We start from the raw sequence: 55294 nt of genomic DNA on the forward strand, positions 1-55294 counted from the left end.
CAAGGAAGAGCTCGCAGAGCGGGTACGTGACACCGTGTCGCCGCTGAAGCCATTGGCTGAGCAGTTCAGCGAGGCGCTCGAGCAGCTGGATGAGGAGGTTGCCAACGACCTGGTGGAGCTGGCTCTCGCCACTGGCCGCCAGCTCGCCGGCGAAGCGCTCAAGGCGCGCCCGCGTCAGGTGCTGGAACTGATCACGGCATTACTGCATACGGAGCCGCCGCTGGTGGGGCAACAGCGGCTGTGGCTGCACCCGCAAGATCACAAGCTGGTCGAGGAGCACCTGGGCGCCGAGCTGGCCGCGGCCGGCTGGAAACTGCAGCCCGATACCCAGCTCACCCGCGGTGGCTGTCGGGTCACCAGTGCCAACGGTGAGCTGGATGCCACCTGGGAGACCCGTTGGCAGGCGGTGAAATCCCAGGTCAGACGTCGGCGCGTGACACCCACCGACGACAACAGCGACAACGAAGAGTAGAGACGGCGCAATGAGCGAAGCGGCAGTGACCACCAATGCGCATCAAGCACGCTGGCAGCAGACGCTGCGGCACGTGCGTACGCGGGTGGAAACGGTGCCCGGCTATCGCACCAGCGGCCGGGTGCTGCGCGCCACCGGCATGGTGATCGAAGCCGTTGGGCTGCGCGTGGCGCTGGGCAACGCCTGCCGCATCGAGCTGCCCTCCCCCGGTGGCAACGAGCCGCCACGCTTCGCCGAGGCCGAGGTGGTCGGTTTCAACGGCGAGCGCCTGCTGCTGATGCCGCTCACGGAAATCGCCGGCCTGATGCCCGGCGCGCGAGTCTTCCCGCTGGGCGACGGCCCTGATCATGCGGCACGCCGCTTCCCGCTGGGAGAATCCCTGCTCGGCCGTGTGGTCGATGGCAACGGCGAACCGCTGGACGGCCTCGGCCCGCTGGATGAAGCCCCCCGTGCCCCGCTCTCTACCCCACCGCTCAACCCGCTGAAGCGCGCTCCCATCGATGAGCAGATCGACGTCGGCATTCGTGCCATCAATGCCCTGCTCAGCGTCGGTCGCGGTCAGCGCATGGGGTTGTTCGCCGGCTCCGGTGTCGGCAAATCGGTATTGCTCGGCATGATGGCCCGCTATACCGGCGCCGAGATCATCGTGGTCGGTCTGATCGGCGAGCGTGGCCGCGAGGTTCAGGACTTCATCGACAACATTCTCGGCCCCGAGGGGCGCCGACGCGCTGTGGTGGTGGCAGCGCCGGCTGATACCTCACCGCTGCAGCGTCTGCAGGGCGCGGCCTACGCCACGCGGCTGGCGGAGGGTTTTCGCGACCAGGGCAAGAACGTACTGCTGATCATGGATTCGCTGACCCGCTACGCCATGGCCCAGCGCGAGATCGCCCTGGCCATCGGCGAGCCGCCCGCCACCAAGGGCTATCCACCCTCGGTGTTCGCCAAGATACCCAGCCTGGTGGAGCGCGCCGGCAACGCCGAGCGCGGCCGCGGCTCGATCACCGCCTTCTATACCGTTCTCACCGAAGGCGACGATCAGCAGGACCCGATTGCCGACTCGGCGCGTGCCATCCTCGACGGCCATATCGTGCTGTCGCGCACCCTGGCGGAGGCCGGTCACTACCCCGCCATCGACATCGAGGCTTCGATCAGCCGGGTGATGACACACATCATCGACGATCGCCAGTTGAGCATGACTCAGGCGTTCAAGCGCCTGTTCTCGCGCTACCAGCGCAATCGCGATCTGATCAGCGTCGGCGCTTACAGCCCGGGGCATGACCCCCAACTGGACGAAGCGGTGCAGCGCTATCCACAGCTGGAGCATTTCCTCCAGCAAAGCATGAACGAGAACGCCTCGATCGAGGCCTCCAAACAGGTTCTGGCTGAAACCCTAGGAGTCAGACAATGAGTGCATCGTCACAACTCGCCATGCTGAGCGATCTTGCCCGTGACGCTCGCGATCAGGCTGGGCAGCTACTGGCAGGCGAGCGTCAGAGCGAGCGTCAGGTCGCCGCCCAGCTGGAGTCGCTCAATCGTTACCGGCTCGAATACGCAGAGCGCCTGCAACAGGCCATGCACGAAGGCATCGACCCGGCCAGCATGCATAACTATCAGCAGTTCCTGGCATCCCTGGATGCCGCCCTGCTGCGCGCCAGGCAAGCGCTGGACGCCCAGCAGCAGCGGGTAGAGCAGAGCCAGCAGCATTGGCAGCAGGAGCAGAAGCGGCTCTCGGCCTTCGATACCCTGGTATCGCGGCGCGATGCCGAGCGACTGCGCCAGGAGGCGCGTCGCGATCAACGTATCAGTGATGAAATGGCAGCCGGACGGCTACTACGCCAGCGCGCCGGTCACACCTCGTGAGCGGTAAGGAGAAGACCATGAACATTCAGATGATTCTGTCCGCCCTGCCGAATCAGCTTCCCGGCAAACATGAAGCCGGCGTGGCACCGGAGCACTTCGCACTGGCGCTGAACAAGGCAAGCAATGGCTACCAAGTCGGGGGGAGCTCCCTGCCGGCGGCGCTGTCCGCTTCCGCGCACGGCTTGCCGGAAACCATGGCCGCACAGCAGGCACTGCTGCAGGCCCTGAATACGAACATCGATCATCCGCTTGGCGAGCAGGGTCACTCCGACGCCAACGCCCAGCTCGACGAGATCATGGCACGTCTGGCTCTGATCGACGGTAGCTTCGTTCAGGAGCAGGATGCCGTCGGCGTGCAGGCTTCAATGCCACAGACCGATGCCGAGCTGAAGATCGCCAGTGACGTCAAAGCTGCCGATCAGACCGAACAAACTGCCACCCTCGCGGCCGCTGCCGTGGCAGCCCCGAGCAGCACCGGTGAAATGCGTATGGTGCACGGCGACACCGCCTCACTCACTACTGCCGGACAGGCAGCCGCTGGCCAGGGCCAAACTGCTCAGGCCACTGCCCTGCCCCAGGCAACCATGGCCGTCGAACGGGGCCTCGCCGTCAATGCCGACGAAGCCCCGTTGCGCGCCGCCAACGCGGCAACCGAGTTCACCACCACCTTCGCCAGAACGGCACAGGACGGCGGCGAACTCCGTGCGATGACACCGGACGCACCCCGCGCCGGCTTCGTGCCGGAAGCCACCCACATGGCACAGTCCGTTAGCGCCCCGACAGGCCAGGCCCAGGCTGCTGCGCAACCCGCACTACCCACCCAGGCCACTCTCACCGCCCCGCTGCAGAGCCCCAACTGGCCCACCCAGTTGGGTCAGCAGCTGGTGCAGTTTGCCCGCGTCGGCGGCGAGCAGCAGGTCGAGATGCGCCTGAACCCGGCGGAACTTGGCCCGCTCTCGGTAACGCTGAAGATGACCGAGCAGGGCGCCCAGGCGCAGTTCCTGGCATCACATGCACAGGTTCGCCAGGTGCTGGAGCAGGCCATTCCGCAACTGCGTGAAGCACTGGCCGAGCAAGGCATCACTCTGGGGGAGACCTCGGTAGGCGAGCAGCGTCGCCAGGATGCACAAGCTTTCGCCAATCAAAATGGCCAGCAGGGCCAGGGCGGTTCGGCTTCAGGCGAGGAAGAGGCCGCTCTGGCCGCTGCCGACGAAGCCGCAACGAGTACGGCCGCCACCCTGTCGATGGACGGTCGGGTGAATCTCTACGCCTGAGACAAAAAGCCAAGATAAGCCCTTTCGCGCGGCTTGTTCCTGTCATCGCAGGCCGCGCAGCTTGGCATAATCTCTCCAACAGCTGGATAACACACGAAAGGCAAGGCAATGGCAAAATCGACGGGTGGCTCCTCCAAGCTCCTGTGGTTGATGGTGCTACTGGTACTGCTCTCCATGGCAGCAGCGGGAGCGGCCATCTACATGGTCATGAGCGAGCGTGACGGCAGCGAAGGCGGCAACGCGCAGACGCAGCAACTGCAGCGTCAGACACCGATCTTCGTCAAGATCGACCCCTTCACGGTCAATCTCGCCGACGACAATTTTGGCTCGCGGTTGCTCTATACCGGCATCTCGCTGAAGGTCGGCAACAACGAGACACGCGAGATTCTCACCGAGCACATGCCGCAGGTTCGCAGCCGGCTGCTGATGCTGTTCTCCGGCAAACAGGCCAGCGAGCTGACCACTCCGGATGGCAAGCGCCGTCTCGGTGAGGAAGTGATCGCCGTGCTCTCCGAACCGCTGTCCCAGCCTCAGCCGTCCCTGGATATCCGAGACGTGCTGTTCACCGAGTTCATCGTGCAATAAACCGGGTGCCCCTGCCACCATGTCCCAAGACGATCTGCTGTCACAGGATGAGATCGACGCCTTGCTCAAGGGCGTCAGCGGCGACGACGAGCCCGTTGCACGAAACGACGGCGAGACTCGCGTACGTCCTTACGACCCGGCGACCCAGCACCGCGTGATTCGTGAGCGCCTGCAGGCGCTGGACATCATCAACGAGCGCTTTGCGCGGCACTTCCGCATGGGGCTGTTCAACCTGCTGCGGCGCAGCGCCGATATCACCGTCGATTCGGTGCGCTACCTGAGCTACAGCGAGTTCTCGCGTAACGTGCCGGTGCCGACCAACATCAACATCATTGGCATGAAGCCGCTGCGGGGCTCGGCATTGATCGTGTTCCCGCCGAACCTGGTGTTCATGGTGGTCGACAACCTGTTCGGCGGTGACGGTCGCTTCCTGACCAAGTCGGAAGGTCGGGAATTCACCAATACCGAGCAGCGCATCATCCAGCGCTTGCTGAATCTGGCCATCGACGCCTATGAAGAGTCGTGGAAGTCGGTCTATCCGCTGCAGATCAGCTACCTGCGCTCGGAGATGCAGTCGAAGTTCGCCAACATCACCAACTCGCCCAACGAGATCGTGGTGAACACGAACTTCAACATCGAGGTGGGCAATCTCGCCAGCAGCTTCCAGATCTGCATCCCCTACTCGATGGTCGAGCCGTTGCGCGATCTGCTGGCCAATCCGCTCAGCGATGGCCATCACAACCAGGACGGCTCCTGGACCAAGCGCATGGCCGGCGAGCTGCGCCGTTCCGAAGTGGAAGTGATCGCCAACTTTGCCGACATCCCTACCCGCATTGCCCATGTCATGGCGCTGAAGGTAGGCGACGTGCTGCCTCTCGAACTTCCCGAGACCGTGACCGCCAGCGTGGATGGGGTGCCGGTAATGGAGTGCGACTACGGCAGCCAGCACGAACAGCGCGCGCTGCGCGTCATCCGCATCATCGACCATGGTGCACAGAACCCGGTGTCGAAGGACGCCTTCATCAAGGGCGCAGCGCCTCAAGCCAAGGAATCCAAGCATGACTGATCCCAAGAAACCCGATCAGAACGTTTCCGACGACGACTGGGCCGCCGCCATGTCCGAGCAAGAGGATAAGGAGCCGGCCAGCGACGACGACCCCTGGGCCGAAGCCATGGCCGAACAGGCCGAAGCCGAGCAAAGCGCAGGCAGCGCTGACGACGACCCGTGGGCGGAAGCCCTGGCCGAACAGGAGGCATTCGAGTCGTCTGCCGACGAGGCGCCTGTCGCCGCCGCGCCGGCAGCAGCCCCGCAGTCCGCAGGAGACCGGGTGTTCCGGCCGCTCGACAGAGGCAAGGAAGGCGGGGCTCCCCGCGACCTGGAAATGATCATGGACATCCCGGTCAAGCTGACCGTGGAGCTGGGCCGTACCAAGCTGACCATCAAACAGCTCCTCGAGCTGACCCAGGGCTCCGTCGTCGAGCTCGACGGTCTGGCCGGCGAGCCGATGGACATCCTGATCAACGGTTACCTCATCGCTCAAGGCGAAGTGGTAGTGGTCGACGACAAGTACGGCATCCGCATCACCGAGATCATCACCCCCTCCGAGCGGGTGCAAAAACTCAACCGATGAGCAACACGCCTAATCCCGAGAACGGCACAGGACTCGAAGCGCTGGCTGTGGGCGGCGATGCCCTGGTGGGCATGGCTACCCTCGGCAAGACGGCCGCGGCCCTGGCGCTGGTCATCGCCATCATCCTGATCTGCACCGCCTTGCTGAAGCGCTGGAATCCTCAACAGCGGGCGGCGGGCGGGCATCTGCGGGTGGTGGGCAGTGCTGCCGTGGGCGCTCGCGAAAGAGTGGTCATCGTCGAGGTTGAAGGCACCTGGCTGGTGCTCGGGGTCGGTGGCGGCCAGGTCAACAAGCTGCACGAGCGGCAGGCACCTTCTCGCCCCGCCGACGAAACGCCTGGCAAGCAAGCCGAAGACGAACGCTTCGCCGCTCGCTTTGCCCGCGCCTTGAAGCAGAACGCCGGCCTGGGTGGCTCCAGGCGGGGAGAATCATGATTCGCTCGCTGGTCCTCTTAGCAGCCCTGTTGCTTGTCCTGCTGCCACTCGGCGCCCATGCCCAGCAGATTCCCGGCATCATCAGCCAGCCCCTGGACAACGGTGGCCAGCAGTGGTCGATTCAGCTGCAGACGCTTCTTCTGCTCACCTCGCTGGCCTTCCTGCCGGCGGCGCTGCTGATGATGACCAGCTTCACCCGTATCATCATCGTGCTCAGCCTGCTGCGCACCGCCATGGGCACCCAGGCCACGCCACCCAATCAGGTATTGCTGGGTCTGGCCCTGTTCCTGACTTTCTTCGTCATGTCACCCGTGATCGGGTTGGTATACGACACCGCCTGGGTGCCGCTGACCGCCGACGAAATCGATTTCGAGCAGTTCCTGCTCCTTGCCCAGGAGCCGTTCCGCGAATTCATGCTGGCTCAGACTCGCGAACCGGACCTGGCGCTGTTTGCACGCCTGGCCGAAGTCGGTCCCATGCAGGGGCCGGAGGACGTGCCGCTGCGTATTCTGGTGCCGGCCTTCGTCACCAGTGAGCTCAAGACGGCGTTTCAGATCGGCTTCACCATCTTCATCCCGTTCCTGATCATCGACCTGGTGGTTGCCAGCACCCTGATGTCGCTAGGCATGATGATGGTGCCGCCGGCCACCATCTCGCTGCCGTTCAAGCTGATGCTGTTCGTGCTGGTGGACGGCTGGCAGCTGATCATCGGATCGCTGGCCGAGAGCTTCTTCGTATGAACGCCGTCAAGAGAGGCCGGACGCGCCGCGCCGGCAAGGAGTCACGATGACACCGGAAATGGTCATGGGCATCGCCTACCAGGGCATGCGTGTCACGCTGTTCCTGGCCGGCCCGCTGCTGATCACCGCCCTGCTCACGGGTCTTACCGTGAGTCTGTTTCAGGCTGCCACCCAGATCAACGAAATGACCCTCTCGTTCATTCCCAAGATTCTCGGCGTGTTCACCGTTCTGGTGCTGGCCGGCCCCTGGCTGCTGAAGCTGATCGTCGACTTCACCCGCAACCTCTTTACCAGCATCCCCAGCATGCTGATGTGAGCTGCTCATGGTCGAGGTGACCTTCGATCAACTGCACGCCTGGCTGGTGCTCTTTCTCTGGCCCTTCGTGCGTATCCTGGCATTTTTCCAGGCTTCTCCGCTGTGGGGACACTCCAGCGTACCCAACCAGGCCAAGATCGGGTTGGCATTTCTCATCACGCTGGTGATCGCCCCGGTACTGCCACCCATGCCCGACGTGCCTCTCGTCTCCTGGGCCGGTTTCGGCATTTTGGTGGAGCAGATGCTGATCGGCATCGCCATCGGCCTGGTCATGCATGTGGTCTTTGCCGTGGTACAGGCAGCCGGCGAGTTCATCGGCCTGCAGATGGGCCTGGCCTTCGCCACCTTCTTCGATGCCGGCAGCGGTACCAACTCCATGATCCTGTCGCGCATCTTTTTCATGGTCGCCCTGCTGATGTTCCTTGCGCTGGGTGGCCATCTGATGGTGCTGGAAGCACTGGTCGCGAGCTTTTACGGCCTGCCCATCGGTATCGGCGCATTCAATCCTGCCGCGTTCGAGATGATGGTGCGCTACGGCGGCACCATCTTCGTCGCCGGTATGTCGCTGGCGCTGCCGCTGGTAGGCTCCCTTCTGATCATCAACCTGGCCATGGGCATTCTGAACCGCTCCGCCCCGCAGTTGACGGTATTCAACATCGGCTTCCCCACTTCACTGACCGTTGGCCTTATTCTGCTGATGGTACTGATGACCGACATGTCGCGTTTTCTGCAGCGCCTGTTCAGCAACGGCATTCAATTCATCTATTCGTTGATCGAGGCCTTGGCGCCGCTGACCTGAAACGAAAAAAAACCGCCCCGGCCAAGAAGCCGGAGCGGCAAAACGAGATCCCGTGGTTTGAATAATTTAATCACGGGATCTGCAGGGAAGCTTAGCCGTAGTGACCCACGGCTCGATGGATTGGCGTCCCTGCCTGAGTTCCTACAGGAAATTGAACAGCGACATGCTCTTCACATCGACGAAGGCCTTCTGAGCCGCCTGCAGCCCAACCTGGCGCAGGCTGTATTCGGCGATGGCCTTGGAATAATCCAGATCGACCAGATCGGAGAGCGTCTTCTCGTAGTTCATCATACGGTTGCCACCGACGGCATCGACCACGTCCAGTTCGTTGAGGCGCGCACCCATGGAGGCACGTACCGTCAGCACGTTGTCGAGGCTGTTATCGAGCTCGCGCATGGCGGTGCGAAGCGTATTGCGCAGCTCGGCTTTCTCCGTTGGCGTGGCGGCGGGATTCTCGAGTACGCCGAGCGCCTTTTCCATGGTCTTGAAAAGGTCGTGGTTCATCTCGTTCGCAGTGGCAACGCGGACCCCATCGCCATCTTCAGGCGTTCCTTGCAAGGAAAGCCGTAACCCTCCAACGCTGATGGTCTGTCCGGCCGGATCGTAAGCCTCATCGTTCAGCGGCGGTACCGTTTCGACCCAATCGCCGTTATCGTCCTGCATCCTGACGGTAAACGTAATGTCGACTCCATCATTGGCGAAATCGACACGAAACGCGCGGCCGTGATGTGGATCTGAATTATTGACGATCTGCGGGCCGGAGAAGGTGACATCACCTTCGTTTTGCGCTCCGATGCTGCCATCGGCGGTCAACCTGCCTGCCTCGGACAGGTAACCCGCACCGCTCGCCACGCTGTTGAAGATACGGATTCCGTTATCCGATACGGGCATTTCACGCGAGGCATCGATACGCTGAGCGCGGGCCTGGTTGTCACCCACGTAGGTGATTCCATTTTCGCCACGCACGAAGGGCGAACTCGAGTCCTGGTAACCGCCAAACAGGTAGCGGCCGTTGCCATCGGTAGCGTTGGCCTGACCGAGCAGTGTCTCGTAGATACCACGCAGTTCAGAGGCCACCGACTGACGGTCGGAGTCGCTCAGAGTGTCGCTTGAAGCCTGCACCAGCAGCGTCTTGGCACTGGTAATGGCATCGGCAACGCTGTTCAGCACGCTCTCCCCCTGAGCCAGGGAGTTGCGCGCCGACACGCGGGCATCTGCATATTGCTGAGTCACGGCCTTGGCCTGGGAGACCCCGACCGCCCGGGCTGCCGACTGGGGGTCGTCGGAGGGGTTGACGACCCGCCGGCCGCTGGCGATCTGCTGACCGACCTTGAGGAAGTCGCCTTGCTGACGGTTCATGGCCGACACGCTCTGATCGAACATGGTCACTGTGCTGATACGCATCGTATTGGGCTCCCTGAGGATCAGTTACGCAAACCAAGAATGGTATCGAACACCGTGGAGGCGGTATCGATAACCCGGGCGTTGGCCATGTAGAACTGCTGGAATCGGATCAGATTGGCCGCTTCTTCGTCCAGGTTGACGCCGGACTCGGACTGCTGAACTGCCTTGAGCTGGTCGGTCAAGCCCTGACGCGCATCGAGATTGACCTTGACGATATTGGTACGATTGCCCACATCGCTGACCATGCCCGCATATGCCTGGTTAAGCGATGCTCGCCCCCCCACCAGTGACTTGCTCTGCAGGTTCTGCAGGGCCAGGGCATTGCGGTTGTCGCCGGTGCCGGAAGCAGCGATGCTGAGATCCAGCGTGAACTCACCCTGAGCGGCACTGGGCAGCTTCACCTTGAAGCTCACCCCATCCACCGTCAGCGTCGCTCCGGCAGTCAGCGGGTCGCCACTGATCGTTCCATCAGCGTTCACGGTGCGCTCTTCGCCATCGACCAGAACGGTAGCAGGCATTTCCTGGCCTACTGCCGAGCCGAAGGTCAACGCCCCAGCGCTATCCAGCGTGATCGCGTATCTTTCACCGGCCTCGAGCCCGCCGAGCGCTCCCGATTCGGCACGCACCTGGCCGGCGATCATGTCACTGGTGGCGGAAACGAAACTGCCGGCGGCGATCTTGTCCAGATCGGCAATCTCCGCTTCGAGATTCGCTGCTACGCGGCGCACCGGCTGCACTTCATAGCGGTCGCCAGAATCCGGCGGGCCGCTGAAGGTCAGCGTAATACCACCGAAGCTGAGAACGTTGTCTTCCCAGCTGATTTCATCGGCAGGCACCGCCTGGCCATTGTCCTTGCGAATCACCTGAGGCGGATCACCCGGCTCGCCAAAGCGCACCGTATAATCAGTAGCCCTCAGCTTGTCGATATTGGTCGCATCGAAGCTGGCCGCCGTCACTTCCGCATCGCTGGTGTTGCGCGGAAAGGAGTAAGCTCGGGGCTGTCCGATGCTGAAGAAGTCACCGCCCTGGTTGCCGTCGAGGTCCTGGCCCAAGCGATGCTGCTCGTTGAAACCTACCGTCAGCGATACGGCGAGCTGGCCGATCTGGTTCTGTGTCTTGTCCAGAGTCTCGGCGCGGAAGGTCATCAGACCGCCTAACGTGCCTCCCTTGATGGTGCTCTCGGACAACGCCACCAAGCTGCCACCGGAGTCACGGTAGCCAAGCACGGTACGCTGCGGGTCGTTGGGTGCATCCATCGCCTCGAGGCGGTAGTGATTGGTACCCGACACCAGCGGCTGCCCGTTCGGCAGGCTGACGTTGTAGCTCTTGCCGTCCTGGATCTCCAGGCGAATGTCCATGCGCTCGCTGAGTTCGGCAACTAGCTGATCGCGCTGATTGAGCAGACTGTTAGGAGCCTCACCGCTGCGTGCCCGAGCCAGGGCAATCTCACGATTCAGCGTTGCCAGCTGTTCGGTCATGTTGTTGATCTGGGTGACTTCATCCTTGATCTGACCATTGACGCCTTCCTGCATGTCCTGCAGGTAGCTGTCGAAGGCACGGAACTGGGCGGACAAGGTATTGGCCGTGCCCAGCAGTCCTTGGCGGGCCGACGGATCGGAAGGCGCGCCGGCGAGATCCTCGAGAGACGAGAAGAAGTTCTGCAGCAGCGGCGCCAGGCCCGCATCGCGATCGGCCAACAGGTTGTCGATCTGGCTGATCTGGCTCTCATAGGTCTTCAGCGCACTGGAAGCACTGATCGAAGAATTGAGCTGGTTGGCCACGAACTGATTGAACTGGCGCTGGATGGCATTGACCTGCACACCGGCATCGGCACGACTCTGGCCAAGAATCGTCAGTTCACGATTGTAGCCGGGCGTGTAGACGTTGCTGATGTTGTTGCTGGTGGTATTCAGCGCGTTCTGGGCGGCATTCAGTCCGCTCAGGCCGATGGAAAAAATGGTGCTCATGGTGTCGTTTCCTTTCGCCAATGCCCTTTATATCGGCCTGAAGCTGGACAACTTTAGGGGTTCAGTAGCTGAAAAAGACCAGCGAATCCCGCTGCTGCACCGGCCCCATGCTGCTCATCACCGCGATCAGCTTGTCGGCATAGGCCGGGTCGGTGGCATAGCCGCCCGCCTGCAGCGCACGAGCGGCCTGTTCGGCACTACCCGCCGTGGTTACCGCTGCATAGCGCGGGTTGTTGCCGATCAACCGTGCGTAATCGGTGAAGGCTTCCTCGAACGAGTTGTAGACGCGGAAGGTGTCCACGACCCGGGTACGCTGACCGTTGATGTACTCATGGGTCACGATGTCGGTAGTACGACCCTGCCAGCTGCTCCCCGCCTTGATGCCGAACAGGTTGTAGCTGTTGCGTCCATCGGCCGTGGCGATCTCGTGGCGTCCCCAGCCGGTTTCCAGCGCCGCCTGGGCCAGAATCAGCTCGGCCGGCACCCCAGTCTTGCGGCTGGCGGCCTGGGCGGGAGCGGACAGCCGCTCCATGAAACGCTGCACATGCTCCTGCCCCTGACCTGTCGAGGCGGAACGGGCGCTCGCTCTCGCCGTAGACTGGTTAGCCGCAGACTGGTTACCTGCCGGCTGTGCAGGTGCCTGGGCGGAAGCCGGCAGCTTGGCATCCAGCGCCGCCATGAAGCCGCCGCGTACGGTCTCCAGCTCTTCGAGGAAGTTCACCGGCATCGGGACCGGGTCCGCTTCATGCTGCGAACTCGTGGCGGCCCGTTCGCTCAGGCGCTCTTCGCTCTCTGCCGTAGGCTGCAGCGCATCCTGAAGGACGCGAGGCGTGCCGCGCGGTATACCGGCAATCAGTTCACTCAGTTCACGATCCGCCACGCCGGAGCGGGGGGACGCGATGCCCAGTTGGCTTTCCAGCTGTGCCACGAGATGATCGGCCAGACCTATGCCGCGGCCGGCCATGGTCTGGGCCCACTGCTGATCCATCATCGACTGGTAGAACTCGGTCTGCTGACTGTCGAGCAGCCCACCCGACGGGATGGTGTCACGCATGCTCTTGAGCATCATCTGCAGAAACAGCGCCTCGAACTGCTGTGCGGCACCGCGTAAACCCGCCGCTTCGTCATTTCTCGCGGTGTGCTTGAGCCGTTCGAGCCCCTGCACGTCGAGGGCGAACTGGCCGCCCATGTCCTGGATGCTCATCAGATGATCTCCAGGTCGGCACGCAGCGAGCCTGACGCCTTGAGCGCTTCGAGAATCGCCATGAGGTCGCTGGGCGTGGCCCCGAGGGCATTGAGAGCATTGACCACATCGACCAGATCGGCCCCTTCTACGACGCGCAGATAGGCGTCCTGTTCCTGCAGCTCGATCTCGGTGTCGGGTACGACCACGGTCTCACCTTGACCGAACGGTGCCGGCTGACTGACCAGGAAGCGGGTATCGATGACGATCGACAGGTTGCCATGGGCCACGGCGGCACGCCGCAGGGTCACGGCACTGTTCATCACCACCGAGCCGGTACGGGCGTTGAAGATCACCTTGGCCGGCGCCTCCATCGGCGTGACGCGGATGTTCTCCACCTGAGCCATGAAGTTGACCCGGGAGTTGGGGTTGGTGGGGCCATCCAGGGCAATGACTCGCCCATCACGCGCCGCCGCCACCGGGCGACCGAACTCGTTGTTGATGGCGTTGACCACACGCTGCGCGGTGCCGAAATCCGCCTGCTTGAGTTCGAGCTCGAGCAGACCGGCGTTGGCGCCGAGGTCCAGCGGCACTTCACGCTCGACCATGGCCCCACCGGGGATACGCCCGCCGGCTAGCTGATTGACCTGTACCTGAGCGCCACCCGCCTGGGCTCCGGCGCCACCCACCAGCAGGTTGCCTTGTGCGATCGCGTAGGTATCGCCGTCGGCACCCTTGAGTGGCGTCATCAGCAGCGTCCCGCCACGCAGGCTGCGGGCGTTGCCGATCGAAGACACGTTGATGTCGAGCCGCTGCCCCGGACGCGAGAACGGCGGTAGGTCGGCGGTTACCATTACCGCGGCCACGTTACGCAGCTGCATGTTGGTGCCCGGCGGCACGGTGATGCCTAGCTGCGACAGCATGTTGGTGAGGCTCTGCCCGGTGAAGGGCGCCTGCATGGTCTGGTCGCCGGTGCCGTCGAGCCCAACCACCAGGCCATAGCCGACCAGCACGTTGTCGCGCACGCCGGCGAAGTTGGCGATTTCTCGGATACGTTCTGCCTGAGCCGGCAGCGCCAGCAGACAAAGCCATGTCAGCAGCAGGAGCTTCTTTGCCACCGAAGCGAAACGGTTTGGCTTGGTCATCATGAAGTCGGTCATGGTCGCCTCGCCCGATCAGAAAGGCGAAATATTGAGGAAGAAGCGCTGCAGCCAACCCATATGTTGCGCTTCGCTGATATAGCCGTTGCCCACGTACTCGATTCGCGCGTCGGCCACGGACGTGGAAGGCACGGTGTTCTGGCCGGTGATAGTGCGCGGATTGACCACGCCGGAGAAACGGATGAACTCCACGCCCTGATTGATGGCGATCTGCTTCTCGCCGCGCACTCGCAGATTGCCGTTGTGCATCACCTCGAGCACCGACACGGTAATCGTACCGGTCATGCTGTTGCTGGCCTGGGAGCCACCGCCCCCAGCGAAGTCGCTGCTGCCTGACATGTTGCCCGAGAGGTCGATGCCTTGCTCGGCCAGTCGCTCCAGCACATCGGGCAGCGCTGAGATATCGAGCCCCGCCGAACCGTTGCGATTCATGTTGGACTGCGAGTTCTTGCTGGCGCTGACCTGCTCGTCCAGCACGATGGTCAGAATGTCACCGACCATGCGCGGACGCCGGTCCTCGAACAGCGGCTGGGAGCCACGGTGAGCCTGGTAGATGGAGCCGTTGGCTGCCCGCGGTGGCGGCTCGGAAATAAAAATCTGTTCCTGCTCGCCGACTACCGAGGCGCGCGGCACCTGAGCGCAGCCACCCATTGCCAGCACGGCCATGGCGACCATCGCCATGACCAGTCGCCCCGTCACACCAGAGTTGGTAACCGAATCTTTCATTCTCACTCGCTTCCGGCCGAACGCTGCGGACCAGGACGTTGCTTCGTTGTCACGATCAGAGCTGGCTCAGGCGCGCCAGCATTTCATCGCTGGTCTGCACCGCGCGGCTGTTGATCTCGTAGGCACGCTGGGTCTGGATCATGCTGACCATCTCCTCCACCACGTTGACGTTGGAGGTCTCGACATAACCCTGGAACAGCCGGCCGGCGCCGTTCATTCCCGGCATGGTCTCGTTACGCGGTCCTGAGGCGGTGGTTTCCTGATACAGGTTGCCGCCCATGCTCTCGAGGCCAGTGGCGTTGACGAAGGTGGAAATCGTGATCTGGCCCACTTCGAGGGCCTGGCTCACGCCCGGCTGAGTCACCGAAACCACGCCATCCTCGCCGATGGAGATTGACAGAGCGTTGTCGGGAATGATGATGGCAGGCTCCAGCGGATAACCGTTGGCCGTCACCATCTGGCCGTTCTCGTTGAGCTGGAAGCTGCCATCGCGGGTATAGGCGGTGGAACCATCCGGCATCAGCACCTGGAAGAAGCCGTTGCCGTTGATCGCCAGGTCGCGGGAGTTACCGGTCTGCTCGAGCCCACCTTGGGTATGCAGACGCTCGGTGGCCACCGGACGCACCCCGGTACCCACCTGCATGCCCGAAGGCAGACGGTTCTGCACATCGTTCTGCGCACCAGGCTGGCGCAGGTTCTGATACAGCAGATCTTCGAATACCGCCCGCGAACGCTTGAAGCCGTTGGTGCTGACGTTGGCCAGGTTGTTGGAGATGACGTCCAGCTTGACCTGCTGGGACTCCAGGCCGGTCTTGGCCGTCCACAGTGACTTGATCATGATTCTTTTTCCTCGACCCTACGGGCCTCGGCTCCGCTGGGAGCCGTCAGCCTTGGATGGAAAGCAAATTGTTGGCCCGCTGGGCGTTCTCATCGGCGGTGCTGATGACTTTCATCTGCATCTCGTAGCGCCGGGCCACGTCGATCATGGCGACCATGGCCTCGACCGCACTGACGTTGCTGCCTTCCAGCGCACCGCTGGCAAGGCGAGCTTCGTCGTCGGCTTCGAGTGCCGGCACGTCACCCTCGGCGTTGATTGGCATGCGAAACAGGCCATCGTCACCCCGCTGCAGCGCCTGCTCCGGCGTGACCAGCTTGAGCCTGCCCACGTCGACCAGGGCCTCGGGGCCTTCACCCTCACCGATGGCGCTCAAAGTGCCGTCGGCCCCGATGGTGACGCTCGAGCCCAGCGGCACGATGAGGGGGCCGCCCTCGCCGATCACCGGGCGTCCCACTATGGTGACCAGGCCGTCGCCATCCACCTGGAGATCGCCGCGGCGGGTGTAGGCCTCGGTGCCGTCGTTCGCCTGCACGGCAAGCCAGGAGTTGGCTCCCAGCGCCACGTCCAGCTCACGCCCGGTATGGGTAATCGGCCCCGGGCTGAAGTCGCTTCCCGGGGTAGTGGCGGCTACCGACACGCGGGTCGGCAGCGCGGCTTCGCCCTGCACCGGCACTGCACGCATGGCATGCAACTGGGCGCGAAAACCGCTGGTCGAGACGTTGGCCAGGTTGTGGCTGACCACCGCCTGCTGATCCATGGTCTGCTTGGCCCCGCTCATGGCGGTATAGAGAATGCGATCCACGACTCAGGCTCCCTTGGCGCTCGGCATCAGAGCGCTTAGCGCAGATTGATGGCGGTTTGCAGGAGCTCGTCCTGGGTCTTGATGGTCTGCGAGTTGGCCTGGTAGGCCCGCTGCGCCACGATCATGTTGACCAGTTCACGGGCCATGTCGACGTTGGAGGTCTCGACGGCACCGGAAACGATGCCTCCCAGCAGGCCGGTACCCGGCGCACCAACCAGCTCCTGACCCGACTCGTTGGAAGCACGCCACACGTTGTCGCCGGCGGGCGTCAACCCCTCCGGATTACGGAAGGTAGCCAGAGCGATCTGACCGGCGGGACGCGACTCCTCGTTGGAGTAGTTGCGCATGATTACACCATCTTCGTTGATGGTGATGCCTACCAGGGTGCCGGAGGTATAGCCGTTCTGGGTCAGGCTGCTCACGGTTGAGGTATTACCGAACTGGGTGGAGCCAGCGAGGTTGAGCTCGAAAGTAAGGTTCTCAGGCTCTCCATTAAAGAACTCGGCAGAGGTGAACTGAATGCCCGGAATCGCTCCATTGACGACACTACCAGCATTTTGCAGCTTACCGTTGGCATCGAAGGACAACGTGAATGTAGTAGCGGTATCAGGCGTCACCCCACCCAATGCTTGCCCATCCAACGTCATCTTGGCGGTCCACTCATTGGAGTCGACCTTCTCGTAATACACCGTGATATTACGCGGGTTGCCCAGCGAGTCGTAGACGGTGAAGTTGTTCGAGTAGTGATAGTCGATCGACACCGGGGCGCCATTCTCGTCACGCGCCTCGACGGTGCTCATGTCGTCGGAGCCCGGCACCTTGCGCGCATCCAGGTTGATGGTAGTACCGACACGGGTGGTGGCACTGGCCGCCAGCTCCTCAGCCGAAACGTTGAGCGGCACCGGCTGGCCGCCCACCTGCACCTGACCGGCTGCGTTCAGGCCATAGCCCATGATCTGGAAGCCCTGAGCGTTCACCAGGTTGCCGTTGGACTGCATGTTCAGCTGACCGTTACGCGAGTAGACCACCTCGCCGCTGGTATCCATGAAGCGGAAGAAGCCGTTACCGGCCACCGCCAGGTCCAGGTTGCGGTTGGTGGACTCGATGTTGCCTTCATTGAAGTTCTGCAGCACGGCGGAAACCCGCGTACCCAGACCCACTCTGGAATTGGCGAAGACGTCGGAGAACTGGACGCTGGAGCCCTTGAAGCCCACGGTCTGGGAGTTGGCGATGTTGTTGCCGATGGCTCCCAGTTTCTGCGACTGGGAGTTCAGGCCACTCAGTGCTTGTGAAAAACTCATGTTTCGTTCCTCTGCCTACCGGCTGAATGTGCCGCTATGCGCGGTTCTATTGTCTGAATCAAAGAATGTCTGAATCAAAGAATCTGCTTGATCTGATCGAGTCCGACCTGGCCATAAACGGCCCCCAGGTCGAGCCTCACACCACCGTTCTTGTCCGGCGGCGTCACCCCCCCGACCACGGCGTAGTTCAACGTGCTGGCATCGATCGCCTTGCCATCGCTGGTGGCTTCGATGCGCACACGATAGGAACCCGGCGCGGCGGCCTCGCCCTCACTGGTACGGCCGTCCCAGGTAAATGACTCCACCCCCGCCTTGACCGGCCCGATGTCGTAGCGGTTGATCACCTGGCCGCTGGCACTGGTGATCACCACGCGCACGTTGTCGGCCGACTGGGGCAGCTCGAGGCCGAACGGGGTGGTGTACAGCTCACCCTCCTCGCCATGTTCGAGCAGCAGACGGTCACCCGGCACCAGCACGCCCTGGCCGATCAGGGACGTGGCCTGCAGCATCTGGCCAGCGTTCATCTGCTCGGTGATACCTTTCAGCGTCTTGTTCAGATCCTCGATGCCGCTGACCGTGTTGATCTGGGCCAGCTGCGTGGTCATCTCATGGTTGTCCATGGGATTGAGCGGGTCCTGATGTTGCATCTGGGCGATCAGTAGCGTCATGAAGTTGTTGCGCAACTCGGCCGACTGGCTAGCATCGCGAGAGGCAGGGCCGCCCTGATTCAGGCGCGAGACGACGTTGGTATCGATGGTGTTCGACATGGCGATCAGCCCTCACCCAGCGTGAGCGTCTTGAGCATCATCTGCTTGCTCGTGTTCATGACCTCGACGTTGGCCTGGTAGGAGCGCGAGGCGGAGATCATATTGACCATCTCGTGCACCGGCTCCACGTTGGGCATGGCCACATAGCCCTCTTCGTTGGCCAGCGGGTGCTCGGGACGGTACTCCATGCGCAACGGCGAGGGATCCTCGACCACTTCGCGCACGCCGACGCCACCGATGCCATGCCCGCCCTGCAGGCGTGACTCGAACAGCACCTGCTTGGCACGGTAGGCCTGGCCATCGGGGCCGGCCACGCTGTCGGCATTGGCCAGGTTGCTGGCGGTAACGTTCATGCGCTGGGACTGGGCGCTCATGGCCGAGCCGGCGATATCGAACACGGAAAACATCGACATGGTAAGATCTCTCTTCCTTTGTTCCGGCCTGTTATTCCGGCTGCATGGCGTTCTTCAGCCCCTGGATCCGGCTGTTCATGATGGTCAGTGCCGCCTGGTAGCGCACCGCGTTGTCGGCGAACTGGGTACGCTCGCGATCCATGTCCACGGTATTGCCGTCCAGGCTGGGCTGATCGGGAATGCGATAGAGCAGCTCCTGCCGGGACGCCGACATGCCCTGACCCGCCAGATGGCGCTCGGAGGTACGCGCCAGCGAGAGGCCGCCGCTGGACGTACGCCCCTGCTCGACCGCCTTCTTGAGCTCGCTGGCAAAGTCGAAGTCGCGCGCCTTGTAGTTGGGCGTATCGGCGTTGGCGATGTTGCTCGCCAGCACCTTGTGGCGCTGCTGGCGCAGCCCCAGCGCCTGCTGGTGGTAATTAAAGGCGGCTTCGAGCTGGTCGATCATGCCGGCACTCCCCCGTGCGAAACCTTGATTGAAGACAGGTTGAAGACATACGGAACTTCTTGAGGTTGAAGAGTAACGACGCTCTTGTCACATCAATGGCAGAAACAGGCCTCTTTTCATCGCTCATTTCCGCTGTTTCAGCCCAGCGCCGCCCGCTAGAATCCTGCCAATACCCATGCTGGATGGCTCCGTCCCATGCGCCTTACCCGCTTTGCCCTGCTGCTACCGACACTGCTGGCCGGCCTGCTGTCGCTGCCGGCCGCCTCGGCCGACGACGGCGAGCTGCTGCAAGCCGTGCATGGCTTTCTTCATGAGCAGACCAGCGCGCTGGGCGACGAACTCATCATCGAGCTGCGCCCTCCTTCCGCGCGGCTACCCACCTGCGAATCGCCGGCGCCCTTCCTGACACGCCCCGGCGAAGTGCCGCTGGGTCGTATCTCCGTCGGCGTACGCTGCGGCGACGACGGCCGTCAGGTGCGCTACCTGCAGGCCGAAATCGGCGTGATCGGCGAGTACCCCGTGCTCGACACTCCCCTCTCTGCCGGCGAGACGGTGCGGCGTGAGCATCTGGTCATGCAGTCGGGCAATCTCGCCGAACTCCCCAATCGTGTCCTGCTCGAGGTCGACCGCATCGTCGGACAAGTGGCTACACGGCCGCTCAGCCCAGGGCAGCCGCTGCTGGAGCATCAGTTCCGCAACCTGCCGTTGGTGGAAAGAAATCAGCGGGTGGTCGTAGAAGCCAGGGGAAAAGGGTTTCGCATTGCCCGCGAGGGGCAGGCGTTGGAGCCCGGCGCGCTCGGCGATCGCATTCGGGTTCGTTTCGACAACCGCGAAGTCATGACCGCCGAGGTGGTCGGAGAAGGCGCCCTTGTCGTAGACTTCTGACACGGGTCGTCGCACCTCGATATACCCCTGAACGGGAATGGGTAGCTTCGCCCGGGAAACTCGTGCCGCAAAATCAGGCCTAAAGTTATCCCTCGCCCTGCCGATAGCAGGTAAAAGCATTCGGTCATGAGGCCATTAACGTGAAGATCAACAGCCAAAACCCCCTGACTCGCCCGACCCAGACGCAACCGCGCGAGGAGGCTCAACCGGTCAAGGGCGCTACCCCCTCGGGGCAGCAGGAGCCCGGGCCTTCGGCCGCTACGCATCTGAGCCAGAAGGCTACCGATGCCTCCCGCGATATCGACAAGGCGCGAGTCGAGGAGATTCGTGAAGCCATCCGCGAGGGTCGCCTGGAAATCCGCGCTGAGCGCATTGCCGATTCCCTTATCGAATCGCTGTCCGCCGAGAGCCGCAAGGCATGAGCCTGGCAAAGCTTCTCAAGGAACAGCAGCAGCGTCTGAGTGAGTTCACCGAACTGCTCATGCGCGAACGAGCGCTGCTGGCCAGCGCTGACATCGAAAGCGAGACCCTCACCGAGGTTGCCCAGCGCAAGCAGGGGCTGCTGGCCCGCCTGGAAGCGAGCGAAAAGCTGCGCCAAGGCGTTCAGCAGCGCCTGGGCTATGCCGATGGTGCCGCGGGAGCCCATCAGGCCGCGCTGGATGCAGGCTGCGAAGAGGCTTGGATGCAGACCCTGGAAATGACTCGCGAAGCTCAGCGCCTCAATACGCTGAACGGCGAGCTCGTTGCCTTGCGCATGGAGCAGAACACACGCCTGCTCGACTTCATTCACCAGGCGGCAGAGAAGACTGTGTACCGCGCCAGCGGTCGTGTCGCGGCGCAGACAGGACGCATCAACGCTTCGGTCTGATGCCAGTGCCGGCAACCGCTACGCAGCTTCCGCTAAGCCACTAACACTGTGCGCTGCTACCACTTCGCAGCTACCAGCAGGCAGTTTCACACACCCGCTATCGCACTTTCCTGACGGCCTCTCCTGGCGCACCCTCCTGTCGAACTGCCCTTTTGCACGCGCCTTTGCCCACTTTCGCATGTCGCCGCCCATCTCACCACAAACTGTCGATCAGGTCGTCGTCCGACGCGGTGACCACCACGGCGTTGCGACCGTCGGCCTTGGCCTGGTAGCTGGCCTGATCGGCTCGCGCGAACACGGATTCGATAGCGTCATCGCCCTCCCGCAGTGACGTGACGCCCATGCTCAGCGTGATACTGTAGGTCTTGCCGGCATTGCTGACGGTGACCTCGGAAACGGCACGCCGCAGAGATTCGGCAATTTCTTCCGCCTGCTTGAGCGTGCAGCTGGGTAGCAGCACGGCAAACTCATCCCCACCCTGGCGGGCGACATGGTCGCTGCGCCGCACCTCCCACGCCACCACCTGAGCGACGCGCCGCAGCATCTCGTCACCCAGGGCGTGGCCGCCTTCGTCATTGATCGGCTTGAAGTGGTCGAGGTCGAACAGAATCAGCACGGATGGCGTGCCGGTCTTGGAGTATTCGGCCAGCGCCTCCTCCAGGCGCCGCTCGAACCCGCGGCGATTGAGCAGCCCCGTCAGCGGATCGTGCTCGGCCTCCCAGCGCTGCAAAGCCTCCTGCTGCCGCCGTTCGGTAATGTCCTTGACCATGCCGACGAAGCCCAGCGGTTGGTCGTTGCCCAGCACCTGGCTGGCGTGCACCTCGACCCACAGCGTCACACCGTCGGGATGCAGGAAGCGAAGCTGGCGTACGAAGTCGCTGCCGGTGGCCAAGGTGTAACGCCACATGTCCTCGGTGCCACGCCGGTCGTCGGGGTGGATTCGCTCCCACCAGTCGCGGGCCTCATGCGTCTGTTCGAGACCGAGCAGCTCGAGCAGTGCCGGGTTCAGATAATTGATTCGCCCGCTCAGATCCGCCACGAACATGCCGATGGGCGTCGAGCCGAGCACGGCATCGAGAAAAGCTTGCCGATCGCGAAGATGCTCCAAGGCGGCAAGTCGCTCATGCTCGAGTCGGTTGAAGCTGCCGGCTACCTGTCGCAACTCGTGCATGCTGGTAGAGAGCTCGAGATAGCGCCGCTCTCCCGCACCGACCTGCGCAATCTGCCGTTCCAGTCGATGCAGCGGTAGCAGCAGCCTCCTGACCAACCAGCGCATGGTGATGAGCAGCAAGATGGCCAGCGCCAGCCAGGCCCACCACAAGCGTGCCAGAAAGTCGCCCAACGGGGCCTGTACCTGTGTCTGAGGAATGGCCACCTTGACGATCCAGTTTGCCGGCCAGATCTGACGATAAGCCATCAGGGTCGGAATCCCCTCTTCGCTCGATGCAATGGCTTCTCCCTGCCAGCCGTCCAGCGCCTGTTGCAGGGTGTCAGTTTCGGCGGCACTCCCCAACGACCGACCGAGAGAAGAAACCCGGGCGCGGCGAGGTTGAAAGAGCAGCTCACCAGTGGCCGTGAAGACAGACACATAGCCGGCATCCCCTAGCCTGATCTCCTCCAGACGGCGGAACATGCCACCATGGGTGAGGTTGATCATCCCCCCCACCGTGCCATTGAAGATACCCTGATCGTCGAAACGAGGAACCAGCATCAGTACCAGCGAGTCGCCGCTGGCCCTGCCGATGAAAGGTTGGCTCACATAGGGCCAGGGCGAATGACGCAGCATGCGGAAATACTCCGTCGCTGTGGTTTCCAGCCCTGCACGCCCCGGCACGATGGGCCAATCGGCCACGACACGACCCTCGGCATCGGTAACCATGAGCCCTTCGAACCATTCCAGTAATACCTGGGCATTCTCCAGCCGAGCAGTTATCTCGCTTGCCGGCACATTACGCACCCCCTGCTCCAGTCGCTCCAACGCGCGCAGCCTGCGCTCGACCTGCTCGGAGAGATCGCCGGCGATCAGCTGGGACTCATAACGCAGATGCGCCAGATTGGCATCGTCGACGAGCCCCTTGCCGAACTGCCAGGCCAGCAGCAGTACCAGCCCGACGATGACCAGCCAGGTCATTGCCAGGCCCGCCAGCAGGCGTCCCTGTAGCGAGCAGATCGAGCGAGCCAGGACCCCGATACGCGCCGGTAAGTGCAAGAAGATATCCTCTGTCAAGGTGGTTGGCGCCCGCCGAGCAAGTCAGACAGGACATGCCGCCTCCCCTGGCAGCCCCGCGCATCGGGAAACAGATTTCCATTGCTCTGTTATCGGCACATCCAAAGCGAACTTGAGCATCTTGGGAAGATCGAACATGTTACCCAAAGATTGAATTGCCTTCTCAACGGAAGGCCTAACGCCCTCAAGTTCAGCCAACTTTGGCCGATAGAATACGCAGGCAGGAATACATCGGTGACAGCATATAAATGAACCATCACGGCAACCGCCCACCGGGCAAGCAGGCCACGCTCCTAGCCCAGCACCCCGCCCGGCTGGTGAAAGATGCCTTCGAGCAGAGCCAGACCGGCATGGTCATCACCGATGCCGAGGGGCGCATCATGATGGTCAACGACGCTTTCTGCCGTATTGCCGGCAGCGACAGGGCGGAGACGACCGGCTGGCCGATCGAGGACTTTTTCGTTTCGCTGCACCCATTCTCAGGTCTCCCCGGCTCGGGAGACGACACCCACAACACGGCTCTCTCCTGGCAGCAGGAGGTACTGTGCCGCCAGAGCGACGGCGAGTCGGTGCCGGTTCTGATGCTGGTCGACACTCTGCAAGACGACCAACATGTCCCACGCGGCCGACTCTACTCCTTCGTGCGCTTCACCACTCCGGGTGGAGAGCTGCTGGACGAGCGACACTGGGTACACATCGACCCGATGACCGGACTGCCCAACTGGTTGCTGCTTCGGGATCGCCTCGATCACGCTCTGGCCCAAGCCGAGCGTGCCGACACCACGCTCGCCTTGCTGTTCATCGATATCGACCGCTTCAAGGCGGTCAATGATGCAGTGGGCCATATCGAGGGGGACCGCATACTCGGCGATATCGCCAGACGGCTGCAGCAGGTGGTGCGCAGCAAGGATACGCTCGCCCGGCTCGGCAGCGACCAATTCGTGGTACTGCTGGAGAAGGACGGCACCGCCGAGGCAGCCCAGGTCGTGGCTGAGCGGCTGCAGGAAGCCCTGGAGCCGCCTTTCAACAGCGGGGATCGATACCTGCTGCTGACTTCCTCTATCGGCGTAGCGCTCTACCCCGGCGATGCCGAGGATCTCGAGACACTGGTCCACGCTGCCCGTGGCGCCGTTTTCACGGCACGCAAGAAGGGCCCAGGACGGCTGGCTTTCGTCGATCACCGTCTGACTTCGCGACTGAAAGAGAAGTACCGGCTCGAGAGCCAGTTGAGCGAAGCCATCCACCTGCCGGACCGGCACTTCGCGCTGCACTACCAGCCCGAGTTCGATCGCAACTCGCTGCGCTGCACCGGTATGGAAGGCACGCTGCGCTGGAAGCACCCCGAACGCTGGCAGCAGCCACCAAGCCATTACCTCGACGCGATCGCACGGCTGGGGCTCGGCGTACGCCTCAACCGCTGGATGATTCGGGCAATCATTGCCGACCATCGCCAGTGGAGCGACGACGCTTCGCCGCTGGCCCAACTGCCGATCTCACTTTACCTGTGCGAGGCACACCTGGCACAGGACACTTTCGACAGTCGTCCCCTGGACCACTTTCTGAGACATCTGGACACGCCGTCATTCGAGTGGCTGACTCTCAAGGTGCCCGCTCAGGGCCTAGGCAGCGATCTGGACAGAGCCACTCACATGCTCAAGCGGCTCGAGCAGCTCGGCATTCGCCTTGCCGTCGAGGAGCTCGGCAGCACTCCGGTGGATCTTGCCTGGCTGTCGCGTCTGCCTTTCCACAAAGCGACCGTCGACGCACAGCTGACACGTGCACATCGCGATGGAAGACGCTTGGTTGAGGCATCGTGCCGCATGCTCAACTCCCTGGGCATCGAGCCCGTGATCGTTGGTATAGATGACGAAAAGGTGGCAGCCGACATGGAAGCTACCTCCGCTCGTCTGGTCCAGGGTGATCTGTACTGCCCAGCCTTGAGCGCCAAGGCACTAACCGCATGGCTCGACGAACACCAGCCCCCCGAGGAGTGAAACGCCACTCCTCGGGCCGCTGTCACACCTGATTCGGCTGCTCGGGAAAGGTGGGCGGATAGGCCTCCAGGTAAGCCTGGCTGACGCGCAACACGCGGGCATCGTCATGCTTACCACCAGCCAACTGGAAGCCGACCGGCAGACCATCCGGTGTGAAGCCGCAGGGAATGGATGCGGCTGGCTGCTGGCTGAGATTGAAGGGATAAGAGAACGGCGCCCACTCTACCCAATCGCGCATGCCGCTGCCCGGCGGCACATCGTGACGAAGGGGGAAGGGACGCACCGCCACTGAGGGTGTCATCACCAGGTGATAGCGCTGGTTGAAGTGCTCGAGCCCCTCCGTCAGCCGCGCCCGGTCACTGAGCGCATAGAACATGTCGAGTGCGCTGAGCCGTTCCGCCCGCTTCGCATCCGAGACCAGACCACTGTCCAGCAGCCGACGCTGGCGCTCGCTGTGCTCGCGATAGACGGCAAGCGAAGCGGTGAACCAGAGCGTATTGAAGATGCGGATTGGCGATTCGAAGCCGGGATCGACCTCCTCCACCACGGCCCCCAGCCCTTCCAGTCGGCGCGCGGCCTCACGCACGCACTCGGCGACCTCCGGCTCCACCCGGGCGTAGCCCAGCGTGGGTGAAAAGGCGATGTGCATTCCCTCGACACCCCGCCCCAGCTCCTCCCCCCAATCGGCAGGCTGACCGCGCAGGGCGTAAGGATCGCGATAGTCGTAGCGCCCTATCACGTTCAACATGCGCACCGCATCGGGTACGGTTCGGGTCAGCGGCCCCAGGTGAGAGAGCGTCGCTTCCTTGGAGCGAGGCCACTCCGGCACCCAGCCGAAGGTGGGCTTGAAGCCGAACACACCGGTGAACGAGGCCGGTATGCGGATCGACCCGCCCGAATCGCCACCCTGGTGCAGCACACCCATGTTGAGCGCCGCAGCGACCGCGGCGCCACCAGACGAGCCCCCCGGCGTCAGCCGCGTATCCCACGGATTGGCGGTGGCGCCGAAGACACGATTGTCGGTGATGGCCTTCCACCCGAACTCCGGCGTATTGGTCTTACCCAGAATCACCGCACCGGCCTCGCGGAGCATGCGTGCCGGCGGAGAGTCCCGCTCGCAGGGGGCATCCGACACCGTCAACGACCCCTTGCGCGCCGGCAAACCGGCCGATTCGGTCAGATCCTTCAATGAGACGGGAATGCCATCAATCGCGCTCAGCGGCCGCCCTGCCTGCCAGCGCTTGCCCGATGCTTCGGCAGCAGCTTCAGCACCATCTCGGTCGACCAGCACATAAGCATTGACGGCTTCATTGAAACGGTCGATACGCTCCAGCGCTGCGCGCGTCGCTTCCAGCGGCGACGCCCTGCCGCTCTTGAACAGCTCCCTCAGTTGGCCAGCATCCATGGCCCCCAGATCGGTATCGCTCACAAGAACCTCCTTTTTTCCAGTGAGACACTACTGATTGTGGAAAACAGATGCCCATCAACGCAACCGCAGGCAACGGCAGCACGTTCAGCGTTTCCTTGCCAACCAGCGACCTACCATCAGGGCGGCAGTGGCCGAAGCCGCTATCACCCCCCCTGCTCACCAACGTAGTCATGCGGGAAGAAACAGGCGAACCGCCAAGGACCGCAGTAACGCAGCACCGCAGCACCGCCCACGACCTAGGTCCTGCTGCGCGAAGTCCCGCAAGGAAAGACCCGCAAGAAAGCACCGCATCACATCGCCGTGGCCGAGTACCCAGAGAGTTTCGAGAAGCTTTGGAATGTTTCCTGAAGTTATTCGGGCACACGAAAAAGCCGCCTAGAGGGTTACTCTAAGCGGCTGATTCGTCGAAGCTTGTTGGTGGAGCCTAGCGGGATCGAACCGCTGACCTCAACACTGCCAGTGTTGCGCTCTCCCAGCTGAGCTAAGGCCCCACATGCACTCGCGATGCGAGAACGAGGCGAATCTTACTTGCCACACACGGCTTCGTCAATACCCCGACGTTGATGACGGCCTTCGTTGAGAAATACCATGGAAACCGGATACTCATTCAATTTCCCTTGTCGGGCGAGTGTGGCAAGCTTGCCCGGGACTACGTGGGTTCACTCGATAGCATCGCGGAATCCGATCACGAGCCTGCGGCACCCTGCCTGTCGGCGGCCGCCGTAATGACGAGGAATGTCAGCTTGATCAAGGTGCTCATTGTCGATGACCATCACTTGGTTCGTACCAGTCTCGCTCGCCTGCTGGAGAACGAAGAAGACATAGAAGTGCTGGGCGAAGCCGCCAGCGGCGAAGAAGCCGTTACGCTGTGCCGTACGCTCAAACCGGACGTGATACTGATGGACCTGCGCATGCCGGGCATCGGTGGGCTCGAGGCCACGCACAAGATCATGCGCAACAATGAAGACGTACGCATTCTCGCTCTGACCGGCTTCATGGAGGACAATTTCGCTCAGCGCATGCTCGAAGCCGGCGCCGGGGGGTTCATCAGCAAGGACACCCAGGTGGAAGACATGGTCGAGGCCATTCGCAGCGTGTTTGCCGGCCACCGCTACATCAGCCCGGACATCGCCCAGCGCCTGGTGTTGTCGCGCTTCGACTCCGAGGAGAATCCGTTCGACAAGCTCTCCCAGCGCGAACTGCAGGTCGCCATGATGATCGTCAACTGCCAGCGGGTCTCGGAAATTTCCGACCGTCTGTTCCTCAGCCCCAAGACCGTCAACACCTATCGCTACCGGATCTTCGAGAAGCTTGGTGTCGAAACCGACGTGGAGCTGACGCACCTGGGATTGAAGCACGGCCTGGTAGAGGGGTTCGACACCACTCCCACCAACTGAGCGAGCGTCTGGTATCCTAGCGCCATGAGCTTCGATTCGCGCCAGTTCCTTGCCAACCTCACCCAGTCGCCGGGTATCTACCGCATGCTGGACGAGCAAGGCGATACGCTCTACGTCGGCAAGGCCAAGCGCTTGAAGGCGCGCTTGGCCAGCTACTTCCGCGGCGCGCTCAATGCCAAGACCCAGGCCATGGTCTCGCGCATCGCCGATGTGCAAGTGACGGTCACGCGCAGCGAAATCGAGGCGCTGCTGCTCGAGCAGACGCTGATCAAGGAGCTGCGTCCGCCGTACAATATCCTGCTGCGCGACGACAAGTCCTACCCCTTCGTCTTCGTCACCGACCGCCATCCGTTCCCGGCGCTGGAGTACAAGCGAGCCCGTCGGCGCCATGAGGACGGCCGCTACCTCGGCCCCTACCCGAGCAGCAACGCCGTACGTGAAAGCCTGTCGCTGATGCAGAAGATCTTTCGCATACGCAACTGCGAGGACAGCGTCTTCGCCCATCGCACACGCCCCTGTCTGCAGTACCAGATCCGACGCTGCAGCGCGCCCTGCGTGGGCTATATCGGTGAAGCCGATTATCGTCGCGACCTGGAGCACGCAGTGATGTGCCTCGAAGGACGCAGCGAACAGGTCACCCAGGAGCTGACCGAGGCCATGGAGACAGCCAGCCGCAATCTGGCCTTCGAGGATGCAGCCCGCCTGCGCGACCAGATCCAACACCTGCGCCAGCTGCAGCATCGCCAGTTCGTGGACACCGAAGGCGGCGACGCCGACGTCTTTGCTCTGGCCGAACGCGAAGGAGCACTGTGCATCTCCGTCCTGGCGGTTCGTCAGGGGCGGCTGCTGGGCGCTCGCCATCACGCGCCGGACAATGGCCTGGGGCTCGATCCCGCCGAGCTGCTAGGCGAATTCGTCAGTCAGTACTACCTGGGCCAGGGGCGCGAGATACCGCGCGAGGTGATCGCCAGCCTGCCACTCCCCGACAGCGACATCCTGGAAAGTGCGTTGAGCAGTCGCGCCGAGCGGCGCGTCCGGGTGACCCACAGGGTGCGTGGCCACCGCAGCCAGTGGCTGGAACTGGCCAGAACCAATGCCGAACAGCAGCTCGGCAGCCGACTCGCCAGTCAGGGCGAACTCGACCGGCGCTTTCATTCACTGCAGACCGCCCTGGGGCTCCCCGCTCCGCCCGAGCGCCTCGAGTGCTTCGACATCAGCCACAGCCACGGCGAGGCCACCGTGGCCTCCTGCGTGGTATTCGACAGCAACGGCCCACGCAAGTCCGATTACCGTCGCTTCAACATCGAGGGCGAAACCGCGGGCGACGACTACGCCGCCATGCGCCAGGCGCTCGCTCGACGCTTTCGGCGTCTTGCCGAAGGGGAAGGCATCGCCCCGGACATCCTCCTGCTGGACGGCGGCAAGGGGCAGCTCAATCTAGCCCGCGAGGTCCTTGCCGAGCTGGGAGTCGGCAACATCTTGCTGCTCGGCGTGGCCAAGGGCACCACCCGCAAGGCCGGCCTCGAGACCCTGTTCATCGAAACCATCGATCGCACCCTCGACCTGCCGGGATCCTCGCCTGCGCTGCATCTGATCCAGCACGTGCGCGACGAAGCCCACCGCTTCGCCATCACCGGACACCGCAATCGCCGCGACAAGGCCCGCCGCAGCTCCGCCCTGGAAGGCATTGCCGGTATCGGCCCCAAGCGCCGGCGCGAGCTGCTGCGCTTCTTCGGCGGGTTACAGGGGGTCAAGAAGGCCAGCCGCGAAGAATTGGCCCGGGTTCCCGGCATCAGCGCCGCGCTGGCCGAAGCGATTCATCGCTCCTTGCATGGATGATAACGCCCGGTACAGATAGAATGGGGCCTCTTCGGCTTTCCTGACCTTAGGCAAGGACCTCTCGTCAATGAACATCCCCAACATCCTGACGCTGGCAAGAATCGCCTTCATCCCGCTGCTGGTGGTGTTCTTCTACCTTCCCTATTCCTGGAGCATGCCGGTGGCGGCCGGCCTGTTCGCCCTGGCCTCCGTGACCGACTGGCTCGACGGTTACCTGGCCCGCCGCTGGAATCAATCCACCCCGTTCGGCGCCTTTCTCGATCCGGTAGCGGACAAGCTGATGGTGGCCGTGGCCCTGGCGCTGCTGATCGAACGCTTCGACAGCATCTGGTTGACCTTGCCGGCGCTGGTGATCATCGGCCGTGAGATCGTGATTTCGGCGCTGCGCGAATGGATGGCCGAGATGGGCAAGCGCGGCAAAGTGGCCGTTTCCTGGCTGGGCAAGGCCAAGACCACCATGCAGATGATTGCGCTGCTGCTGCTGCTGGCTTTCGCACCCGGCACGCAGCTTTCTCTGCTGGGTGTCGTGACGCTGCACGCTGCGGCGATCATGACCCTCTGGTCGATGGTGATGTACCTGCGCGCCGCCTGGCCCCACCTGTCCCGCGCGATGTAGCCGAGCCCCGCCAGTGCCAACAAGTGATTGACATTAACCGGCTTATCCGTATAATTCGCTCTCGAGTCGAGCGGGAATAGCTCAGTGGTAGAGCATCGCCTTGCCAAGGCGAGGGTCGGGAGTTCGAATCTCCTTTCCCGCTCCAATACGACTCACAGAGGCTGGATGGCAGAGTGGTTATGCAGCGGACTGCAACTCCGTGTACGCCGGTTCGATTCCGACTCCAGCCTCCATTTCTTGTCCCCTTTCAGCTGCCTGCTCGAAACCGTGCCGCCCGGATGGCGAAATTGGTAGACGCAAGAGACTTAAAATCTCTCGGTGGCAACACCGTGCCGGTTCGAGCCCGGCTCCGGGCACCAGGCTCTTCGCTATCCCTCTCTCATCCCTGTCATCTCAGGCACCTTTGAGCCAAGCTGGCTGATGCAACAGGCTTCAGCGAGAACCCGCATGGCTCCAAGCATACTGGCTCGTAGCGAACATGACGTACTGGTCATCGGCGGCGGTGTCGCCGGCCTGACCCTCGCCCTGCATGCCGCCGAGACGCGTCGCGTCACGCTGGTGCGTCCCGCCAGCGACGACCAGGGCGCCAGCCGCTGGGCCCAGGGCGGCATTGCCGCGGTGCTCTCCCCCCAGGACGACTTCGATGCCCACGTAGCGGATACGCTGGTGGCCGGCGACGGGCTGTGTGACGAGCTGGCCGTGCGCTTTACCGTCGAGCAAGGACCCGCGGCCATCGAATGGCTGCTCTCGCTCGGCGTACCCTTCACCCGCGACGACAGCCCCACGGCCAGCTACCCCTACCACCTGACCCGCGAAGGTGGCCACGGCACGCGGCGCATCATCCACGCCGAGGATGCCACCGGTCGTGCCGTGTTGGATACGTTGAAGCGCCATGCCGAGGCGCATACCGCCATCACGATACGCGACGACCTGGTGGCAATCGATCTGCTCTCGGACGTCGAGAACCGCTGCCGCGGCGCACGCTGCCTGGATGAGCGAGGCCGACTGCAGGAACTGGAGGCCAACGACACCGTACTGGCCACCGGCGGCGCCAGCGGCATCTATCGCCACGCCACCAGCCCGCACCCGGCCAGCGGCGAAGGCATGATGATGGCGGCCGAACTGGGCGCCGAGCTGATGAACCTCGAGTTCCAGCAATTTCATCCCACCTGCCTCTATGATCCGGAAGGGCCCCCCTTCCTCATCAGCGAGGCGGTGCGCGGCGAAGGCGGACGCCTCTTCAGCACCGACGGCCGCCGCTTCATGCCGGAACTCGATCCCCGCGCCGAACTGGCACCGCGCGACATCGTCGCCCGCGCCATCGATGCCGAGATGCAGCGCACCGGCTCGCCCCATGTCTGGCTGGACGTGACACACCTGGGCGAACCGGCCATACGTCATCACTTCCCCACCATCCATGCCCACTGCCTTGGTCGCGGCCTGGACATCACCCGACAGCCGATTCCCGTGGTGCCCGCCGCCCACTACAGCTGCGGCGGGATTGCCACCGACCTGGACGGCCGCTCCAGCGTGCCGCACCTGTATGCCATCGGGGAAGTGGCCTGCACAGGCCTGCACGGCGCCAACCGTATGGCCAGCAATTCACTGCTGGAGTGTCTGGTCTTTGCCCGCAGCTGCGCTGCCAAGCTGGCGTACCTCGAGGCATCCGGCCCGGCTTCATTGAACTGCGCGCCTGCGGGGGATGAGTCGATCGATGCCGAACGCATTCAGCAATGGCGTCTGCGTATGCGCGACGTCATGAGCCGTCATGTGGCGATCGTGCGCCGCGATGCGGGGCTCGATGCCGCTGCCGGCGAACTGGACACGCTGATACATGAGGTACAAAGCGTCATCGCCAATGCAGCACCCAGCACAGCACTGGCGAGCCTGTGGCATGCGCTCAGGCTGGCCCGCCTGACCGTCAAGGCGGCGCGCATGCGCCGCGAATCCCGCGGGCTGCACTACAATCCGGACTGCCCAGACCACCTGAAGGCCGGCCTGACACCACAGCCATCACGCCTGCACCTGCAAGACCTCAGCGTGTAACGGCGTCATCCGGCTTGCGCCCAGCCGCTACGCCGTGCGTCATCGCGCCAGGGCGCGGCGCAGCTGGCGTAACGCATCGCCGGGTGCGCTATCGGGCCATAGCCATGCTCTGCGTCCGTCGAGTTTCAGGGCGAGCAACCAGGGGCCAAGGTAATCGCAAGTCAACCTGACCGGCACCGCCTCTGCGCCCGGCTCAGACTGCCATGACCAACGCCAGTCGCCGGCTGCTTCCGGATGCATGTGCAATACGCCACGCGTCTGCCCGCACCACAGCCACCACGCCAGCGGCACCAGCCACCCCACGGCCGGCACGGCCAGCCAGCTCGGCCCCAAGTGGAGCACGATGCCTGTGACCAGCACGGCCAGCAGGAGCTGACTGCACCACGCCAGCCTAGACCGGGCGATGAGGATCGTTGTCGGCGTTCTCGGCATGTTGCTGTATCAGGGTGACGATTCGCTGAAACTCCGGGGCAGGCGGCTCACGCTTCATCAGCCAGGCGAACAGATCCTGATCCTCACCTTCGATCAGGGCCCGGTAGGCAGCCTGATCGTCGTCGCTCAACTGATCGTAGCAGTGCTCGAGGAAGGGAATCAGCAGCAGATCGAGCTCCCACATTCCGCGTCGTGAGTGCCAGTAGAGCCGCTTGCGCAAGGCTGCGGCATCGGGGGTGTTCGCTTCGCTCAACGTCGGCCTCGGTGGTCTCAAAGAATGGTCCATCAGTATACCGAACCCTCGAGAATACGGCAGCGCCTACCCTCGCAATGTGCGATTTCCTTGACCATGGTCGTAGTGCGTTGTTTTATCACGATTTGAGCAGTATGCTGAGGGTAGAATAAGAATGCCGCCCAGTCCCACCGGACCGGGAATCGCCTGGAGAGATGACCCGATGACCAAATCCGAATTGATCGAGCAGATCGCCATGCGACAGCCCGAGCTTTCGATCAAGGAAGTCGAATCTGCGGTTCGCCTGATCCTCGATGACATCACCGACACCCTGGCCGAAGGCGGACGTGTCGAAATAAGGGGTTTCGGCAGTTTTTCCTTGCACTATCGAGAGCCGCGGGTAGGTCGCAACCCCAAGACCGGTGATCCGGTCGCGCTGGAGGGCAAGTTCGTGCCACACTTCAAGCCCGGCAAGGAGCTTCGCGAGCAGGTCAATGCCAGCCGCGCCCTCGGCTATTAATTTTTCGAACTTACAAGGGATAGACACATGCGTTGGCTCAAAGGCCTGATCGTTGCCATCATTCTGCTGGCGGTCCTGCTTGTCGGCATCCTCTTTGCCGTCAACAACCAGCAGACGGTACCGCTGAACCTGATCTGGCTGGAGCTGCCGGCTGTCTCGCTCTCCGTCTGGCTCCTGGCCGCCCTGGTGAGTGGCGTCGTGCTGGGAATGCTGGCGATGACGGGGGTCTGGCTGCGGCTGCGCACTGCACTCTCCCGCGCCCAGCGGCTGAACCGCCAGCAGCGCAAGGAACTCGACCGGCTGCGCGTTCAGGAGCTCAAGGAACTGCCCTAAATGCCCGATGCCCTGCTGCTTGCCCTGCTGGTGGCTGCCGTTGCCATTGGCTGGTGGCTAGGCCGACGCGAGCGCCAGGGTAACCGAGATCCCGCGCCGCCGAACACGCTGTCGCGGGATTACTTCGTCGGCTTGAACTACCTGCTCAACGAGCAGCCCGATCGCGCCATCGAGACCTTCGTCAGCGCACTCGAGGTCAACAGCGAAACCGTCGACACCCATATCACTCTGGGTAATCTCTTTCGCACCCGGGGCGAAGCCGATCGTGCCGTCAAGATTCACCAGAACCTGCTGGCCCGCCCCACCCTGACCGCACTGCAAAGCGACCAGGTGCAGCTTGAGCTCTCCCGCGATTTTCTTCACCTGGGGCTGTTCGACCGCAGCGAGCGCCTGCTCCAGCAGTTGATCCGCGAAACCAGCCATGACGACATCCGCCATGCCGCCAAGCGGCTGCTGGCCGACCTGTTCGATCGTGAAGGCGAGTGGCAGGCCGCCTTCGACGTCGCTTATCCCAACTTGGTCCGCCAGCATGATGACGTACGCCGCGCCGCGGCCCACTGGCTGTGCGAAATGGCCGATCAGGAGCGTCACTCGGCAAGCCCGGGTCTGGCCCGCAAGCATCTGCGCCGCGCGCTCTCCATCGACCCCCGCTGCGTACGAGCCAACTTGCTGCTGTCGGCCCTGGCACAGGATACCGGCCACTATCGCGAAGCCATTCGCATCCTCATGCGCATCCCCGATCAGGACCTGGACATGATGCCGATCGTGCTCGAGCCACTGCATCATGCCTACCGCATGCTCGACGACGAGTCGGGCCTGGTGACTTGCCTCGAGGAACTGCTGGAGCGCGCCCACGTTACCAGTCTGATCATTCTGCTGGCCGAAACCCAGCGCAAGAGGCTCGGTCTGCAGGTGGCCATCGACCTTGTCAGCGAACAGCTCAACCGTGCCCCCAGCCTGGGCGCGCTCGATTACCTACTGGATCTTTATCAGCATCAGCAGCAGGAGCGTGGTGCGCCCGACAACCGGCTGCAGTTACTCAAGCAGCACACCCATGCCCTGTTGGCGGTTCGTCCACGCCACCGCTGCCAGCGCTGTGGCTTCGCCGGCCAACCGCTGCACTGGCAGTGCCCCAGCTGTCGCAGTTGGGGCACTACCCGCCCCATCACCGGCATTGAAGGAGAGTGACTCCCCGACGCTTCAGCTTGTCGCCAGCTCCTGCTCGATCGCAGCCAGCGCGGCCATGGGATCCTGCGCCTGAGTGATCGGCCGACCAATCACCAGGTGCGTGCTTCCCGCCGCCATGGCCTCGGCTGGGGTCATTACGCGGCGCTGATCGCCATGCTCGGCACTGCGTGGCCTGATGCCCGGCGTCACCTTGAGAAAGTCGCTGCCACACAGTTGCCGCAGTCTGGCCGCCTCCTGAGCGGAACAGACCACGCCATCCAGGCCGCATTCGCGGGTCAGCAGGGCCAGACGCTCGACATGCTCCGCCGCCGGGGCGGCAATCCCAACCTCGGCAAGATCCTCAGCCGTCATGCTGGTCAGCACCGTTACTGCGATCAGGTGCGTGTCGAGACCGTTCCGGTCCAACCGCTCGCGCGCTGCCTCCATCATTCGCCGGCCACCGCTGGCATGCACGTTGACCATCCACACGCCCTGCTCGGCAGCAGCCTGCACGGCTCCGGCGACGGTGTTGGGAATATCGTGGAACTTCAGATCGAGAAAAAGCTGAAAACCACGCCCGTGGAGCGCCTCGATGACCTCCGGGCCGCTGCGTGTGAACAGCTCCTTGCCCACCTTGAGGCGACAGCGTGCAGGGTCGAGCCGGTCGGCCAAACACAGGGCGGCATCGAGGGACGAGTGATCGAGAGCGATGATCAGCGGTGAATCACAGGACACGTTACGGCACTCCGACGGCGAGTTGAGCGGCGATTATACCAGCCTGAGAGCGTTAACCCTTCTTCGCCACGTGGACTATCTTCTGAACTATACACTTGCCTAATGCAGTCCCTTGCGATTGCACGGCGAACCCTGCCATACGGCGATTCAGGTGAAACGACCAAGCCCCGAGCCAATGGACCGGGAGGACTCCATGACAATCGAACAACGCATTGGTCCCATTTCCCTGCCCGACAACCGTACTCAGCGACTGCTCACGGCACTGCTGGCGGGCTCGGGAGTGACCCTGAACGGCGATGCCCCGTGGGACCCTCAGATCTATCACCCCGACTTCTGTTCACGCATCCTGCGTCAGGGCTCCCTTGGGCTGGGAGAGTCCTACATGGACGGCTGGTGGGAATGTGAAAGCCTCGACGAACTGGCCTGTCGCCTGCTCCTGCACGGCCTCGGCGAACGCGCTCGACCAACCCCCGATCGCATCATCTACCGGCTGCAGGCGGGGCTGCTCAACCTGCAGAGCAAGGCCCGCGCCTACATGGTCGGCGAGGCCCATTACGATCTCGGCAACGATCTCTTCGAGCGCATGCTCGATCCCACCATGTGCTACTCCTGCGGCTACTGGAAAGAGGCCGCCACGCTTCACGAGGCACAGCTCGCCAAGCTCGAGCTGGCCTGCCGCAAACTGGAGCTTCGTCCCGGCATGCAGGTGCTGGACATCGGCTGCGGCTGGGGCAGCTTTGCCGAGTATGCGGCCCGCCACCATGGCGTCTCGGTGACCGGGATTACCATTTCTCGAGAACAGGCGGAACTGGCCAGGCAGCGCTGCGCCGGGCTGCCCATCGATATTCGGCTCATGGATTACCGCGAACTCGATGGACGCTTCGACCGCATCGTCTCCATCGGCATGTTCGAGCATGTCGGCCATCGCAACTACGTCACCTATTTCGAAACCGTGGAGAAGCTACTGGCAGATACGGGTCTCTTCCTGCTGCATACCATCGGCTCGAACAGCTCCGAGATCACCGTCGACCCCTGGATCGACCGCTATATCTTTCCCAACGGCGTGCTGCCCTCGGCACGAGATATCGCCGATGCCAGCGAAGGCCTGCTGTTGCTTGAGGATTGGCACAACTTCGGCCCCGACTATGACAGGACGCTGATGGCCTGGCGCGACAACTTCGATGCCCGCTGGCACGAGATAGCCGAACGTTACTCAAAGCGTATCGAGCGCATGTTCCGCTACTATCTATCGGTGTGTGCCGGCGCCTTTCGTGCTCGCGACATACAGCTTTGGCAGGTGGTGTTTTCCCGCGCACGCACCGAGCGATACGACGCGCCGCGCTGAGAGAACGGCAGGTGGTCAAGAATGGCTTACAAAACGTAGGGACAATTTCTTACAACTGTAGACAGGTGATTTACCCACTGTTACATCGTATATTAGTCCTTCGCTAAACGGCTCCACCCCGATGCAGGCGTTCGTCGCGCTGCCATCCTACCTGAGGCACTACGCCGAGCCGTTATATAACAACAGCTTGTATGCAATGTATGCAGCAGGAAAACAAGGGACACCCGCATGCCTTACGACAATGCCATGACGGGTGGGGGGCTGAATGAGCCAATCGGCATGCAGGATTTCGCTGAGCGCCTGCCTGGCGTCATCTTTCAGTTTCATCGTGACCCCACCGGTCACATGCACTTCCCCTACCTGGCCGGAAGCGGCACCAGCTTGCCTGGCATCGACCGTCAGGCCCTGGGCCAGGATGCGCGCCACATGCTCGACCGCCTGGATGCAGAGGACCACCCGCGGGTCATGGCCGCCATCGAACGCTCGGCGCGCTGGCGCATTCCCATTGCCACCAAGTTCCGCATCCGTCTCTCGGGTCGTCGCTATCGTTGGGTTGCGCTGCGCGCTCAGCCAGAGGACGCTCCGACCGGTGTGCTCTGGCATGGCCTGATGATCGACATCACCGAACAGATGGCCGAAGAGGCAAGGCTGCGCAAACTCTCGGACACCGACGACCTGACCGGCCTGGCCAATCGCCGGCGCCTGATGTCGCGTCTGGACGAGGAGATCGCCAGGAGCAACCGGCACGGCAGCCCGCTGTCGTTGATGCTCATCGACCTGGATCACTTCAAGCGAGTCAACGACACCTGGGGCCACCTGCAGGGCGACCAGGTACTCGCCGAGTTCGCCACCCTGTGCCATGAGATGCTGCGCGAAGAGGACGTCATCGGTCGCTTGGGCGGCGAGGAGTTCGCTGTGGTCCTGCCGCTGACCCCGCTGGTTGCCAGCAGCCCCCTCGCCGAACGGCTGCGCCGCGAGATTGCCGAGTATGACTTCGGTATTTCGTCGGGCCAACTCACGGCAAGCATCGGTCTGGCCGAATACCGCCTAGGCGAGCCGAGAGACGCCTTGATCGAGCGGGCCGACCGCAGTCTCTATGCCGCCAAACGCCAAGGGCGCAACCGCGTCGTCAGTTGAGCAAAGCCTTCAGTTGGCGTTGCGTCGCGTTTGCCACCAGCCCATCACGACATGCAGCGGCAGGTAAAGCACGAGTGGCCAGACCAAGGCCAGCAGGAGCAGGTACAGCCGCGGATCGGCCCAATGCTGCGGAGTGCCAAAAGGTCCATGCACCCAGTTGATGTTGCGCTCAGGCTCGCTGAAGAGATAAGTGAGCGGCAACAGCAACCAGGTCAGCAGCGTCTGCCATCTCAGGGCGCGAGGATCATAGCCCAGCTTTAGCACGGCGTAGCCGGCGACCAGCGGCAAAATCAGGTGATAGAGCGACAGCACCCTGGCCAGCCAGGGATGCTCGGGATCGAGCATGTACTCGGTGCCGCCGATCGGGTGCACCCCGGTCAACCAGGCCACGCCGACATCCAGCGACCACAAGGCCCCTACCAGCGTCACCGAGAGCCACTGCATCGACAGCAGCAGACGGCTTTCCAGCCACAGGCCGAGCAGGATCAGGAAGCTGGCGACATTGCACAACCAGAAATAGTTCTGCACGCCCAGCATCGCGGCAAAGGCAGGCGCCCAGAACAGGATCCAGCCGGTGAACGACAGCTTGAGCCAGAGCGGCAAGGCGCTATGCTGATCCATTGAATATCGCCTCCCTGACGAGCCCCGTAGCGATGGGCGGGCCTTGGCTCGGCGCCCACCTTGACTACAGCGTAGCCTTACAGTGACCAACCGGGGCCAAGCGCCTCAGGAGAACCCGGCATGACCCAACTCTCGCGTCAACCCTGCGAGGCCTGCCGCCAGCAATCCCCCACCGTGTCGGAAGCGGAAATCAAGCTGTTCAAACCCGAGGTGCCCGAGTGGCAGATTGTCGAACGCAATGGCATCATGCAACTTGAGCGGGTCTTTACCTTCCCCGACTTTCGTCAGGCACTGGCGTTCACCAATCGCGTGGGCGAGATTGCCGAGGCCGCCGGCCACCACCCGGCGCTCCTGACCGAATGGGGCAGGGTCACCGTCAACTGGTGGACCCACAAGATCAAGGGCCTGCATCGCAACGACTTCATACTTGCCGCCAGAACCGACGAGGTAGCGAAATAAATGTTCGAACATATTGAGCGGGTCCCCGGGGACGCCATCCTCGGCCTGATCGAGGCCTTCAAGAAGGACACCAATCCTCAGAAGGTCGATCTCGGCGTTGGTGTCTACAAGGACGCCCAGGGCAACACTCCGGTGATGCGCGCCGTCAAGGAAGCCGAGGCCCTGCTGCTCAAGAACGAAACCACCAAGACCTACATCGGCTCCCACGGCGCGCCCCAGTACGGCGAAGTGGTTCTGCCCATGGTGCTTGGCAAGGACTCACCGGTGCTGGCCGCCAAGCGCGCCAGTGCCACGCAGTCCCCGGGCGGCACCGGCGCCTTGCGGCTGGCCGCCGACTTCATCAGCGCCCAGCTGCCCGGCAAGGGTATCTGGGTGAGCGACCCCACTTGGCCGAACCATCACGGCATCTTCACGGCTGCAGGTATCGAGCTGCACAAGTACCCCTACGTCGACGCCGAAAATCGCCTCGATTTCGAAGGCATGCTGGCAGCCGTCAAGCAGATTCCCGCCGGCGACGTCATCGTGCTGCACGCCTGCTGCCACAACCCCACCGGTTTCGACCTGGACCACGCCCAGTGGCAGCAGATTCTCGAAGTGGTACGTGAACGCAACCTGCTACCGCTGATCGATTTCGCCTATCAAGGTTTCGGTGAAGGCCTCGACGAGGACGCCTACGGCGTGCGCCTCATGGCGGAAAACCTCGACGAAGTCATCATCACCAGCTCCTGCTCGAAGAATTTCGGTATCTACTGCGAGCGTACCGGCTGCCTGATCATGGTGGCGAAAAACAGCGAGCAGATGGAGAACGTGCGCTCCCAGGTGGCTATCGTGGCACGTGAGAACTACTCAAACCCGCCGGCCCACGGCGGCGCCATCGTCAGCGAGATTCTGCACTCCGCCGAACTGGCCGCCCTATGGCGCGAGGAACTCACCGAAATGCGTGACCGCATCAATACCCTGCGCCGCGACTTCGTCGAGTCTCTCAAGCCCTACGGACTCGACCAGAAATACGCCTGCGTAGCCGAGCAGCGCGGCATGTTCTCCTATACCGGGCTCAAGCCCGAGCAGGTCGACCGCCTGCGCGACGAGTTCGGCATCTACATGGTGCGCTCGGGTCGCGCCAACGTGGCCGGCTTCTCCCACGAGAACCTGCCCTACCTGGCCAAGGCCATCGCCGCCGTCAACTAGGTAGCGCTCAGCCGATATCGATGCCCCGGCCTCAGGCCGGGGCAGTCCGTTTCAGACAACGGACAACGGCTTTCGTCAGCTTTCCTTGTCATCGAACAACGGGCGCATGTTCTCGATCACATAGCGATCGTCGAAGCCTGCCTCCTGCTTCAGCGCTTCCAGGTCGGGTATTTTCACCTGATATCGCTCGCGGAACACCAGGCCATCGTCATTGAGCGCAGTAAAGGTTCGGCTGACGTGCACCGGGCTCAGTCCCAGCAGGTCCGCCAGAATCTCCTGTGATAGAGGCAGGCGCAGACTGTCACTGCCGTTGGCCTCGGTCTGGCGAAGGCGTTGAAACATCTCCAGAATGAAGTGGGCCAGCTTCTGGCGTGCATTGCGGCGTGCCAGATTGACCAGGCGCTCGGTGAGCAGCACTTGCTGGCGGCTGGCGATAGCGAACAGGATGGAAGTCAGGGTGAACGACTGGCGAAAGATATCGACCAGGTTGCGGTGAGGAAAGAAGCAGACTTCACCATCCTCGATCATCTGCACCCCGGCCAGGCGCTGGGAGAAGGCGAACTCGCGCAGTCCGATGATGTCACCCGGCAGGTAGATCTCCAGGATCTGCCGAGTCCCGTTTTCCAGTTCACGATAAGAGAATGCCCAGCCATGCTTTAGCGTGCAGAATTCATGAGCCTCGTCTCGCTCCTCCCACAGGACGGTACCGGCCCGCACCGGCGTTGCGCTATCCTCCAGCCGGGCAAGCAGTTTGATGTCCTCATCCGACAACGGGTGGTAATAGCGGAAATGGCGAACGACACAGCTCTTCTCTGAGCTCATCGGAACTCTCCTCTCGATACAGACACAAGCCCACACACGTGAACACTCAGAACCGTTGCACAAGTATACGACAAAGGCAGTCTTGACCAATCAGTCAGATCCGGGCCAGACTGGACCCGCCTTGTATACAAACCCAACACATAAGAGGCTCAACATGGCGGCTTCCCCTGTGCACTACCCCTGGTACAAGAAGGAGGACACCGACGCCTTCTTCGCCCTGTTTCAGAACAATATCGCCAACTTCGTCATCATTGCGATCACCATGTTGGGCATGGGGTTTCCTGCCTCCATCGTCTTCGGCCAGGTGCTGCCAGGAGCCGCCGTCGCCGTGATGGTGGGTAACTTCTACTATGCCTGGAGCGCGGCCCGCCTGGCACGCAAGGAAAATCGCAGCGACGTCACTGCCCTCTCCTACGGTATTTCCACCCCGGTGATGTTCGTCTTCCTGTTCGGCGTGTTGCTGCCCGCCAAACAGCTCACCGGCGATGCCACGCTGGCCTGGAAGGTGGCCGTGGCGGCCTGCTTCATCAGCGGCGCCATCGAGGCGGCCGTGAGCCTGGTCGGCCGCTGGGTCCAGTACCACTTGCCTCGTGCAGCCATGCTCGGCGCCGTCGCTGGGGTGGCGCTGACCTTCATCGCCGGCGAGATGCTGTTCAAGACGCTGGAAATGCCGGTCATCGGCCTGCTGGTGCTGGCAATCATCATCGTCGGCCTGGTGGCACGCGTTGCCATGCCATTCCGCCTGCCCACCTCGCTATTCGCCATCGTCATCGGTACCGCCATGGCCTACCTGATCGGCGATGCCGGCGGCGAGCGCTTCAGCGATGCCTTCACCCATCTGGGCTTCTATCCGTTGCTGCCCAACATGGCCTGGTTCGAGGGGCTGGGGCTGCTGTTCACCGGCATGTTGGCCGTACTCACGGTGGTGCTGCCGATCACGCTGTACAACGCCATCGAGACCATGAACAACGTCGAGGCGATGGAAGCCGCGGGCGACAAGTATGATGTGCGCGAGTGCCAAGCCGTTGACGGCGCCGGTACCATGATCGGCGCACTGTTCGGGGGCGTCTTCCCGACCACCGTCTATATCGCCACGGTTGGCGCCAAGTGGATGGGAGCGGGACGCGGCTACAGCATCCTCAATGGTGCGGTTTACGCCTTGGCCACCATGTTCGGCCTGATCGCCGCCCTGGCGGCCATCATCCCGGTCTCGGTGGTTGCCCCGATTCTGGTCTTCGTCGGCATGTCGATGATCGCTACGGCCTTTCAGAGCAACGACACGCGCTACTATCCCGCCGTGGCGCTGGCCATGCTGCCCTACTTCGCCAACTATGTGATGACCCGCTTCAACAACGCCGCCGGCGAGACGGTCGCAGGCATCTCGAGCGGTATCGTGCCGCTGGGCCAGGGGGCCATGTTCATGGCCATCTTCATCGGCGCCATGACCGTTTCGATCATCGATCACCAGTTCCGTCGTGCCGCCGCTTTCGCCGGCGTCGCGGCCGCCTTCTCCTTCGTCGGCCTGATGCATGCGCCCAAGCTGGCCTTCAATGCGGCTTGGGACTTCACATTGGGCTACCTGGTGATGGGGGCGCTGTTCCTCTATTTCGCCTGGCAGCAAGAGAAGCTGGCCGCGCCACACTCAGCCAACTCCGCACCCAGCCGACACCCCTCCTCCGCCGATTGAGTGACAAAATACGGGGGCGCCGCAGCGCCCCCGTTTTCCCTTGAATGTCTTTCCATAGCTTGCCTTGCCGCTGAGCCTCAGTGGCTCTCGAAGGTGCCTTCCGTTTCCATGTCACCCTCGGCGGAGCCCCTGATGCGATCCCGGTTCGCTTCGATGCGGTCCTGCGCCGGCTCGGCGGCCCGCTCCATGGCGCGATCCAGCCCTGGGGCCTTGGTACGACTCTCGGTCTCGATATCCGTTTCCGCCTCGGCATCACTGTCCAGGTCGCCTTCGACCTCACCGTCCAGATCGCCCTCGACGTCACTGTCCAGGTCGCCTTCGACGTCACCCTCGACATCGCCGTCCAGGCCGCCATCGGCATCGCCGTCCAGGCCGCCATCGGCATCGCCGTCCAGAGCACCATCGGCATCGCCGTCCAGGCCGCCATCGGCGTCGCCGTCCAGGCCGCCATCGGCGTCGCCGTCCAGACCGCCATCGACATCGCCGTCCACGCCGCCATCGACACCACCGTCAACGCCGCCATCGACACCGCCGTCCACGCCGCCATCGACACCACCGTCAACGCCGCCATCGACACCACCGTCAACGCCGCCATCGACACCGCCGTCAACGCCGCCATCCACGCCGCCATCGACACCACCGTCAACGCCGCCATCGGCATCTCCTGCCTGGGCCAGTAACACTGAGCTGGATGCGCTCATCGAAGAAAAGGTGGAAAAGCCATCACCCTGTGTCTCGGCATGGAGTGAAGAGCCGGCCAGACCGGCAAAAATCAGGGCCATACTGGCAGTTAGTGTCTTGAGCTTCATAGCGCCTCCTTTCCCCGTTCTCGCTGGGGTCTTTTCAGTGAGAGTCCCTTGAGCGGTTCGTCGGGACGAAACCGCTTCCACCCTTACCTAGCGAGCGCCATGCCATGAGAAAATTTAATGCTTTAAAAACAGCAAACTAAAAACGAAACGTCGTTCGACAACTGTATCATCCCCGTCGCTTGACGGCGTTTTCTGTCGCCGTAAGGAAACGCTCAACCCGTAGGGGCGGCAAAATCACCGGTTTGAAGGTAAGTCTCGCTGTCGGCTTATCCCGACAAAGCCCAGCGACTGCGCATCGGCATCGCTTTCGCAAATACGCTCACGGAGACCAAGACCCTGCTTGAATAGAACCTGCCGGAGAAGGCCTTGTTGTATTGGTAAGTACCTGTTTTCACGACGAGGGCGCACGGATGTCAGGTTGCGTGCAGAGAGCGGGAGCGCTGGCGTGATGAGGGGAAGATAAACGGCGGTGGGGAAAGCACAGCGGCTTCATTTTCATGAAGCCGCTGCCGGGACTCGCCGTTAGCGCGAGCCGCTTACTGGGTAAACCCGTTACTGGACGGGCTGGGCAGGCTGTTCGCCACCCTGCTGCTGCTGCATCTGACCCTGCAGGTCCTGCATTTGCTGCTGCTGCTGGGCGATTGCCTCGTCCAGGCGTTGACGCTGCTCATCGGTGAAAACCGCCTCGATACGCGACTGCAGCAGTACGGTCTCAGCAGTAATCTCGCCGGTCAGGTCGCCCAGCCGCGCCGCATCCTGACGGATGGCATTCTCATCGAAATCGGGGCCAACGTACTCACCGAGACGCGCCTGCAACGCTTGAGCCTCCTGCTCCTTGGGTGCCAGCTGGCTCTCCGCCTCGTCGAGCAAGCCACGGATTTCCTGCTGCTGGTTCTCGTCCAGATCGAGCAACTGATCGAGCTGATCCACCTGGTCGCCCTGGGGCGGAGCCTGCATCTGCTGTGCTGCCGCAGCGCCAGCGATGCCCAAGGTGAGCGCGAGAGTTGCCACAAATTTGGTGAGCTTCATTGATTACTCCATTCCATCAGAGTTGCTTTCATGGCTCGTGCCGGTCGAGCCACTACGTCCTTACCCTGACAACACATAGCGCATCAGGTTCGCTCACGCGCCAAAAGTTTCGACTCGGGCCGACCATCCTGCCCACTTCGGACCAATAAGCGTCGCATGAGTTGCCAAGCGATCAGACCTGCCAAGACGTTCCCCAGGGCTGCCCCCATGGCCAGACCGGCAAGCCCACCGAGCCAAGCCCCCAACCACAGGCAAGGGAGATAACAGACGAACAGCCGTGCCGCCGACATCAGCATGGCCCTCAACGGCCATCCCAACGCGTTGCCGGCGGAGACCACCAGCATGCAGACACCCAGCGCGGCATAGCTTGGCAGCAGGAAGCGAATCAGCAGGGTCAACTCCCCGCGCACCTCCGGGCTTCCAGCCAGCAGCTGCGCCAGCCAGGGCGCCAGGAGCGCCAGCAGCAGACCGAGCCCAAGCTGCCATGCCACCACAACCCGCAGCGCCAGGCGAATCAGCTGCCGAATCTGCTGCCAGTCGCCCGCGCCATAGCAACGACCCAACCAAGGCGGTAACGACATGGTCATGGCCAGCACCACGACCAGAGACAACGTCTCGAGTCGGCTTGCCAGTCCCCAGGCGGCCACCGATGCTTCTCCCAGACCGGCCACCACCGAGATGGCGAGCATCGCCGCCAACGGTGGCATCAACTGGCCCACCATGGCGGGCCCGGCAATGCCGAAAAAAGGACGCGCTGAAACCGCCAGTTCCTGCCTGAGCCCGCTTCGCGAAAGCCAGTCGTTCTGACGTAAACGCCCTGCCACGACCAGCAGTCCACAGCCAAAGGCGATTGCCGTGGCCCAGGCCGCGCCGGGAAGCCCGAGCCCCGACCAGGGGCCGATACCGAAGATCAGCAGGGGGTCGAGCGCCAGGTTGGCCAAGCTGGTGACCACCATCATCTTGCCGGGAAGGCGCGTATCACCGTGGGCGCGGAACAGGCTGTAGATGAAATAGAGCACCGCCCCCAGCCAGGCCGCAAACAGCTGAGGCGCCCAGTAGGCGCGAATCAGCGGCAGCGTCACCGTATCGGCCCCCAGGCGGGTGAAGATCGGCTCCTGGGCCCACCACAGCACGACGGCCAGCAGGGCGATGGTTACGCTGCCCACCGACACCACCAGTGTTCCCAGGCGCCGCGCCCGCGACGTCTCACCTGCGCCCAATGTCCGCGAGATCAGGGCCGCGATGGCAATGCCCAGCCCCACCTGCACACCGATGATGAGAAAGGTCAGCGGAAAGGTGAACGACTGGGCAGCCAAGGGGGCCGTACCCAGGCGAGCCACGAAGGCACTGTCCACCAGTTGGAACCCCAGCAGTGACAGCACACCGATGGTCATCGGCCAGGTCTGGCGCCAAAGCGCGGGTCCCAGACGCAGCATGGAGCCATCGGGCGATGAACGATATGTCACTGCGGCTGTGACTCCGTATTGGCAAGGGGAGATGAAAACCCGTTAGATGATGTCTCAGGCGTGGCATCGAGACGAACATCGACACAGAACATGACAGGATTGTCGGTGAACTCGTCGAACATGACATGATAGGAGTAAACGGGGACCTGACGCCCCTGCTTGTCCTGCAAGACCAGACGCCCCGATGGTATCGAACGGCCTTCATACAGCCAGGCAGAGTGAAGGCGAACCACATCCGCTTTCATTGCATCGGGAATGATGAGCTCTTCGAGCCTTCGACCTACGGCCTCATCGGTGCAGTAGCCGTAGAGCAGCTCACTCTCTTCATTCCAATAGATCACCCGACGGTCGCGGTCGTAGCCCTGAACGGCAATGTTGGGCAGCTCTTCCAGTAGCGCGCGAAACCGTTTGTCGCCCGGGCGAGCCTTGCGTCCCAGGCCCAACAGATTCTCGGCGGCATGCCAAAGCCGATGCAACGGGGTGAAATGAGCAGCCATGCCAGACTCCAGCAGCGGTGAAGTATCACAAGGGGCTGCATGGTAGCTGATATCAATGAGGATTACTGGCCCCCCGGCCCATGCCGGGGGGCTCAGCGTTCGAGTGGGAGCGATCGCAACGTTACTGGCGCACGCCCTCGAAAGTGACATACAGCTCGAGCTCTTCCATCACCTCGGGGAAATCGCTCATGTCGATGCCGAAATCGGCCAGCGTCAGCGTGGTCGAGCCTTCGAAACCGGCCCGGTAGCTGCCCCAGGGATCCTCACCTTCACCGACCAGGGTGACCGGCATCTCGATTTCGCGCGTCTCGCCCTTGAGGGTAAGCTCGCCGGTCAGCACGCCTTCGTTGTCTCCCGTGGGCTCGAAGCCAGTGGAAACGAAGGTCGCCGTCGGGTAGTCACCGGCACTGAGGAAATCGTCGCTCAGAAAGTGGCGGTCGCGCTCGGCGTGGTTGCTGTTGAGGCTGTTGACCTGCACTTCCATCTCGACGCTGGACGCTTCGAGATCATCCGCATCGTAGTAGAAGCGACCTTCGAACTCCTCGAAGTTACCGAGAATGTATGAGTAGCCGAGGTGATTGATCTTGAACTGAATGAAGGCGTGCTGGCCTTCGGTATCCACGACATACTCGGCTGCCATGGCCTGGCCAGCCGTGGCCAGGGCAGCGGTGCCCAGGGCAGTAGCGAGTGCGACTTTCTTGAACATGGGTCTCTCCTTGGTGATGGCGCCCGGAGGCGCAGGCGTTCAACGGCGACGCGTACGTGCCGGGTTCAGCATACGCAAGACGGTGTCGTGACGGTCGATGAAGTGGTGCTTCAGCGCTGCCATGGCATGGCCCGCCGCCAACAGCATCAGGGCCAGAGCGCTGTACCAGTGTATCTCACCGGCAATGCTCGCCTGGTTGGGCAGGCGGCTGATCAATGCCGGCACCTCGAACCAGTCGAATACACTGATGCCACGCCCGCGGGCGGTGGAAATCAGGTAGCCGCTGATCAGTACCGTGAGCATCAGAACGTAGAGTGCGATATGACCGAGGTGAGCGGCGGTGCGCTCGAAGCGACTGCCCTGCGCCTGAGGGGTAGGCTGAAACAGTCGCCACAGGATGCGCAGCAGCGTGGCGAACAGCAGCAGAATGCCGATCGAGCGGTGCCACCACGGCGCGCGGTTGTACCAGGGGTCGAAGTAGCCCAGTCCGGTCATCCACCAGCCGAGCACGAACAGGCCGACGATGGTCAGGGCACTGAGCCAGTGCAAGGCGATGCTGACCAGCCCCCAGCCTGTACGGGTGTTGCGCCACATCTCATCGCTCCCCTTGAGCTTCGTTTTCGATGGAGGGCAGCATACCGCAGCGCATCATCCGCTTGCGCTGAAAAAAGCCGAACGCTTCGTTCGCAAAAATTGCTTGTACACCAGGAACAGGCCTGCCGCCCTCGCGACGGCAGGCAACTTCCGGATCAGATCAATGCATCGAGCCCGCGGGCCAGGTCGAGGCGAATGTCCTCGATCGACTCGAGACCTACCGCCACGCGAATCAGACCTTCACCGATACCGGCCGCATCCTTCTGCGCCGGAGAGAGCCGCCCATGAGTGGTGGTGGCAGGATGGGTGATGGTGCTCTTGACGTCACCCAGATTGCCGGTGATCGACAGCATGCGCGTAGCATCGATGACCGACCAGGCCGCTTCGCGCCCGCCCTTCACCTCGAAGCCCAGCACCGCCCCGAAGCCACCTTGCTGGCGCCCGGCCAGCTCATGCTGCGGATGGTCGGGAAGACCACTGTAATGGACACGCGCCACGGCCGGGTGCGCCTGCAGCCACTCGGCCAGCGCCTGGGCATTCTCGCAGTGTGCCCGCATGCGTAGGCTGAGCGTCTCCAGCCCCTTGGTGAAGATCCAGGCGTTGAACGGACTCAGGCACGGGCCGCAGGTGCGCACCACGCCGAAGACCTCCTCGAGCTCCTTGTCGCGCCCCACCACGGCGCCGCCCACCGCCCTGCCCTGGCCATCCAGATACTTCGTAGCGGAGTGGATCACCAGATCGGCGCCCAGTGCCAGTGGCTTCTGCAAGGCGGGCGTCAGGAAGCAGTTGTCGATGGCGAGCAGCGCTGCGTGACGATGGGCAATCTCGGCGAGCGCGGCGATGTCGACCACCTCGGAGAGCGGGTTGGAGGGTGTCTCGGCAAACAGCAGCCGGGTATTGGGCGTGATCGCCGACTCCCAGGCCGCCAGGTCCGAAAGCTCCACGTAGCGTGTGGTGATGCCCAGTTTGCCGAAGTACTTGTCGAACAGACTGACGGTGGAGCCGAATAGCGAACGCGACGCGACGATCTCGTCGCCGGCCTGCAGCAGGGCAAGCACGGTCGAGAGAATCGCGGCCATGCCCGAACTCGTCGCCACGCAGCGCTCACCGCCTTCGAGTGCCGCCAGGCGACGCTCGAAGGTATGCACCGTAGGGTTGGTGAAACGCGAATAGACGTTGCCTCGCTCTTCACCGCCAAACTTGCGCGCCGCTTCCGCGGCGCTGCCATAGACGAAGCTCGACGTGGGAAAGATCGGCTCGCCATGCTCCTGCTCGTGGGTACGCTGGTGGCCGGCGCGAATCGCCAGCGTTTCCAGGGCCCAGGCCGGATCGGGTGTCGTCTCGTCGTGCATGGTGAGCCTCAGTCGTCGATGTCGTCATCCTGATTGTGCATGCCCACCAGTGCGTGGGCGCCGACGCTCTGCTGCTGCTTGGCCGCGTCGTTGCGCGAGGCCTCGAGTGCCGACAGGTAGCTCGCGTCGATGTCTCCCGTTATGTACAGGCCATCGAACACGGAGCAGTCGAACTGGTCGAGATTGGGATTGACCTCGCGGCAGGCGGCCTTGAGGTCGTCGAGGTCCTGATAGAAGATGCGGTCGGCACCGATCAGCTCCCCCACCTCGGCTTCGCTGCGACCGTGGGCGATCAGCTCGGAGGCCGCCGGCATGTCGATGCCATACACGTTAGGGTAGCGCACCGGCGGCGCCGCCGAGGCGAAATAGACCTTGTTGGCACCGGCATCGCGAGCCATCTGGATGATCTGCTTGCAGGTGGTCCCGCGCACGATGGAGTCGTCCACCAGCAGCACGTTCTTGCCCTTGAACTCGACCCCGATGGCGTTGAGCTTCTGACGCACAGATTTCTTGCGTTGGGTCTGGCCGGGCATGATGAAGGTCCGCCCGATGTAGCGGTTCTTCATGAAGCCTTCGCGGTAGGTCACCCCCAGGTGCTGTGCCAGCTCCAGTGCCGAGGTACGCGAGGTGTCGGGAATCGGAATCACCACGTCGATATCGTGGTCGGGCCATTCGCTGCGAATGCGATCGCCCAGCTTGCGTCCCATCTGGATGCGGGTGCCGTAGACGTAGGCACCATCGAGAATCGAGTCCGGGCGTGCCAGATAGACATGCTCGAAGATGCACGGCGCCAGCAACGGCGCATCGGCGCACGACTGAGTATGGATGTTGCCGTTCATGTCGACGAAGATCGCTTCGCCCGGGGCCAAGTCACGATGCAGCTCGAAGCCTCCCACGTCGAGGGCCACCGACTCGGAGGCGATCATCACCTCCTGACCGTTACCCTCGTCGCGGGTGCCGAACACCACCGGGCGAATGCCATGAGGGTCACGGAAGGCCACCAGACCGACGCCATTGATGATCGCCACTGCGGCATAGCCGCCACGACAGCGCCGGTGCACGCGGCGCACCGCATCGAAGATATCGCCCGGCGCGAGATGCAGCCCCTGCTTGCCCAGCTCATGGGCAAAGACGTTGAGCAGCACTTCCGAGTCGGAACTGGTGTTGATGTGGCGCAGGTCGGAAGTGAACAGTTCCTGCTTGATCTGCTCCGAGTTGGTCAGGTTGCCGTTGTGGGCCAGGGCGATGCCGTAAGGGGAATTGACGTAGAACGGCTGCGATTCCGCCTCGCTCGAGGAACCCGCTGTCGGATAGCGCACATGACCGATACCCAGGTTGCCTTTCAGGCGTGCCATGTGACGGGTGTGGAACACGTCGCGTACCAGACCATTGCTCTTGCGCAGCAGAAAACGGCCTTCGTTCCAGGTCATCATGCCGGCGGCATCCTGACCGCGATGCTGCAGCACTGTCAGGGCGTCGTAGATCGCCTGATTAACGGTCTGCTTGGCCAGAAGGCCGACGATACCGCACATTCCACCTTACCTCGCTTGCAGGGGTGCCGACCGCAGCCGGCTTGAAAAAAGCCTATGTCAAACCATCACAAGTTCAAGCAGCACTGGTTCGAACAGTCACAGGGCGCCGGGGTCCGGATCACCGGCATCGCGGCGCTCGGGCAGTGGCATGTTACGCCAGGCTTCGGGAGCTTCGGGCACACGACCCTCCCAAGCCTCGAGCTGACTCACCGCCCAGTCACGCAACTGCTCGAAGCTGGGGCGCAGCTCGGCTTCCTGCCATGCCTGCAGCTGTGCCAGCGGCGTCAGGCTGATCAAGATGGTAGCCACCACCAATACCGCCGCACCGCGGGCAACGCCGAAGCAGGCGCCTGCCACGCGATTGAAAAAGCCCATACCGACCCACTCCACCGCGGCATGCACCATGCGGATGACGATCCCGCACAGCAGCACCACGCCAAGGATGACCAGTACGAAAGCCAGCACCAGCCGGCCGTCGGCGTTGTCGATCACACCGGAAAGCAGGTCGGCCACCGGCTCGGCAAGCAGGCGCGCGGCCAGCAGCGCGATTATCCAGGCCGCCAGCCCCAGGCCCTCTCGCACCAGGCCACGCATGAACCCGGCCAGGGTCGAAACGGCCAGTACGGCGAGAAAGCCCCAGTCGATCCAGGTCAGCGTCATCGTTTCAGTCTCTTACCCTGACCAGCAGGCCCTGAAGGTTGGCACGCTCCTTCACCGTATTCATGGCCCGCTCACCGGCCTCCGAGGAGTCGAAGGGCCCCACGTAAACGGTCGTCATGTTGTTGTCGCGCCGTCGGCTATAGACGGGAAAGCCCTCTTCCTCGAGCCGCGCCTGCAGGCGCTCGGCATTACCCGCCTCGCCAAAACTGCCCACCTGCACGGCCCACTCGCCGCCTGGCGATGCGGTCGTGGCCGGGGGGGATTGAGGCTCGGGGGTCGAGTCAGCAGGCGGGCTGCTTGCCACCCGCTCGGAGGCTGCCTGGGCCAGATCGGCAATTGGATCCTGCTGTGGCGCTTGCGCCGGGGGCGAGTCGCTACTCGCCTCGCGCTGCAGAGCCGACTCGCCCTGCTGCACCGCCACGGCCGGCTGCGGGTCGACTTGCGCTGTCGCCCCGGGCTCCGCGCCCTCCACGGGCAGCTCCGGCTCGGCCGGGGCCGGACTGGTGCCGGGGGAGCGAATCTGGCCAAGACTCTCCGGCGGCTGCGGGTCGGGTACGTTACGCCGCTCCACCGGCACCGGCTGTTCGATGGTCAGGACCGGCTGGGGGCGCTCATTGCGGGGAGCCGGTTCGTCGAACAGCATCGGCACAAAGATCACGGCCAAGGCGATCAGGATGACCGCCCCGCTGATTCGTTCGCGCATTCCGTATTTCATCATCCCCTCCTGCCCCGCTATGCCGCGTGTGCCTGCTTCCATGCCAGTATGGCGGCCACCATGAAGAAGGAGCCGCAGACCAGCACCCGATCGTCCGCGGCCAACCGCTCGGCCAGCCAATCAGCGCCGGCCTCGGGCGATGCCGCCTGATAAGCGACTGTACCGCCATGAGCCTCGATGCGGCTCGCCAGCTCCGACGCTGCGCGTGCACGTTCACCACCCAAGGTGGCGGCCACCCACTCATCCGCCACGTTGCCCAACGCCTCGATTACCCCATCGGCGTCCTTGTCGGCGAGCATGCCCAGCAGCACCCAGGTGCGTCCGCCACATGGCTGCGCTGCGAGCCGACCCGCCAGATAGTCAGCGGCGTGCGGGTTGTGCCCTACGTCCAGACACCATTGGCCCAGCCACTGCATGCGACCGGGTACTCGCACATCACGCAAGGCCACGCGACAGCGCTGCTCGTCGAGCGTGATACCCGCCGCCGCCAGGGCCTGCAGGGCCGTGGCGGCATTGTCCAGCGGCAACCCCGGGTCGGGCAAGCCATCAAGGCTTAGAATTTCCCCTTGGGGTGCGGTTCCCTGCCACTCGAAGCAAGCCTCTGCCGGCGCGGCTCGCCATTCGAAGTCCTCCCCCAAGGCGCTGACAGGCGCCCCACGCTCCCGGGCCGATTGACGCACGCTAGCGGGAAGCTCGCGGCTGCCCAACACGGCCGGGCAACCGGCGCGCATGATGCCGGCCTTCTCGCGACCGATACCTTCGAGCTCATTACCGAGAAAGGCTGCGTGATCGAGGGCAATGGTGGTGATGACGGCAACATCGGCGTCAATGACGTTGACCGCATCGAGCCGGCCGCCCAACCCCACCTCGAGCACGGCGAGATCGGGGCGGCGCCGTGCGATGAGCCACAGAGCTGCCAGGGTACCGGCTTCGAAGTAGGTCAGACTGACGGGATCGTCGGCCAGGCGCGCCGCCTCCACGGCCTCGAAGCCGGCGATCAGCGCGGCGTCATCCGCCTCGTTGCCGTCGAAACGCAGCCGCTCGTTGTAGCGCAGCAGATGCGGTGAGGTATAGGCGGCCACGGTGAGCCCATGGGCACGCGCCACCGCCTCGATCATGGCAACGGTGGAACCCTTGCCGTTGGTACCGGCCACGGTGATGATGCGCGACGCCAGAGGCTCATCGAGCAGTCCCATGCGGCGGGCCACCTCGGCCACCCTGTCGAGGCCGAGGTCGATGCCCACCGGGTGTACCCGTTCCAGGTAGTCGAGCCAGGCATCCAGCGTACGCGTCGTCGAGGACATCACGAGCCTTCAGCGTGCCGCATCGGAGCGACCATCCGCATCCTCGGATGGGGTCGAGGTATCGGCATCTTCCGGCATGTCCAGCTCGGCTGCCTCGATGACCTCACCCTCTTCCGCCGTCGCACGCTCGGCCTCGTCGACCAGGTCCGGCTCGTGCAGCAGAGCCTCTTCAAGCCCGCTGGGCGGCTGGTGGGTCAGCTTGCGCAGCACGCCTCCCAGGCGCGAGCGCATCTCGCCGCGCGGCACGATCATGTCCACCGTGCCGTGCTCGAGCAGGAACTCGCTGCGCTGGAAACCTTCCGGCAGCTTCTCGCGCACGGTCTGTTCGATCACGCGCGGGCCGGCGAAGCCGATAAGCGCATTGGGCTCGGCCACGTTGAGATCGCCGAGCATGGCCAGGGATGCGGACACACCGCCGAATACGGGATCGGTGAGCACCGAGATGTAAGGCACACCCGCCACACGCAGACGCTCCAGCGCCGCCGAGGTCTTGGCCATCTGCATCAGCGAAAACAGCGCTTCCTGCATCCGCGCCCCGCCCGAGGCGGAGAAGCAGATGAAGGGGATGCGCTCTTCCAGGGCCAGGGTGGCAGCGCGCACGAACTTCTCGCCCACCACGGCGCCCATCGAGCCGCCCATGAAGGTGAACTCGAAGGCCACCACCACGACGGGCAAGCCATCGAGCTTGCCGCGCATGGCCACCAGGGCATCCTTCTCACCGGTCTCCTTCTGGGCCGCATTGAGGCGGTCCTTGTATTTCTTCGAGTCGCGGAACTTGAGGCGATCCACCGGCTCCAGCTCGGCCGAGATCTCTTCCCGCCCCTCCTTGTCGAGGAACCAGTCGAGACGCTTGCGCGCGGTCAGACGCAGGTGGTGGTCGCACTTGGGACAGACGTTGTGGTGCTTCTCCAGTTCGGGCAGATAGAGCACCGCCTCGCACTTCGGGCACTTGCGCCACAGGCCGTCGGGCACGCTGGCCCGTCGGTCCTTGCGCTGAATCCGCCCCATGGAGGGCACAATCTTGTCGAGCCAGCTCATGTCAGAAAGGCTTCCGTATGCTGTTGCGCCCGGTCGTGCCGGGCGTCATGAGTCGAATCTTTAGCAGGGCAAGGACACGCTCAGCGGGCAGGCAACGCATCCAGAGCCTGACGCATCTCACTCAGCACCGCCTTGAGCTCATCGGCAATCGCTTCCGGCCGCTCGGCGTTGTCAGCGATGCGGCTGACCAGCGCGCTGCCGACGATCACGCCATCGGCGACCTTGCCGACCTCGGCGGCCGAGGCGCCGTCACGGATACCGAAACCGACGCACAGCGGCAGCTCGGTCAGACCGCGCAGCGGCGCCAGATGCTCGGCCACATCGGCGGCATTGAGCGTGGCGGCACCGGTCACGCCCTTGAGCGCAACATAGTAGAGATAGCCCTCGCCGTGGGCGCATATTGTAGCGGCCCGCTCGGTGGAAGTGGTAGGGGCGACGAGAAAGATCGAGGCCAGACCGCGCTGCTTGAGGATGGGACCGAACTCGTCGGCCTCCT

At 63.1% G+C, this 55294-nt stretch carries 58 protein-coding genes and 4 tRNA genes (2 of these 62 cut by a window edge); 31 read left to right on the forward strand and 31 right to left on the reverse strand.

Features of this window, described 5'->3' with window-relative positions; genetic code table 11:
- The 11 genes from HOP53_RS05880 to fliR all read left to right on the forward strand — a co-directional run.
- Window positions 1-472 carry the 3' portion of a flagellar assembly protein FliH gene (locus HOP53_RS05880; RefSeq protein WP_234269149.1) on the forward strand. 275 nt of this gene lie to the left of the window's left edge, so the window shows 472 of its 747 coding nt (coding positions 276-747); its start codon lies off the left edge, out of view; its stop codon occupies window positions 470-472.
- Window positions 473-482: 10 nt separating this feature from the next.
- Window positions 483-1880, forward strand: a complete 1398-nt coding sequence (fliI, locus tag HOP53_RS05885) for a flagellar protein export ATPase FliI (protein ID WP_234269150.1) — start codon at window positions 483-485, stop codon at window positions 1878-1880.
- Complete coding sequence (gene fliJ / locus HOP53_RS05890) at window positions 1877-2332, forward strand: flagellar export protein FliJ (protein WP_234269151.1); 456 nt, start codon at window positions 1877-1879, stop codon at window positions 2330-2332. Before fliI ends, fliJ begins: the two co-directional genes overlap by 4 nt.
- Before the next feature lie 17 nt (window positions 2333-2349).
- Window positions 2350-3606: a flagellar hook-length control protein FliK gene (locus HOP53_RS05895; RefSeq protein ID WP_234269152.1), complete on the forward strand. Its 1257-nt coding sequence runs from the start codon at window positions 2350-2352 to the stop codon at window positions 3604-3606.
- 108 nt (window positions 3607-3714) lie between these two features.
- Window positions 3715-4191 carry a flagellar basal body-associated protein FliL gene (gene fliL / locus HOP53_RS05900; RefSeq protein ID WP_234269153.1) on the forward strand — a complete coding sequence of 159 codons (477 nt, stop codon included), beginning with the start codon at window positions 3715-3717 and terminating at the stop codon, window positions 4189-4191.
- Window positions 4192-4210: 19 nt separating this feature from the next.
- Window positions 4211-5257, forward strand: a complete 1047-nt coding sequence (fliM, locus tag HOP53_RS05905; RefSeq protein ID WP_234269154.1) for a flagellar motor switch protein FliM — start codon at window positions 4211-4213, stop codon at window positions 5255-5257.
- Window positions 5250-5822, forward strand: a complete 573-nt coding sequence (gene fliN, locus HOP53_RS05910) for a flagellar motor switch protein FliN (RefSeq protein ID WP_234269155.1) — start codon at window positions 5250-5252, stop codon at window positions 5820-5822. Before fliM ends, fliN begins: the two co-directional genes overlap by 8 nt.
- Window positions 5819-6256 (forward strand): flagellar biosynthetic protein FliO, encoded by a 438-nt coding sequence (fliO, locus tag HOP53_RS05915; RefSeq protein ID WP_234269156.1) that lies wholly within the window; start codon window positions 5819-5821, stop codon window positions 6254-6256. Before fliN ends, fliO begins: the two co-directional genes overlap by 4 nt.
- Complete coding sequence (gene fliP / locus HOP53_RS05920; RefSeq protein WP_234269157.1) at window positions 6253-6996, forward strand: flagellar type III secretion system pore protein FliP; 744 nt, start codon at window positions 6253-6255, stop codon at window positions 6994-6996. Before fliO ends, fliP begins: the two co-directional genes overlap by 4 nt.
- 46 nt (window positions 6997-7042) lie before the next feature.
- Window positions 7043-7312, forward strand: a complete 270-nt coding sequence (fliQ, locus tag HOP53_RS05925) for a flagellar biosynthesis protein FliQ (protein WP_010628978.1) — start codon at window positions 7043-7045, stop codon at window positions 7310-7312.
- A 7-nt stretch (window positions 7313-7319) separates the two neighbouring features.
- A complete protein-coding gene (gene fliR, locus HOP53_RS05930; RefSeq protein WP_234269158.1) occupies window positions 7320-8111 on the forward strand; it encodes a flagellar biosynthetic protein FliR in 792 nt (263 codons plus the stop codon).
- A gap of 141 nt (window positions 8112-8252) precedes the next feature.
- Here the strand turns inward: fliR and flgL are convergent, their stop codons facing one another.
- The 11 genes from flgL to flgB all read right to left on the reverse strand — a co-directional run bounded on the left by flgL (window position 8253) and on the right by flgB (window position 19117).
- Window positions 8253-9515, reverse strand: coding sequence for a flagellar hook-associated protein FlgL (gene flgL, locus HOP53_RS05935; protein WP_234269159.1), 1263 nt, complete (start codon window positions 9513-9515; stop codon window positions 8253-8255).
- A gap of 20 nt (window positions 9516-9535) precedes the next feature.
- Entirely contained in the window at window positions 9536-11482 is a 1947-nt protein-coding gene (gene flgK / locus HOP53_RS05940; protein WP_234269160.1) for a flagellar hook-associated protein FlgK, read from the reverse strand.
- Between the two features lie 61 nt (window positions 11483-11543).
- The gene (flgJ, locus tag HOP53_RS05945; RefSeq protein ID WP_234269161.1) at window positions 11544-12686 is read right to left on the reverse strand and encodes a flagellar assembly peptidoglycan hydrolase FlgJ; all 1143 of its coding nucleotides are present in this window, start codon (window positions 12684-12686) and stop codon (window positions 11544-11546) included.
- Entirely contained in the window at window positions 12686-13810 is a 1125-nt protein-coding gene (locus HOP53_RS05950; protein WP_234254825.1) for a flagellar basal body P-ring protein FlgI, read from the reverse strand. Before HOP53_RS05950 ends, flgJ begins: the two co-directional genes overlap by 1 nt.
- Before the next feature lie 30 nt (window positions 13811-13840).
- Complete coding sequence (locus HOP53_RS05955; RefSeq protein ID WP_422677603.1) at window positions 13841-14506, reverse strand: flagellar basal body L-ring protein FlgH; 666 nt, start codon at window positions 14504-14506, stop codon at window positions 13841-13843.
- Window positions 14507-14606: 100 nt separating this feature from the next.
- A complete protein-coding gene (gene flgG / locus HOP53_RS05960; RefSeq protein ID WP_234269163.1) occupies window positions 14607-15389 on the reverse strand; it encodes a flagellar basal-body rod protein FlgG in 783 nt (260 codons plus the stop codon).
- Between the two features lie 46 nt (window positions 15390-15435).
- A complete protein-coding gene (locus HOP53_RS05965; protein ID WP_234269164.1) occupies window positions 15436-16191 on the reverse strand; it encodes a flagellar basal body rod protein FlgF in 756 nt (251 codons plus the stop codon).
- Window positions 16192-16226: 35 nt separating this feature from the next.
- Window positions 16227-17492, reverse strand: coding sequence for a flagellar hook protein FlgE (gene flgE, locus HOP53_RS05970; RefSeq protein WP_234269165.1), 1266 nt, complete (start codon window positions 17490-17492; stop codon window positions 16227-16229).
- Between the two features lie 74 nt (window positions 17493-17566).
- Window positions 17567-18259: a flagellar hook assembly protein FlgD gene (gene flgD / locus HOP53_RS05975; RefSeq protein ID WP_234269166.1), complete on the reverse strand. Its 693-nt coding sequence runs from the start codon at window positions 18257-18259 to the stop codon at window positions 17567-17569.
- A gap of 5 nt (window positions 18260-18264) precedes the next feature.
- Window positions 18265-18672 carry a flagellar basal body rod protein FlgC gene (flgC, locus tag HOP53_RS05980; RefSeq protein WP_234269167.1) on the reverse strand — a complete coding sequence of 136 codons (408 nt, stop codon included), beginning with the start codon at window positions 18670-18672 and terminating at the stop codon, window positions 18265-18267.
- 31 nt (window positions 18673-18703) lie between these two features.
- Window positions 18704-19117, reverse strand: coding sequence for a flagellar basal body rod protein FlgB (gene flgB / locus HOP53_RS05985; RefSeq protein ID WP_234269168.1), 414 nt, complete (start codon window positions 19115-19117; stop codon window positions 18704-18706).
- A gap of 195 nt (window positions 19118-19312) precedes the next feature.
- On the opposite strand from flgB, the gene flgA reads away from it, so the two are divergent.
- From flgA to HOP53_RS06000, 3 genes are all read left to right on the forward strand, one after another.
- Window positions 19313-20002: a flagellar basal body P-ring formation chaperone FlgA gene (flgA, locus tag HOP53_RS05990; RefSeq protein WP_234269169.1), complete on the forward strand. Its 690-nt coding sequence runs from the start codon at window positions 19313-19315 to the stop codon at window positions 20000-20002.
- A gap of 140 nt (window positions 20003-20142) precedes the next feature.
- A complete protein-coding gene (gene flgM, locus HOP53_RS05995) occupies window positions 20143-20424 on the forward strand; it encodes a flagellar biosynthesis anti-sigma factor FlgM (RefSeq protein WP_086508815.1) in 282 nt (93 codons plus the stop codon).
- Complete coding sequence (locus HOP53_RS06000; RefSeq protein WP_234269170.1) at window positions 20421-20870, forward strand: flagella synthesis protein FlgN; 450 nt, start codon at window positions 20421-20423, stop codon at window positions 20868-20870. Before flgM ends, HOP53_RS06000 begins: the two co-directional genes overlap by 4 nt.
- Window positions 20871-21063: 193 nt before the next feature.
- Here HOP53_RS06000 and HOP53_RS06005 read toward each other — a convergent pair whose 3' ends face one another.
- Window positions 21064-23079 carry a sensor domain-containing diguanylate cyclase gene (locus HOP53_RS06005; protein WP_234269171.1) on the reverse strand — a complete coding sequence of 672 codons (2016 nt, stop codon included), beginning with the start codon at window positions 23077-23079 and terminating at the stop codon, window positions 21064-21066.
- A 266-nt stretch (window positions 23080-23345) separates the two neighbouring features.
- Here HOP53_RS06005 and HOP53_RS06010 point away from each other — a divergent pair, with 266 nt between their 5' ends.
- Complete coding sequence (locus HOP53_RS06010; protein ID WP_234269172.1) at window positions 23346-25091, forward strand: GGDEF and EAL domain-containing protein; 1746 nt, start codon at window positions 23346-23348, stop codon at window positions 25089-25091.
- A gap of 22 nt (window positions 25092-25113) precedes the next feature.
- On the opposite strand, the gene HOP53_RS06015 is transcribed toward HOP53_RS06010, so the two are convergent.
- Window positions 25114-26520 carry an amidase gene (locus tag HOP53_RS06015; RefSeq protein ID WP_234269173.1) on the reverse strand — a complete coding sequence of 469 codons (1407 nt, stop codon included), beginning with the start codon at window positions 26518-26520 and terminating at the stop codon, window positions 25114-25116.
- A 415-nt stretch (window positions 26521-26935) separates the two neighbouring features.
- A tRNA-Ala gene (locus tag HOP53_RS06020) sits at window positions 26936-27011 on the reverse strand.
- Between the two features lie 252 nt (window positions 27012-27263).
- On the opposite strand from HOP53_RS06020, the gene uvrY reads away from it, so the two are divergent.
- From uvrY to nadB, 7 genes are all read left to right on the forward strand, one after another.
- On the forward strand, window positions 27264-27917 hold the full coding sequence (uvrY, locus tag HOP53_RS06025) for a UvrY/SirA/GacA family response regulator transcription factor (protein WP_234269174.1): 654 nt from the start codon (window positions 27264-27266) through the stop codon (window positions 27915-27917).
- A 24-nt stretch (window positions 27918-27941) separates the two neighbouring features.
- Complete coding sequence (gene uvrC, locus HOP53_RS06030) at window positions 27942-29756, forward strand: excinuclease ABC subunit UvrC (protein WP_234269175.1); 1815 nt, start codon at window positions 27942-27944, stop codon at window positions 29754-29756.
- A gap of 67 nt (window positions 29757-29823) precedes the next feature.
- Window positions 29824-30372 carry a CDP-diacylglycerol--glycerol-3-phosphate 3-phosphatidyltransferase gene (pgsA, locus tag HOP53_RS06035; RefSeq protein ID WP_234269176.1) on the forward strand — a complete coding sequence of 183 codons (549 nt, stop codon included), beginning with the start codon at window positions 29824-29826 and terminating at the stop codon, window positions 30370-30372.
- A 70-nt stretch (window positions 30373-30442) separates the two neighbouring features.
- Window positions 30443-30517 (forward strand) — tRNA-Gly (locus tag HOP53_RS06040).
- Between the two features lie 14 nt (window positions 30518-30531).
- Window positions 30532-30605: transfer RNA gene (locus tag HOP53_RS06045), tRNA-Cys, on the forward strand.
- Between the two features lie 39 nt (window positions 30606-30644).
- Window positions 30645-30731: transfer RNA gene (locus tag HOP53_RS06050), tRNA-Leu, on the forward strand.
- An 88-nt stretch (window positions 30732-30819) separates the two neighbouring features.
- The gene (gene nadB, locus HOP53_RS06055) at window positions 30820-32418 is read left to right on the forward strand and encodes an L-aspartate oxidase (RefSeq protein ID WP_234269177.1); all 1599 of its coding nucleotides are present in this window, start codon (window positions 30820-30822) and stop codon (window positions 32416-32418) included.
- A gap of 39 nt (window positions 32419-32457) precedes the next feature.
- Here the strand turns inward: nadB and HOP53_RS06060 are convergent, their stop codons facing one another.
- Both HOP53_RS06060 and HOP53_RS06065 read right to left on the reverse strand, forming a co-directional pair.
- Complete coding sequence (locus HOP53_RS06060) at window positions 32458-32850, reverse strand: hypothetical protein (RefSeq protein ID WP_234269178.1); 393 nt, start codon at window positions 32848-32850, stop codon at window positions 32458-32460.
- The gene (locus HOP53_RS06065; protein WP_234269179.1) at window positions 32810-33103 is read right to left on the reverse strand and encodes an FAD assembly factor SdhE; all 294 of its coding nucleotides are present in this window, start codon (window positions 33101-33103) and stop codon (window positions 32810-32812) included. Before HOP53_RS06065 ends, HOP53_RS06060 begins: the two co-directional genes overlap by 41 nt.
- Before the next feature lie 202 nt (window positions 33104-33305).
- Here HOP53_RS06065 and HOP53_RS06070 point away from each other — a divergent pair, with 202 nt between their 5' ends.
- From HOP53_RS06070 to lapB, 3 genes are read left to right on the forward strand one after another with little or no spacing between them, the layout of a single operon-like run.
- A complete protein-coding gene (locus HOP53_RS06070) occupies window positions 33306-33602 on the forward strand; it encodes an integration host factor subunit beta (protein WP_010629003.1) in 297 nt (98 codons plus the stop codon).
- A gap of 27 nt (window positions 33603-33629) precedes the next feature.
- Window positions 33630-33935, forward strand: coding sequence for a LapA family protein (locus tag HOP53_RS06075; RefSeq protein ID WP_086508801.1), 306 nt, complete (start codon window positions 33630-33632; stop codon window positions 33933-33935).
- Window positions 33936-35123 carry a lipopolysaccharide assembly protein LapB gene (lapB, locus tag HOP53_RS06080; RefSeq protein WP_234269180.1) on the forward strand — a complete coding sequence of 396 codons (1188 nt, stop codon included), beginning with the start codon at window positions 33936-33938 and terminating at the stop codon, window positions 35121-35123. It abuts the gene before it with no gap.
- A gap of 12 nt (window positions 35124-35135) precedes the next feature.
- On the opposite strand, the gene pyrF is transcribed toward lapB, so the two are convergent.
- The gene (pyrF, locus tag HOP53_RS06085; RefSeq protein ID WP_234269181.1) at window positions 35136-35837 is read right to left on the reverse strand and encodes an orotidine-5'-phosphate decarboxylase; all 702 of its coding nucleotides are present in this window, start codon (window positions 35835-35837) and stop codon (window positions 35136-35138) included.
- 193 nt (window positions 35838-36030) lie between these two features.
- On the opposite strand from pyrF, the gene cfa reads away from it, so the two are divergent.
- Entirely contained in the window at window positions 36031-37182 is a 1152-nt protein-coding gene (gene cfa / locus HOP53_RS06090; RefSeq protein ID WP_234269182.1) for a cyclopropane fatty acyl phospholipid synthase, read from the forward strand.
- A 228-nt stretch (window positions 37183-37410) separates the two neighbouring features.
- On the forward strand, window positions 37411-38319 hold the full coding sequence (locus tag HOP53_RS06095) for a GGDEF domain-containing protein (RefSeq protein WP_234269183.1): 909 nt from the start codon (window positions 37411-37413) through the stop codon (window positions 38317-38319).
- Window positions 38320-38328: 9 nt separating this feature from the next.
- On the opposite strand, the gene HOP53_RS06100 is transcribed toward HOP53_RS06095, so the two are convergent.
- Window positions 38329-38940, reverse strand: coding sequence for a hypothetical protein (locus HOP53_RS06100; protein ID WP_234269184.1), 612 nt, complete (start codon window positions 38938-38940; stop codon window positions 38329-38331).
- A 120-nt stretch (window positions 38941-39060) separates the two neighbouring features.
- On the opposite strand from HOP53_RS06100, the gene HOP53_RS06105 reads away from it, so the two are divergent.
- Together HOP53_RS06105 and HOP53_RS06110 are read left to right on the forward strand one after the other, a co-directional pair.
- Window positions 39061-39399 (forward strand): 4a-hydroxytetrahydrobiopterin dehydratase, encoded by a 339-nt coding sequence (locus tag HOP53_RS06105; RefSeq protein ID WP_234269185.1) that lies wholly within the window; start codon window positions 39061-39063, stop codon window positions 39397-39399.
- Window positions 39400-40587 (forward strand): amino acid aminotransferase, encoded by a 1188-nt coding sequence (locus HOP53_RS06110; protein WP_234269186.1) that lies wholly within the window; start codon window positions 39400-39402, stop codon window positions 40585-40587.
- Window positions 40588-40662: 75 nt separating this feature from the next.
- Here HOP53_RS06110 and HOP53_RS06115 read toward each other — a convergent pair whose 3' ends face one another.
- Window positions 40663-41409 carry a Crp/Fnr family transcriptional regulator gene (locus HOP53_RS06115; protein WP_234269187.1) on the reverse strand — a complete coding sequence of 249 codons (747 nt, stop codon included), beginning with the start codon at window positions 41407-41409 and terminating at the stop codon, window positions 40663-40665.
- A gap of 154 nt (window positions 41410-41563) precedes the next feature.
- On the opposite strand from HOP53_RS06115, the gene HOP53_RS06120 reads away from it, so the two are divergent.
- Together HOP53_RS06120 and HOP53_RS06125 are read left to right on the forward strand one after the other, a co-directional pair.
- The gene (locus HOP53_RS06120) at window positions 41564-43096 is read left to right on the forward strand and encodes an NCS2 family permease (RefSeq protein WP_234269188.1); all 1533 of its coding nucleotides are present in this window, start codon (window positions 41564-41566) and stop codon (window positions 43094-43096) included.
- 80 nt (window positions 43097-43176) lie between these two features.
- The gene (locus HOP53_RS06125; RefSeq protein ID WP_234269189.1) at window positions 43177-43776 is read left to right on the forward strand and encodes a hypothetical protein; all 600 of its coding nucleotides are present in this window, start codon (window positions 43177-43179) and stop codon (window positions 43774-43776) included.
- 681 nt (window positions 43777-44457) lie between these two features.
- Here the strand turns inward: HOP53_RS06125 and HOP53_RS06130 are convergent.
- The 12 genes from HOP53_RS06130 to trpA all read right to left on the reverse strand — a co-directional run.
- On the reverse strand, window positions 44458-44934 hold the full coding sequence (locus tag HOP53_RS06130) for a Spy/CpxP family protein refolding chaperone (RefSeq protein WP_234269190.1): 477 nt from the start codon (window positions 44932-44934) through the stop codon (window positions 44458-44460).
- An 83-nt stretch (window positions 44935-45017) separates the two neighbouring features.
- Window positions 45018-46370: an MATE family efflux transporter gene (locus HOP53_RS06135; RefSeq protein ID WP_234269699.1), complete on the reverse strand. Its 1353-nt coding sequence runs from the start codon at window positions 46368-46370 to the stop codon at window positions 45018-45020.
- 26 nt (window positions 46371-46396) lie between these two features.
- Window positions 46397-46897: a PAS domain S-box protein gene (locus tag HOP53_RS06140; RefSeq protein WP_234269191.1), complete on the reverse strand. Its 501-nt coding sequence runs from the start codon at window positions 46895-46897 to the stop codon at window positions 46397-46399.
- 121 nt (window positions 46898-47018) lie between these two features.
- Window positions 47019-47603 (reverse strand): YceI family protein, encoded by a 585-nt coding sequence (locus HOP53_RS06145; protein ID WP_234269192.1) that lies wholly within the window; start codon window positions 47601-47603, stop codon window positions 47019-47021.
- Between the two features lie 39 nt (window positions 47604-47642).
- Window positions 47643-48197: a cytochrome b gene (locus HOP53_RS06150; RefSeq protein WP_234269193.1), complete on the reverse strand. Its 555-nt coding sequence runs from the start codon at window positions 48195-48197 to the stop codon at window positions 47643-47645.
- A 155-nt stretch (window positions 48198-48352) separates the two neighbouring features.
- Window positions 48353-49549 (reverse strand): O-succinylhomoserine sulfhydrylase, encoded by a 1197-nt coding sequence (locus HOP53_RS06155; RefSeq protein ID WP_234269194.1) that lies wholly within the window; start codon window positions 49547-49549, stop codon window positions 48353-48355.
- Window positions 49550-49557: 8 nt separating this feature from the next.
- Window positions 49558-51081, reverse strand: a complete 1524-nt coding sequence (purF, locus tag HOP53_RS06160) for an amidophosphoribosyltransferase (RefSeq protein WP_234269195.1) — start codon at window positions 51079-51081, stop codon at window positions 49558-49560.
- A 96-nt stretch (window positions 51082-51177) separates the two neighbouring features.
- Window positions 51178-51741 carry a CvpA family protein gene (locus tag HOP53_RS06165; RefSeq protein WP_234269196.1) on the reverse strand — a complete coding sequence of 188 codons (564 nt, stop codon included), beginning with the start codon at window positions 51739-51741 and terminating at the stop codon, window positions 51178-51180.
- A 4-nt stretch (window positions 51742-51745) separates the two neighbouring features.
- On the reverse strand, window positions 51746-52456 hold the full coding sequence (locus tag HOP53_RS06170; protein WP_234269197.1) for an SPOR domain-containing protein: 711 nt from the start codon (window positions 52454-52456) through the stop codon (window positions 51746-51748).
- Between the two features lie 17 nt (window positions 52457-52473).
- Entirely contained in the window at window positions 52474-53760 is a 1287-nt protein-coding gene (gene folC, locus HOP53_RS06175; protein WP_234269198.1) for a bifunctional tetrahydrofolate synthase/dihydrofolate synthase, read from the reverse strand.
- A 9-nt stretch (window positions 53761-53769) separates the two neighbouring features.
- Window positions 53770-54798, reverse strand: coding sequence for an acetyl-CoA carboxylase, carboxyltransferase subunit beta (gene accD, locus HOP53_RS06180; protein WP_234269199.1), 1029 nt, complete (start codon window positions 54796-54798; stop codon window positions 53770-53772).
- A gap of 80 nt (window positions 54799-54878) precedes the next feature.
- Window positions 54879-55294, reverse strand: partial view of a tryptophan synthase subunit alpha gene (gene trpA, locus HOP53_RS06185; protein WP_234269200.1) — the 3' portion only. The gene runs 400 nt beyond the window's last position; the window shows 416 of its 816 coding nt (coding positions 401-816); its start codon lies off the right edge, out of view; it ends in the stop codon at window positions 54879-54881.

The sequence above is a fragment of the Billgrantia ethanolica genome, from assembly GCF_021404305.1.
Classification (GTDB): domain Bacteria; phylum Pseudomonadota; class Gammaproteobacteria; order Pseudomonadales; family Halomonadaceae; genus Halomonas; species Halomonas ethanolica.

Excerpts from the sequence above, each read along its gene's own strand:
- uvrC (WP_234269175.1), top strand. The coding sequence starts at position 27,942 with ATGAGCTTCGATTCGCGCCAGTTCCTTGCCAACCTCACCCAGTCGCCG.
- folC (WP_234269198.1), bottom strand. The coding sequence starts at position 53,760 with ATGTCCTCGACGACGCGTACGCTGGATGCCTGGCTCGACTACCTGGAA.
- HOP53_RS06060 (WP_234269178.1), bottom strand. The coding sequence starts at position 32,850 with ATGCCGAGAACGCCGACAACGATCCTCATCGCCCGGTCTAGGCTGGCG.
- HOP53_RS06140 (WP_234269191.1), bottom strand. The coding sequence starts at position 46,897 with ATGGCTGCTCATTTCACCCCGTTGCATCGGCTTTGGCATGCCGCCGAG.
- fliP (WP_234269157.1), top strand. The coding sequence starts at position 6,253 with ATGATTCGCTCGCTGGTCCTCTTAGCAGCCCTGTTGCTTGTCCTGCTG.
- flgJ (WP_234269161.1), bottom strand. The coding sequence starts at position 12,686 with ATGAGCATCCAGGACATGGGCGGCCAGTTCGCCCTCGACGTGCAGGGG.
- flgG (WP_234269163.1), bottom strand. The coding sequence starts at position 15,389 with ATGATCAAGTCACTGTGGACGGCCAAGACCGGCCTGGAGTCCCAGCAG.
- HOP53_RS06150 (WP_234269193.1), bottom strand. The coding sequence starts at position 48,197 with ATGTGGCGCAACACCCGTACAGGCTGGGGGCTGGTCAGCATCGCCTTG.
- flgB (WP_234269168.1), bottom strand. The coding sequence starts at position 19,117 with ATGATCGACCAGCTCGAAGCCGCCTTTAATTACCACCAGCAGGCGCTG.
- HOP53_RS06170 (WP_234269197.1), bottom strand. The coding sequence starts at position 52,456 with ATGAAATACGGAATGCGCGAACGAATCAGCGGGGCGGTCATCCTGATC.
- HOP53_RS06145 (WP_234269192.1), bottom strand. The coding sequence starts at position 47,603 with ATGTTCAAGAAAGTCGCACTCGCTACTGCCCTGGGCACCGCTGCCCTG.
- flgE (WP_234269165.1), bottom strand. The coding sequence starts at position 17,492 with ATGAGTTTTTCACAAGCACTGAGTGGCCTGAACTCCCAGTCGCAGAAA.
- fliJ (WP_234269151.1), top strand. The coding sequence starts at position 1,877 with ATGAGTGCATCGTCACAACTCGCCATGCTGAGCGATCTTGCCCGTGAC.
- HOP53_RS06135 (WP_234269699.1), bottom strand. The coding sequence starts at position 46,370 with ATGCTGCGTCTGGGACCCGCGCTTTGGCGCCAGACCTGGCCGATGACC.
- lapB (WP_234269180.1), top strand. The coding sequence starts at position 33,936 with ATGCCCGATGCCCTGCTGCTTGCCCTGCTGGTGGCTGCCGTTGCCATT.
- flgC (WP_234269167.1), bottom strand. The coding sequence starts at position 18,672 with ATGTCGATGTTTTCCGTGTTCGATATCGCCGGCTCGGCCATGAGCGCC.
- HOP53_RS06075 (WP_086508801.1), top strand. The coding sequence starts at position 33,630 with ATGCGTTGGCTCAAAGGCCTGATCGTTGCCATCATTCTGCTGGCGGTC.
- fliO (WP_234269156.1), top strand. The coding sequence starts at position 5,819 with ATGAGCAACACGCCTAATCCCGAGAACGGCACAGGACTCGAAGCGCTG.
- fliL (WP_234269153.1), top strand. The coding sequence starts at position 3,715 with ATGGCAAAATCGACGGGTGGCTCCTCCAAGCTCCTGTGGTTGATGGTG.
- HOP53_RS06120 (WP_234269188.1), top strand. The coding sequence starts at position 41,564 with ATGGCGGCTTCCCCTGTGCACTACCCCTGGTACAAGAAGGAGGACACC.
- fliM (WP_234269154.1), top strand. The coding sequence starts at position 4,211 with ATGTCCCAAGACGATCTGCTGTCACAGGATGAGATCGACGCCTTGCTC.
- HOP53_RS06010 (WP_234269172.1), top strand. The coding sequence starts at position 23,346 with ATGAACCATCACGGCAACCGCCCACCGGGCAAGCAGGCCACGCTCCTA.
- fliR (WP_234269158.1), top strand. The coding sequence starts at position 7,320 with ATGGTCGAGGTGACCTTCGATCAACTGCACGCCTGGCTGGTGCTCTTT.
- purF (WP_234269195.1), bottom strand. The coding sequence starts at position 51,081 with ATGTGCGGTATCGTCGGCCTTCTGGCCAAGCAGACCGTTAATCAGGCG.
- flgK (WP_234269160.1), bottom strand. The coding sequence starts at position 11,482 with ATGAGCACCATTTTTTCCATCGGCCTGAGCGGACTGAATGCCGCCCAG.
- HOP53_RS06155 (WP_234269194.1), bottom strand. The coding sequence starts at position 49,549 with ATGCACGACGAGACGACACCCGATCCGGCCTGGGCCCTGGAAACGCTG.
- HOP53_RS06115 (WP_234269187.1), bottom strand. The coding sequence starts at position 41,409 with ATGAGCTCAGAGAAGAGCTGTGTCGTTCGCCATTTCCGCTATTACCAC.
- fliN (WP_234269155.1), top strand. The coding sequence starts at position 5,250 with ATGACTGATCCCAAGAAACCCGATCAGAACGTTTCCGACGACGACTGG.
- HOP53_RS06105 (WP_234269185.1), top strand. The coding sequence starts at position 39,061 with ATGACCCAACTCTCGCGTCAACCCTGCGAGGCCTGCCGCCAGCAATCC.
- HOP53_RS06130 (WP_234269190.1), bottom strand. The coding sequence starts at position 44,934 with ATGAAGCTCACCAAATTTGTGGCAACTCTCGCGCTCACCTTGGGCATC.
- cfa (WP_234269182.1), top strand. The coding sequence starts at position 36,031 with ATGACAATCGAACAACGCATTGGTCCCATTTCCCTGCCCGACAACCGT.
- HOP53_RS05950 (WP_234254825.1), bottom strand. The coding sequence starts at position 13,810 with ATGACCAAGCCAAACCGTTTCGCTTCGGTGGCAAAGAAGCTCCTGCTG.
- HOP53_RS06110 (WP_234269186.1), top strand. The coding sequence starts at position 39,400 with ATGTTCGAACATATTGAGCGGGTCCCCGGGGACGCCATCCTCGGCCTG.
- flgL (WP_234269159.1), bottom strand. The coding sequence starts at position 9,515 with ATGCGTATCAGCACAGTGACCATGTTCGATCAGAGCGTGTCGGCCATG.
- HOP53_RS06100 (WP_234269184.1), bottom strand. The coding sequence starts at position 38,940 with ATGGATCAGCATAGCGCCTTGCCGCTCTGGCTCAAGCTGTCGTTCACC.
- flgD (WP_234269166.1), bottom strand. The coding sequence starts at position 18,259 with ATGTCGAACACCATCGATACCAACGTCGTCTCGCGCCTGAATCAGGGC.
- HOP53_RS06070 (WP_010629003.1), top strand. The coding sequence starts at position 33,306 with ATGACCAAATCCGAATTGATCGAGCAGATCGCCATGCGACAGCCCGAG.
- nadB (WP_234269177.1), top strand. The coding sequence starts at position 30,820 with ATGGCTCCAAGCATACTGGCTCGTAGCGAACATGACGTACTGGTCATC.
- HOP53_RS06095 (WP_234269183.1), top strand. The coding sequence starts at position 37,411 with ATGCCTTACGACAATGCCATGACGGGTGGGGGGCTGAATGAGCCAATC.
- fliI (WP_234269150.1), top strand. The coding sequence starts at position 483 with ATGAGCGAAGCGGCAGTGACCACCAATGCGCATCAAGCACGCTGGCAG.
- flgA (WP_234269169.1), top strand. The coding sequence starts at position 19,313 with ATGCGCCTTACCCGCTTTGCCCTGCTGCTACCGACACTGCTGGCCGGC.
- HOP53_RS06165 (WP_234269196.1), bottom strand. The coding sequence starts at position 51,741 with ATGACGCTGACCTGGATCGACTGGGGCTTTCTCGCCGTACTGGCCGTT.
- fliQ (WP_010628978.1), top strand. The coding sequence starts at position 7,043 with ATGACACCGGAAATGGTCATGGGCATCGCCTACCAGGGCATGCGTGTC.
- pgsA (WP_234269176.1), top strand. The coding sequence starts at position 29,824 with ATGAACATCCCCAACATCCTGACGCTGGCAAGAATCGCCTTCATCCCG.
- HOP53_RS05955 (WP_422677603.1), bottom strand. The coding sequence starts at position 14,506 with ATGGCGATGGTCGCCATGGCCGTGCTGGCAATGGGTGGCTGCGCTCAG.
- HOP53_RS06000 (WP_234269170.1), top strand. The coding sequence starts at position 20,421 with ATGAGCCTGGCAAAGCTTCTCAAGGAACAGCAGCAGCGTCTGAGTGAG.
- HOP53_RS05895 (WP_234269152.1), top strand. The coding sequence starts at position 2,350 with ATGAACATTCAGATGATTCTGTCCGCCCTGCCGAATCAGCTTCCCGGC.
- accD (WP_234269199.1), bottom strand. The coding sequence starts at position 54,798 with ATGAGCTGGCTCGACAAGATTGTGCCCTCCATGGGGCGGATTCAGCGC.